Below are 56,611 nucleotides of genomic sequence, written 5' to 3' on the forward strand. Positions count from 1 at the left end.
GGGCGGCGGCGAAGTCCCGGACGAGGGCGAGGGCGGCCTCGAGGGAGGGAGCGCGGGACAGGTCGAGTCCGGTCAGGGCGAGACCGGTGGCCGTGGTGTGCACGTGCGCGTCCGTGAACGCCGGGGTGACGAGCGCCCCGTCCAGGTCGACGACCTCGTCGACCCCGTCCGCGAAGGCGTCGGCGGCGCCCTCGGACCCGACCCAGGCGACCTGCCCGCGCTCGACGACCATGGCGGTGGCGAACGGATCAGCGGGGCTGTGGACCTCTCCGCGACGGAGCAGGACGGTCTGGGGCGGGGTGCGGGACTCACTCATGGAGCACAGTTTCACAGGCCCCGCTCCCCCGCTCCGCGAAGGGGTGGCCGGTCAGATCCTGGGCGGCCGGGCCTCGTAGGGCGTGGACAGCACGACCGTCGTGCGCGTGGACACCCCGGCCAGCGACCGCACCCGTGCCAGCAGCTCCTCCAGCTCGTGCGGCGTGGCCACCCGCACCTTGAGGATGTAGTTCTCGTCGCCGGCCACGCTGTGGCACGCCTCGATCTCCGGCACCCCGGCGAGCCGGTCCGCGATGTCGTCCGGGGCGCTCGGGTCGAACGGCTTCACCGAGATGAACGCGGTCATCGGCAGCCCCACCGCCTCCGGGTCGACGACCGCCGCGTAGCCCCTGATGACGCCCCGCTGCTCCAGCCGCCGCACCCGCTGGTGCACGGCCGAGGTGGACAACCCCGTGGCCTTGCCCAGGTCGGTGTAGCTCATCCGCCCGTCCTTGACGAGCAGCTGCACGATCTGTCGGTCCAGCTCCTCCATGGCGCAAGAACCTACAGGGCGGTTGATCTCCTCCGATACCTCGGCAGCGCAGGTCATGCCCGGTTCGTGATGTGGCCGGAGGACGGCGGTCAGCCGTTCGGGGGACAAACCCGCCGGAGGGGACGCCCGCACTCGGCATGTGACGAACGCCACATCGCTCGAACAGTCTCCGTGATGTTCTCGTGATTACCGCCCAGGGGGGACGGGAAGTGCTTGCTGTGGTCGAGGCCGCAGTGCCTGATACGGCCCAGCCCGAGGGGGAGTACCCAATGCAGAGTCTTAAGCGCCCTGGTCGCACCGCACCCAAGCGGCACCAGCTCGTCGTCGAGCCCGAGCCGGAGGGCGTCGAACCCGACGCCTACGACGACGAGTTCGACGCATACGACACCTTCGAGATGTTCCGGGTCGTCTGCCCGGACTGCGCGCAGCCCATCGCGCTGCTGGCGGACGAGGAGGTGCTGCCGGAGCACGCGCTGTGCGCCTCGCCGTGGAACCCGTTCGGGCTGACGGTCTGTGCCGGCACCGGCCGCAGCGCCGCCGACGCCCGCCCCGCGGACGAGTCCGTGGAGCCGCAGGAGCAGGACACCGCGCTGCTGCTGACGCTCCCTCAGGGTCTCGACTGGCGGACCCAGCCCTTCTCGCACGTCGGCGGCCCGGGCTCGCGCCCCATCAGGGTCCCGGTGATGCGCCGCGACGCGGCCTGAGCGCGGTCGGCCCGCCGCTCGCCCCACCCAGTGACTGTCCCGCACCACGGCGTGGACCGCCGTGGTGCGGATCGGTGCGCCCGGAGCCGGACGCGCCCTGAACGCACGGCCGATTCCACCGTCCGGTGACCTGTCCGGCCTCTGCCGCGTTGCCCTGGTATGACCCCCATCTCCTCAGCGACCGGGCGTCAGCGCCTCCTGTACGTCCCGCCGCCCGCAGAATCGGTTCGGCCGGGTCCGCCGCGGTATCAGGACCCGCCGATCTACCGCGACTTGATGCGGACCTGGGCCGAGGGCGGCCGCACCCTGCCGGGCCGGCACGATCCCGAGTGGATGCGGCTCGCGGCGCCCTGGCGGGGCCTGGACCAGTTCAGCGTCCCTCTGGACCCACGAGATGGCGGGCGATGACCATGCGCTGGATCTGATTGGTGCCCTCGACGATCTGCAGCACCTTGGCCTCGCGCATGTAGCGCTCGGCCGGGAAGTCGGCGGTGTAGCCGTAGCCGCCGAGGATCTGCACGGCGTCGGTGGTGACCCGCATCGCCGTGTCCGTGCAGTGCAGCTTGGCCATGGCGGCCTGCCGGGCGAAGGGCCGGCCCGCGTCGCGCAGCCGGGCCGCCGCGAGGTAGAGCGCGCGGCCCGCCTCGATCTGCGTCGCCATGTCGGCGAGCATGAAGCGCAGCCCCTGGAAGTCCGCGATGGGCTTGCCGAACTGGCGCCGCTGCGTCGCGTACGACACGGCCTCGTCCAGTGCGGCCTGCGCCAGGCCGATCGCGCACGCCGCGATGCCGAGCCGCCCGGAGTCCAGGGACGACAGGGCGATCGCGAAGCCGTGCCCCTCCTCACCGATACGCCGGGCGTCGGGGACCCGCACGCCGTCGAAGTGGACCTGGGCCGTGGGCGAGCCCTTCATGCCCATCTTCCGCTCGGGCGGCGCGGCACTCACCCCCGGCGCGTCCCCGGGCACCAGGAACGCGGTGATGCCGCGCGGGCCCTCCTCGCCGGTACGCGCCATGACCGTGTAGAAGTCGGCGATGCCGCCGTGGGTGATCCAGGCCTTGGAGCCGGTGATCACCCAGTCGTCACCGTCCCGCACGGCCCGGGTGCGCAGGGCGGCGGCGTCCGAGCCGGAGTGCGGCTCGGAGAGGCAGTAGGCGCCGAGCAGGCCACCGCCGAGCATCGCGGGCAGGTGCTCGACCTGCTGCTCCTTGGTGCCGTTGGCGGCGAGGGCGTAGGAGGCCAGGGTGTGCACGCTGACGCCGAGGCCGACGGTGAGGCGGGCCGCGGCGAGCTCCTCCAGGACCTGGAGGTAGACCTCGTAGGGCTGGTCGCCGCCGCCGTACTCGGAGTCGTAGGGCAGGCCGAGCAGGCCGGAGCGCGAGAGCAGGGTGAAGAGCTCGCGGGGGAACCGGCCGGCGTCCTCCTCCTCGGCGGCCTTCGGGACGATCTCCTGCTGCGCGATGTCGCGCACGAGCGAGATCAGGTCCCGGGCCTCCTCCGTGGGCAGTTGTCGGTCCACCGGCTGCGGGGCGCGGTCGGGCATGGCGACGCTCTCCTCCCTGTCGGGCGCTGGCGGACGGGCCCGTGGGTGGGGGCGACGCCGCCGGGTCGTTCTGGTGCCTGGCCGATGCTTGCAGTCCCGGGTCGCGGAAGCTGCTGACCAGCGGCTGTGCGCTGTGAGTATGCCCGATCGGAGGCATCCCGTCACCAGTTAACGACCGCTTACTCCAAGAAATGGCCGGGCGGGGACGGAGCGGCGAAATTGGTCCGCACCATTGACCAACTGGTCTAGTCCTCCTACTGTTTCGCTCCACCGATTCACCGCGTTCATGCCAATGGGCGCGGCGTTCCCCTCCCCCCACGAGGAGACACCGGATGCACACCCCCCACCCGTCCCGCTTCCGGGCCCTGGTGTCCGCGGCCTGTTGCGCCGTCCTCGGCGCCGGGCTGCTGGCCGGCGCGGGCACCACCGCCACCGCGGCGACCCCGGCTCAGGAGGCCGCCGCGGACGTGAAGGCCGCACCGCAGGTCAAGGCAGGCTCCAAGGTCCTCGGGTACTTCACCGAATGGGGCACCTACGACCGCAACTACCACGTCAAGAACATCGAGACGTCCGGCTCGGGCGCCAAGCTCACCCACATCAACTACGCCTTCGGCAACGTCACCGGCGGCAAGTGCGCCATGGGCGACGCCTACGCGGCCACCGACCGGGCGTACACCGCCGCCGAGTCCGTCGACGGCAAGGCCGACACCTGGGACCAGCCGCTGCGCGGCAACTTCAACCAGCTGCGCAAGCTGAAGCAGAAGCACCCGGACCTGAAGGTCCTGTGGTCCTTCGGCGGCTGGACGTGGTCGGCCGGATTCGGTGAGGCCGCGAAGAACCCGGCCGCCTTCGCGCAGTCCTGCTACGACCTGGTCGAGAACTCCAAGTGGGCCGACGTCTTCGACGGCATCGACATCGACTGGGAGTACCCGAACGCCTGCGGCGCCACCTGCGACACCAGCGGCAAGGCGGCCTTCAAGGACCTGATGCAGGCACTGCGCGCCAAGTTCGGCTCGAAGAACCTGGTCACCGCGGCGATCACCGCCGACGCCACCCCCGGCGGCAAGATCGACGCGGCCGACTACGCGGGCGCGGCCCAGTACGTCGACTGGTACAACCCGATGACGTACGACTTCTTCGGCGCCTGGGACGCCGCCGGTCCGACGGCCCCGCACTCGCCGCTGACCTCGTACGCCGGCATCCCGAAGGCGGACAACCACAGCTCGGCGACCATCGCCAAGCTGAAGAGCCTCGGTATCCCCGGCTCGAAGCTGCTGCTCGGCATCGGCTTCTACGGCCGCGGCTGGACCGGCGTCACCCAGGCCACACCGGGCGGCACCGCGACCGGCCCGGCCGCGGGCACGTACGAGCCGGGCATCGAGGACTACAAGGTCCTCAGGACCAAGTGCCCGGCGACGGGGACGGTGGCCGGCACGGCGTACGCCAAGTGCGGCAGCGACTGGTGGAGTTACGACACCCCGGCGACCATCGCGACCAAGATGAACTACAAGAACCAGCAGGGGCTGGGCGGCACGTTCTTCTGGGAGCTGAGCGGCGACACCGCGAACGGTGAGCTGATCAAGGCCATCAAGTAAGGCCGGCCGAGGGGGCGGAGGGTCCGGGCGGACCCTCCGCCCTTTCTCATGTGCCCCGGCGGGCCGGCTCCGGGGCCCGGTGGGCGGGGTCCAGCTCCTCGATGGCCCGCAGCGCGCCGCCGAGCGTCTTCACCAGCAGCTCGCGCATGGTCGCGCGGGGCAGCTCGGGACGGTCGATCCACTCCAGCGTGGCGCCCTCCACGCCGCACACCCAGGCCAGCAGGGCCATGCGCGCCAGCGGGGTGACCTCGGCGCGGCCGTACGCGCCCTCGGCAATCGTGGCGACCACGGCCGCGCGCACCCCGTCACGGATGGCGTGCACCTCGGTGTCGAAGCCGACGCCGCCGCTGACGATCGTGCGGTAGGCGGCCTGGTTGTGCTCGGCGTAGCGCAGGTAGCTGTCGACGGTGCGCTGCACCCGGTCGACCGGGGGCAGTTCGGGGCCGCTGGCCGCCAGCGTGAGCAGCTCGGTGACGGAGTCCTGGATGATGGCCAGGTAGTAGCCGCGCTTGGACTGGAAGTAGTAGTAGATCAGCCCCTTGGCGACGTGCGCCTGCCGGGCGATGTCGTCCATCGACAGGGCGTCGTAGGACGTGTCGGCGAACAACCTCCGCCCGATGGCGATGAGTTCGGCACGGCGGGCCGTCGAGCGCTCGGTGCCGCGGGCCCGGGGGCGCGCGGCGGGCTGGGGGCTGATATTCAATTTCGACCCTGGTCTCACGGGCGGGGGCGGGACCTCCGCAGTATGGCAGGCCCCACACCCGCGGCGTGGGTCAGGTCACAGCAGCCCGAGCTGGGTCACGAGCATCGCGACGACCACGACCAGCGCCCAGCCCATGACGTGCTCGACGATCTTCGGGCCGTCCTCCCGGGGCCCGCCGGTGCGGACCCGGGTGGTGGTGGCGGAGGCGGTGGCGGAGTGCGCGGTCATGGCTTCTCGCTGATTCGGTGGTGCGGACGGACTTCCCCCCGGCGTTCTGTCCCACCTTGCCACCCGGAGCGGCTTATACGGCCGAGAGCTTGGTCACACGCGCACGCCCACCGAGCCGAGCGCGGTGCGCTGGGCCGCGGTCGGGGCCGCCGGGAAGTAGAGGTAGCACACGCCTCCGGTGCCGGAGGCGACCGCGCCGGAGCTGTTGTACCGCTTGGTCCGCAGCCAGATGTTCTCGAACTCGCGCCGCCGGTAGACGCGTCTGACGGCCTCGTTGCTCGCGGAGTAGGGGTCGTTGGCGATCACGTCGCCGTCAACGGTGAAGCCGATGACCGCCATGAGGTGCCCGGCGGTGCCGTACCCGGCGCCGGTCAGCTCCCCCTTCGTGAACGACTGGGACGTTATGGCGGGGATGCCGGCCGAGATCAGCGTCTCCAGGTCGGTGAGCGAGCCGAGCCGGGTGACCACGCCGCCGAGCCCCGGGAAGGTGGCCGCGTAGGCGGCGTTGAACGGCCAGTTGCCACAGCCGCCGTACTGGTGGTCGTAGGTGAAGCGGGCCGCGTGGCAGACCTGCGGGTCGGCGTACGCGGGGTTCACCCAGGCCAGTTGCTCGGGGCTGAGCCGGCCGCCCCAGTACTCGACGACCATCTGGGAGGAGGTGGGGCTGCACCAGGCCTCGCCGCCGTTGTCGTACTCGGGGTACTGGCCCTTGTGGATCTCCTGCGAGTAGCGCGGGACGGCCAGTTCCCTCGCGGGGCCGGGCGCGGAGGCCGGGACGGTGAAGCGGGCGGGGACGTCGGAGCCCATCGCGTGCAGCCGCCACACCGTGGGCGTGGCGCGGCCACCCGGCTTGCGGTACAGGGTCAGGCGCAGCCGGCAGGCGGTCAGGCGCAGTCCGGACGAGGGGTCGTCGACCGCGAGGGTGTCGGTCCAGACCGTGCTCCTGCCGTCGCTCTGGTCGTCGACCGAGGTGCGGCGGACGTCCTGGTCGCCGGCGGCCCAGCGGCCCATCACGTACCAGGGGCTGCTGGTGCCGTCGCCGTAGGTGGCCCGGGCCTCGACCTGGATCCAGGTGCCGGGCGGGGTGTGCGCGTTCCAGGAGACGATCGCCTCCGTCGCCGGGACGGTGAGCCGGTGGGAGGGGGACGTCCAGGTGCCGTACTCCCAGGCGGCGGTGGTGCCGGTGTGCGGGTCGGCGTACTCGGTGGTGCCCGCGGGCGTGGCGAGGGCCAGGCCGGGGCGGGTCCCGGCGACGGCCCGGGTGCCCCGGGCGGTTCCGGAGCACCAGTCTCCGTGGGTGAACCAGGCCCGGTTGTCCACGGTGCGGGCCGGGGCCGCCCGGTCCGCGGCTGCTGGGTAGGTCGTCATGGCGGCCTCGGGATCGGCGGCCGCCGGACCCGCGCTTCCGGTGACGGCGGCGGCGACCGCGGCGGCCAGGACGGTTCTGCGGGACGGCTGGTCGACTCTGCTCATGGCGGGACCCCCGGTGGTCGGAGTCGGGCAGGGGCGGGGCAGGTCCGGTACACGGCCGGTCGTATCCGTGTGTGCGCCACATATGAGCACAGCCGGCCTGGTCCTGCCAGCACTTCGGCCCGTGCCGCGCCCACCAATATTGGCGTCGACCAGTGGCACACCGGCCGGCGGCACCGTCGTCCGGGCGGTGCGCGCGCGTCGTTAGAGTGCTGGGCGAGATGACTGCGCCCTTCCGCCCCGCACCCGTCCCCGGCGACCTGGCCTCCCGGATCCGCCGCCTGCGTCCCTCCTGCGGCCCCGTCCGGCTGGTCGGGGTCGACGGGCACGCCGGCAGCGGGAAGACCACGTTCGCCCGGGGGCTGGCCGCGGCACTGGACGACGCGCCGGTGCTGCGCCTGGACGACATCGCCAGCCACGACGAGCTCTTCGACTGGACCGGGCGCCTGCTGGAGCAGGTGATCGAGCCCTTGAGCCGGGGCCGTACCGCCCGCTACCTCCCTTATGACTGGCGGGCCCGCCGCTTCGGCCCGGCGCGCGCGCTGCCGCCCGCCCCGGTGGTGCTCCTGGAGGGCGTGGGGGCGGGACGCCGCGCGCTCCGCCCCCACCTGGCGCTGCTGCTGTGGATGGATCTGCCGCGCGAGGAGGCATGGGCGCGGGGACGGTCGCGGGACGGGGAGGAACAGCGGGAGTTCTGGGACGGATGGGTCCCGGCCGAGCGCCGGCACCTGGCCGCGGACCCCTCACGGCCGTTCGCTGACCTTCTGGTACGCCAGAAGAAGACGGGGTACGAGGTGCTGCCGGGTCCCGCGGGGAGCTCCGCATCGGACCATTCCCTCACTCAGGGTGACGAGCCGCCCGCAGTGTGCTGAACTTGTGAAGACCCTTGCGGGACGACTTCCCCGAGTGCCCCAACTCGGCTTGACCGACGGGCCGTACAGGTCTTACGTTCTCAATGTGCGGCCCTTCGGAGCCGCCCGCAGACGCGAAGCCCCCGGTTGTTCCCCCGTGATCGGGGGCTTCGTTCTGCCCTCCCCCGCTTTTCCGGGCGCCGCGCGGCGCCGAGCGATCACCCTCGGTCACCGTCCGCGCCCGCGCCCACCCGCTCCCACCTCGCCGAACAGGCCGTGCGGCACCCTACGGGCGCGCGGCCCCCGCGGGTACGATGCCCTCGTCGCGACCTGCGGACGGTTGCTGCGCGCACGGTGCAACTCCCGTCCGGGGCAGAGCGGTTCGAGCAGGGAAGCCGGCCGGGGGACGGCTCGTTGGCATACCGACGGGGGCACGCTTCGTGGGGGACGGGATGGACTTCGGCACGCAGGGCCCTCAGGCCCCGGCCGACCTCGCCTGGCTGCGGGGCGTGGACGCGTACACCATGGGCGCCTACCCGCAGGCGGAGGAGGAGTTCCGGGCCGCCGTGCGGATGGACCCCGGGATGGCCGACGGCTGGCTCGGGCTGCACGCGCTGCGCGTGGACACGACGAACGCGCTGCTGCGGATGTTCCGCCACCGCGAACGCTTCGGGGAACAGCGCACCCGCTACCGCCGCACCCTCAACTCCTGGTACTGGCTGGGCTGGTGGGTGCAGCCGGTGCTGGAGAGCCCGCGCGACCTGCTGCTCGCGCACGCCTCCCACTGGCTGGACGGCCGCCACGTCCCCGAGCTGGACCGGGCCCTCGCCGGGCTGCCGCCGGTGGACACCGACCACCAGGTCCGCTTCCTGCACGCCTGCCGCGCCTATCTGGTCAAGGACTGGGAGCAGTTGGTCCGGCACACCGACCCGCTGCTCGACGACCCCGTGCTCGGTATCGAGGCGGGGCTGTTCGGCGGCATGGCCCGGGTCCGGCTGGAGATGTACGGGCAGGCCGAACCGCTGCTGTCCGCCGCGCTGATGCGCTGCCGCAGCGAGCAGCCGCAGCGCAAGGAACTGCGCTACTGGCTCGCCCGGGCGCACGAGGGCACCGGCCGCAGCGCCGCCGCGCTCCCGCTGTACCGGGCCGTGCACCGGGTCGACCCGGCGTTCATGGACACCTCCGCCCGGCTCGCCGCGATCGCCGAGGGCGACGGCTACGACGACGCCACCGGCCTGGCGGCGATCACGCTCACCGGCGCCGGGCAGGACGCGGTCGACGGGCCGGACGGTTTCGACGCGCTCTTCGGCACCGAGGGACGCGACCTGAGGCTGCCCGACCTGGAACCGGCCCCCTCCGCTCCCCCGCCGCCGGTCCCCCGCCCCGCGGTCCGCGAGAGGACCGGCCCGACGCCGTCCCTGCCGACCGGGCCCACCGATCCCGCCTTACTGGAGGAGGCGCTCGCCGAGCTGGAGCGGATGGTCGGCCTCGAACCGGTGAAACGCCAGGTGAAAGCGCTGTCGGCACAGTTGAACATGGCCCGGCTGCGCGCGGGCCAGGGGCTGCCGGTCCAGCCGCCGAAACGCCACTTCGTCTTCTCCGGCCCCTCCGGCACCGGCAAGACCACCGTCGCCCGCATCCTCGGCCGGGTCTTCTACGCCCTCGGGCTGCTCGGCGGCGACCATCTCGTGGAGGCACAGCGCGCCGACCTGGTCGGCGAGTACCTCGGGCAGACCGCCGTGAAGGCGAACGAGCTGATCGACTCGGCCCTCGGCGGGGTCCTCTTCGTCGACGAGGCCTACGCGCTGTCCAACTCGGGCTACGGCAAGGGGGACGCGTACGGCGACGAGGCGCTGCAAGTGCTGCTGAAGCGGGCCGAGGACAACCGCGACCACCTCGTCGTGATCCTGGCCGGCTACCCGGAGGGCATGGACCGGCTGCTCGCCGCCAACCCCGGGCTGTCCTCCCGTTTCACCACACGCGTCGACTTCCCCTCCTACCGCCCCCTCGAACTCACCGAGATCGGCAAGGTGCTCGCCGCGGAGAACGGCGACGTCTGGGACGAGGAGGCCCTCGACGAGCTGCGGTCCATCGCCGGGCACGTGGTGGACCAGGGCTGGATCGACGAGCTGGGCAACGGGCGGTTCCTGCGCACGCTGTACGAGAAGAGCTGCGCGTACCGGGACCTGCGGCTGTCGGTGTACCCCGGGGCGCTGGGGCGGGAGGACCTGGCGACGCTGCGGCTGCCGGACCTGATGCAGGCGTACGGGGAGGTGCTGTCCGGGCGGGGCCCGCAGGACCCGCCCGGACCGTGAGGTACCGGCCCTACGTCGCCAGTACCTCCTCGCCCGACCTCGGCTCGGTCAGCCGGACCTCGCGCACCTGGCGGTGTGCGGGGTCGCGCACCTCCCCGACCAGCAGTTCGAGCACGTCCTCCAGCGCCACGAGTCCGAGCACCTTGCCGGAGCCGTCGGCCACCTGCGCCAGGTGCGTCGCCGCGCGCCGCATCACGGTCAGCGCGTCGTCCAGCGGCAGCTCCGACCGCAGGGTCGTCATGGGCCGCCACAGCTGCTGGGGCACGGCCCGGTCCGAGTCCTCCAGGTCGAGGACGTCCTTGACGTGCAGGTATCCCATGAACGCGCCGTTGTCCGCGGCGACCGGGAACCGGGAGTAGCCGGTGCGGGCGGTGAGTTCGACGATGCGCGCCGGGGTGACCGACGGGCTGACCGTCACGAGGGACTCGCGCCGGAGCAGGACGTCCGTCACCGGGCGGGAGCCCAGTTCCAGCGCGTCCTCCAGGCGTTCGGCCTCCTCCGGGTCGAGCAGGCCCGCCTGCCCCGCGTCCTCCACGAGCCGGTTGAGCTGCTCGCTGGTGAACACCGCCTCGACCTCGTCCTTGGGCTCGACGTGGAAGAGCCGCAGGATGCCCTGGGAGACGGCGCCCAGGGCGAAGGTGACCGGCTTGCAGAAGCGGGCGAACCAGACCAGGCCCGGGCTGAGCCACAGCGCCGCCTTCTCGGGCGCCGCCATCGCCAGGTTCTTCGGGACCATCTCGCCGATGACGAGGTGGAAGAAGACCACGGCGGCCAGGGCGATCACATAGGTGAGCGGGTGGATCATGCCCTCGGGCAGGTGGACCCGCTCGAAGAGCGGCTCCAGCAGATGCGCCACCGTCGGCTCGGCGACCGCGCCCAGGGTCAGCGAGCACACCGTGATGCCGAACTGGGCCGCCGCCATCATCTGCGGCAGCCGCTCCAGGCCGTACAGCACCTGGCGGGCGCGGGCCGTGCCGAGGGGTTCGATCTGGCTGCGGCGGACGGAGACCAGCGCGAACTCGGCGCCCACGAAGAAGCCGTTGGCGAGCACGAGCAGCGCGGCGAAGAGCAGTTGGAGCACGCTCATCGGACGGCCTCCACCCTGGCGGCCACGGGGGCCGTCCGCACGATCCGGACCCGCTCCGCGCGGTAGTGGCCGACCCGGCGGACCGCCAGGCGCCAGCCGGGCAGCTCCGCCCTGTCGCCGACGGCCGGGATCCGGCCCAGCAGGTCGGCGATCAGGCCAGCGACCGTCTCGTAGGGGCCCTCGGGCACGTCGAGGCCGATGCGCCGGAGCACGTCGACGCGGCAGCTGCCGTCGGCGTCCCAGGCGGGCCGGCCGTCCTCCGGCGGCGCGGAGGCCAGCTCGGGCAGGTCGTGCCCGTCGTGCTCGTCGCGGACCTCGCCGACGAGTTCCTCGACGATGTCCTCCAGCGTGACGACACCGGCCGTGCCGCCGTACTCGTCGACGACGACCGCGATGGGCTGCTCGCTGCGCAGCCGGGTCAGCAGCGGCTTGACGGGCAGGGTCTCGGGGACGAGCAGCGCCGGGCGGGCGATGCGGCCGACGGGCGTGCGCAGCCGGTCCCGCACCGGCACGGCCAGGGCGTCCTTGAGGTGGACCATGCCGACGACCTCGTCGATCCGCTCCCGGTAGACGGGGAAACGGGACAGGCCCGTGGCACGGGTCAGGTTGACCACGTCCTCGGCGGTGGCCGAGGACTGCAGGGCGCTGACCTTCACACGCGGTGTCATCACGTGCTGCGCGGTCAGCTCACCGAGCGACAGGGTCCGTACGAAGAGGTCGGCCGTGTCCTGTTCGAGGGCGCCGGCCAGGGCGGAGTGGCGGGCCAGGGAGACCAGCTCGCCGGGGGTGCGGGCGGAGGCCAGTTCCTCGGCGGGCTCGAAGCCCAGGGCCCTCACGAGCCGGTTGGCCACGGCGTTGAGGCCCGCGATGACGGGCCGGAACAGCCGGGCGAAGACATGCTGCGGCGCCGCGACGAAACGCGCGACCTGCAGCGGCCTGGACACGGCCCAGTTCTTGGGGAGCAGCTCGCCGATCACCATCTGCACGGCGGAGGCCACCAGCATGCCGACGACGACCGTGACACCGGAGACGGCTCCCGGGGGAACGCCGATCGAGGTGAACGGGCCGTGCAGCAGCTCCGCGAGCGCCGGCTCCGCGAGCATGCCGACGACGAGGGAGGTGATGGTGATGCCGAGCTGGGTGCCGGAGAGCTGGAAGGACAGTTCCCTGAGTGAGGCGACGACGCGCTGGGCGCGCCGGTCACCCTCGGCAGCGGCCTTCTCGGCTTCGGCCCGTTCGACCGTCACGAGACCGAACTCGGCCGCCACGAAGAATCCGTTGGCGAGGATCAGCAGGAACGCGGCTGCCAGGAGCAGCAGGGGGATGGTCATGATGCCGCCGCCTCGCCACGGTCGCGGACACGGTCCGCGCTATGTCGGCAGGGGGCGGCGCAGGTACTGCAGGACGATCCGTCCATCGCCGGAGGGGGTCACTCCTCTGTCAGCAGGAAGCCTCTGCGCACCGGGCGGGGCAGCAGGGGCGGAGGCGCGTCCGTCGCGCCTCCGCCAACAGATTAATCAAGACACCGCCCGGTGCGGCAGTGGCGACCACCGTGCGGCTTGCCACGCCTCAGCTCCGACGCCCCTCGGGGTCCGCGACGGAACGGGCCTCCACCAGCGCCCGCAGGGCCCGGGCGTCGGCGATGGCGCGCTGCCTGGCGATGCCCGGCTGGATGCCCAGGGCGGGCAGGCTGGTGCCGTCGCTGAGGTTGAGGAACACCCACGGGTCACCGGGCCGCAGGGTCACCTGGAGGATCTCCGCCCACTCCAGCCGGCGCTTGTTGGTGAGGTTCACCACGGTGACGCCGTCCTCGTCGGCGACGACCTTGGGCCGCGCCAGCAGGAGCAGCACGGCGTCCAGCAGGAGCGCGGTGAGCACGAAGCTGAGCCGCTCGCCGGTGCTGAGCTGCTCCAGCAGCATCGCGACGGCCGTGATCACCAGCAGGATCGCGACGGCGGCCCCGAGCAGCACCGCGCGGGTGCTGCCCGGCCGGAAGGTGACGGGCAGGGCGGGCAGGTCGGACATCGGTGTCACGCCCTCTCAGAGACGGCAGGCGTGGATGGCCGTGGTCAGGATGGCCCGGGCGCCGATGTCGTACAGGTCGTCCATGATCCGCTGCGCCTCCTTGGCCGGAACCATGGCGCGGACGGCGACCCAGCCCTCGTTGTGCAGCGGGGAGACGGTCGGCGACTCCAGGCCGGGGGTGAGGGCGACGGCCTTCTCCAGCTGCTCGACGCGGCAGTCGTAGTCCATCATCACGTACGTCCGGGCCACCAGGACGCCCTGGAGGCGGCGCAGGAACTGCTGGACCTTGGGGTCGTCGGGGTCGGCGCCGGTCCGGCGGATCACGACGGCCTCGGACTGCATGATCGGCTCGCCGACGACCTCCAGGCCCGCGTTGCGCAGGGAGGTGCCCGTCTCGACGACGTCGGCGATGACCTGCGCGACGCCGAGCTGGATGGCGGTCTCGACGGCGCCGTCGAGGTGGACGACGGAAGCCTCGATGCCGTGCTCCGCGAGGTGGCCGGCGACGATGCCCTCGTAGGAGGTGGCGACGGTCTTGCCCGCCAGGTCGGCCAGGCCGCTGATGGTGCCGGGCTTGCCGGCGTAGCGGAAGGTGGAGCGGGCGAAGCCGAGCGGGAGGATCTCCTCGGCGTCGGCGCCCGAGTCGATCAGCAGGTCCCGGCCGGTGAGGCCGATGTCGAGCTGCCCGGAGGCGACGTAGATCGCGATGTCGCGGGGGCGCAGGTAGAAGAACTCGACCTCGTTGGTCGGGTCGACGATCCGCAGTTCCTTGGACTCCCTGCGCTGCTGGTAGCCGGCCTCATGCAGCATCTCCGCCGCAGGGCCTGACAGGGAACCCTTGTTGGGGACGGCGATGCGCAGCATGAGGTCGGCTTCCTTTGCGTGGGTGCGGTGCGGGAACGGAACGCGGCTTACAGGTGGGCGTAGACGTCGTCGAGGGAGATGCCGCGGGCGACCATCATCACCTGGACGTGGTACAGCAGCTGCGAGATCTCCTCGGCTGCCGCCTCCTTGCCCTCGTACTCGGCGGCCATCCACACTTCGGCGGCCTCCTCGACGACCTTCTTGCCGATGGCGTGGACGCCCTTGCCGACCAGCTCTGCGGTGCGGGAAGAGGCGGGGTCGCCGTGGGCGGCCTTGTGCTGGAGCTCGGTGAAGAGCTCCTCGAACGTCTTCTTGGACATGGTGACGCTCAGCCTATGCCACAGGTGGCTTCCGTCAGCGCCAGGGTTCGGATACTGAGCGGAGCGTGGCCGCGGTCGCCACCGCGGCCGTCACCGCCTCGTGGCCCTTGTCCTCACTGGAGCCCTCGATTCCGGCGCGGTCCAGTGCCTGCTCCTCCGTGTCGCAGGTCAGCACGCCGAAGCCGACGGGGACGCCGGTGTCGACGGAGACCTGCGTGAGGCCCTGGGTGACGCCCTGGCACACGTAGTCGAAGTGGGGGGTGCCGCCGCGGATGACGACGCCGAGGGCGACGATCGCGTCGTAGCCGCGGCCCGCGAGCACCTTGGCGACGACCGGCAGTTCCCAGCTGCCGGGGACCCTGAGCAGGGTCGGCTCGTCGATGCCCAGGTCGTGCAGGGCGCGCAGGGCGCCGTCGACCAGACCGTCCATCACCTTCTCGTGCCACTGCGCCGCGATGACGGCGACCCGGAGATCACCCACATTGCGTACGGACAGTTCCGGTGCACCCTTGCCGCTCACGTTGCTCCCTCTGTGCTCTGTTACTGGTTGCCGCAGGCCGGCACGGTGGTCGTGTCCAGCCAGGGCAGGTCGTGGCCCATCCGGTCCCGCTTGGTGCGCAGGTAGCGGAGGTTGTGCTCGCCCGCGCTGACCGGCATCGGCACACGGGCCTTGACCGTGATGCCGTGACGGACGAGCGCGTCGGTCTTGTCGGGGTTGTTGGTCAGCAGCCGCACGCTGCGCACCCCGAGGTCGGCGAGGATCCGGGCGCCGGCCCCGTAGTCGCGGGCGTCGGCGGGCAGGCCCAGTTCGAGGTTGGCGTCGAGGGTGTCACGGCCGCGTTCCTGGAGTTCGTAGGCGCGCAGCTTGGACATCAGGCCGATGCCGCGGCCCTCGTGTCCGCGCAGGTACACCACCACGCCGCGGCCCTCGGACTGGATGCGGGCCAGGGAGGCGTCCAGCTGGGGGCCGCAGTCGCAGCGGGCGGAGCCGAAGACGTCGCCGGTGAGGCATTCGGAGTGGACGCGCACCAGGACGTCCTGCCCGTCGCCGATCTCGCCGTGCACCAGGGCGACGTGCTCGACGCCGTCGACGGTGGAGCGGTAGCCGTGGGCGGTGAACGTGCCGTGGGCGGTGGGCAGTCGGGTGGTGGCCTCGCGGCGGACGGTGGGTTCGCTGCTGCGGCGGTAGGCGATCAGGTCCTCGATGGAGATGATCGTCAGGCCGTGCTTGCGGGCGAAGGGGACCAGTTCGGGCAGGCGCAGCATGCGGCCGTCCTCGCCGGCGATCTCGACGATGGCGCCGGCCGGACGCAGACCCGCGAGGCGGGCCAGGTCGACGGCGGCCTCGGTGTGGCCGTTGCGGGCGAGCACGCCGCCGGGCCGGGCGCGCAGCGGGAAGATGTGGCCGGGGCGGACGAAGTCGCCGGGCCCTGACACACCGTCGGCGAGCAGCTGGAGGGTGGTGGCGCGGTCGGCGGCGGAGATGCCGGTGCTCACGCCGTGCGCGGCGGAGGCGTCGACGGAGACGGTGAAGGCGGTCTTCATCGACTCGGTGTTGTCGTCGACCATCTGCGGCAGGTTCAGCCGGTCCAGTTCGTCGCCCTCCATGGGGGCGCAGATCAGGCCGCGGCACTCGCTCATCATGAAGGCGACGATCTCGGGGGTGGCCTTCTCGGCGGCGATGACGAGGTCGCCCTCGTTCTCCCGGTCCTCGTCGTCGACGACCACGACCGGGCGGCCGGCGGCGATGTCGGCGACGGCCTGCTCGACGGGGTCGAGCGCGAGGTCCTCGAACTCGCCGTCGGTGCTGTACAGGATCGGTGCGGCGCTCATGCCGGCGCTCCTTCCAGGGTGGGCCGCGCGGCCTGACGCGAGCGCAGCCACCAGTCGCGCAGGCCCCACAGGACGAGCGCTCCGTAGATGACGTAGACGAAGCCGGAGAAGGCGTAGCCGTTGGCGAAGTTGAGGGGCACGCCGACCAGGTCGACGAGCAGCCAGGCGAACCAGAACTCGACCATGCCGCGGGCCTGGGCGTACATCGCGACGACCGTGCCGACGAAGATGTAGGCGTCCGGCCAGGGGTCCCAGGACAGCTTCGGGTAGGCCGTGAACAGCAGCGCCACCGCGACCGTGCCGGCGGCGGCCGCCGCGGCCATCGCGGCGCGCTCGCGCCAGGTGGCGAACCGGACGGCGATGTGGCCGTCCTCGCCCTGGCCCGTGCCGCGCCGCCACTGCCACCAGCCGTAGAGGGCGACGATCACCACGACCGCCTGCTTGCCCGCGCTGCCGGTGAGGTGGCCGAAGAAGGCGCCGAAGAGGATGAGGCCGGCCAGGAACTGCACGGGCCAGGTCCAGATGGAGCGCCGCCAGCCGAGGGCGAGGGCGGCGAGGCCGAAGAGGTTGCCGATCATGTCGGCCCACTTGATGTGCTGGCCGAAGAGGGTGAAGGCCTCCGAGTTCAGGGTGTTCACCGGGTCGCCCCCTGCGCGCGGTCGCCCAGCATGCGCTCGACGTACTTGGCGATGACGTCCACTTCGAGGTTGACCGGGTCGCCGGGCTGCTTGTGGCCGAGCGTGGTCAGGTCGAGGGTGGTGGGGATGAGGCTGACGGTGAAGTGGCCGGGGCCGGCGTCGACGACGGTGAGGCTGATGCCGTCGACGGTGATGGAGCCCTTCTCGACCACGTACCGGGTGAGGTCCGCGGGCAGGGAGATCTTCACGATCTCCCAGTTCTCGGAGGGCTTGCGCTCCAGGATCTCGCCGGTGCCGTCGACGTGGCCCTGCACGATGTGCCCGCCGAGGCGGTCGCCGACGGCCATGGGGCGTTCGAGGTTGACGCGGGAGCCGGCCCGCAGGGCGCCGAGGCTGGAGCGGTTCAGGGTCTCCGCCATGACGTCGGCGGTGAACTCGTCGCCCTCGTGGTCGACGACCGTGAGGCAGACGCCGTTGACGGCGATGGAGTCACCGTGTTTCGCGCCCTGGGTGACGACGGGGCCGCGCAGGCGGAAGCGACAGGCGTCGTCGAGGGTCTCGACGGCGGTGACCTCGCCCAGCTCTTCGACGATTCCGGTGAACACTTCCCGGGTCCTCCTGCCTCTTCGGGCACGGACTCCGGGGCTGTCGATGACGACAGAGGTACGAGCAGGAACACCGGGGCGACGCCGGATGGAGTCCGCCTTGGGGACGGACTTCTCGGGCGGCGCGCACGGATGCCCGCTCGCCGCGCACTGCCTCCCATCCGGACTTTAACCGTCGGTCCAGGAATTTCACCTGGTCAACCGGTCGCTGGAGGCGACCGGGTCGCGGACTGTAACCGCCGGTTCGGACTTTCACCGACCCCGGAGTGCGCTGCTACTGGTACACGGCCAGTGTGCCACGGCCGATCGAGGTCCAGACGGGTGAGGAATGTGGGGTGCCTCACAGAACGTGTCGCGTTCCTTCCCGAGCGCGACCGCGCGCCCAACTCCCGCGCCCGGCGCCGCACTCGGCTCGCGACCCGGCTTGGTACACACCTATTGACGCTGTGGTCTAGTCCTTTCTAGGGTCAGCGCCAGGGTCGGCACCTCCCACCCCCCACAGACCGGCCCGGCGGCGGTGACGACGGCCCTTGCCCGCCGTCGGGCCTCCCAAGCGCGGCGCCCGGGTCGCCGCCGGGCGCTACCGGCGCGGCCCTGCCCCTGCCCGCGTGAACAACTCGTCCTGCGCGCGGTCCCGAGCGGTCAGCAGCGCACCGCGCAGGACCGCGCCGCCGCCCAGGGTGCTGGCGCGGACCTCGGTGGGCAGCGGCGTCATCCGGGCCAGGCGCTCCCGCACCCGCGCGGCGAGTTCCGCGCCTCCGGCCTGCCCGACCTCGCCCCCGAGCACCACGCACCCCGGGTCGAGGATCGCGACGACCGAGGCGACCCCGACAGCCAGCCGGTCGGCGAGGGCGTCCAGGAAACGGGTGGCCGGGGCGTCGGCCGCGGTCCCCCGGCCCGCCGCCTCACGGACGAGCGCGACCGCGGCCCGCAGCGCCCCGGCCTCCGCCGGCCGGTGACCGGCGGCGAGCGGCACCGCGCAGCGGGCCGCGAGGTCCACCACCGCCGCCGCCGAGGCCAGGGAGTGGAAACCGCCCTCGCAGTCGGTGGCGGTCGGCAGGGCGGTGGTGCCAGGGACGGGCAGGAAGCCGATCTCACCGGTGCCGCCGGAGGCACCGCGGCGCAGCGCCCCGTCGAGGACCACCGCCGCTCCCGTGCCGTGCCCCAGCCACAGCAGGACGAACGTGTCCCGGTCCCGGGCGGCGCCGTCGCGCTGCTCGGCCACGGCCGCGAGGTTCGTCTCGTTCTCCACGCGCACCCGCGCCTCGGGCAGCCGCTCCTGGAGGGCGGCGACCAGCCGGCGGTGCCATTCGGGCAGCCCGGAGGAGTCGCGCAGTTCGCCGCTGGCCGGGTCGATCAGCCCGGGGGCGCCGATGCCGACGGTGTGCAGCCGGTCCGCCCCGGCCTCCTTGACCGCGTGCTCGACCAGCGCGACCGCCTGCTCGACGGCCGGGCCGGTGCCCGTGTCCCCGCCGATCGGCACCGACGCCTCCGTCAGCACCCGGCCCACCAGGTCGGCGACGGCAACGGCCACGCCCTCGGTGCGGATGTCCAGCGCGGCGAGGTGCGCCCGGCCGGCGACGATGCCGTACACCTTGGCGTTCGGCCCGCGCCGCTGCTCCCCCGTCTCGCCGACGACCTCGATCAGGCCGGCGGCGGTGAGGCGTTCGACGAGGTCGGCGACGGTCGGCCGGGACAGTCCGGTCAGCTGCTTCAACTGCCCTGCCGTCAGCGGGCCCTCCTGCTGGAGCAGACGCAGGGCGAGCCGGTCGTTGATGGCCCGGGCGGTGCTCGGGGATGCGGGCATGCCGGGGATCCTTCCAGATCGCCAGGCCCTCTCGGCCGGGGCCCGGCGGGAAGACCCTCTTATTATCAGGCAGGGTTCCTGATAGTTTACGGCGGCACGACAGGGTGCACGTGAGCGAGCAGGAGGGGGACCGCAGAATGGGCAACGTGGTCGACGCACAGCGCGAGGTGAAGCGGTCGCGGTACGCGGTGGCCGCCGTCTTCGCGGTGCACGGCGCCGTGACCGGCTCGTTCGCCACCCGGGTGCCGTGGATCCAGGACCACGCGGGCGTGAGCGCCGGTCAGCTGGGCATCGCCCTGGCCTTCCCCGCGCTCGGGGCCTCCCTCGCCATGCCGCTCGCCGGCAGTGTCAGCCACCGCTTCGGCGCCCGCAACGCACTGCGCGGCCTGATCGCCCTGTGGACGCTGTCGCTGGTACTGCCGTCCCTCGCGCCGAACCTGCTCACGCTCTGTCTCGCCCTGTTCGTCTACGGCGCGACGGCGGGTATGGCGGACGTGGCGATGAACGCGCTGGGCGTGGAGGTCGAGAACCGTCTGGACCGGTCGATCATGTCCGGGCTGCACGGCATGTGGAGCGCGGGCGCCCTGGTCGGTTCCGCGGCCGGCACGCTCGCCGCGCACCTGGGCTCGGACGCCCGGCTGCACCACGTCCTGGCGGCCGCGGTCCTCACCGTCGTCGGCGTGCTGTCCTGCCAGTGGGTGCTCGACCTGCAGCCCGCCGAGGACGAGGAGCCGCCGCCGCGGTTCGCGCTGCCGCCCCGCTCGGCGCTGCTCATCGGCGCGATCGGGTTCTGCGCGGTCTTCGCGGAGGGCGCGAGTCTGGACTGGTCGGCCGTCTACCTGCGGGAGCAGCTGGAGACCTCGGCCGGGCTCGCCGCGGCCTGCACCACCGGTTTCACGCTCACCATGGCCGTCGCCCGGATCGCCGGCGACAAGGTGGTGGACCGCTTCGGAGCCGTGCGGACCGTGCGGGCGAGCGGGGTGTTCGCCGTCCTCGGCGGGCTGCTGATCGTCCTCGCCGAGCACCCCGCTGTGGCCATGACCGGGTTCGCGCTGATGGGACTGGGCATCGCCGTGGTCGTGCCGCTGTGCTTCGCGGCGGCGGGCCGCAGCGGCGCCAACCCGAGCCTGGCCATCGCGGGCGTCGCGACCATCACCTACACCTCGGGCCTGATCGCGCCGAGCGCGATCGGCATGCTGGCCCAGGCGACCAGCCTGATGGTGTCGTTCTGCCTGGTGACGCTGCTCTCGGGCGGCCTGGTCGCCTTCGCCCGGGTGCTGCGCCCCGGCGACCGGGTGAAGATCAGCCGGCCGGACGCAGCAGTTCCCGACCCGCGGCCCTGAACTCCTCGCTCCACGGGGCCGGGCGCAGCGTGGCGGCGTCCAGCCGGACCAGCACCCGGGTCCCGCGGGCGTAGGTGGTCACGCCGTCGGCCGAGCAGAAGCGGAACCCGTACGTGAGCCCGGTCGTGCCGAGCCGCTCCAGCCAGAGGTGGACGGCGTACGGGCCCGGCCGGGTCACCGGGGCCTCGTACGTGATCGTCAGTTCCTTCACCGCGTTGCAGGCGTCGCCCGCGGCCGCCCAGTCGCCCTCGAAACGGATGCCGCGCTCCTGCCACAGGTCGGTCCAGGCCCGCTCCACCATGAGCGGGTAGCGGGCGTTGTGCAGCAGGCCGAGGGCGTCCAGGTCGTCGAAGTGGACGGTGACGGGGACCAGCCGGCCGTGGGACAGGGCGGGGGCGGGAAGGGCTTCGGCGGTCACGGGCGGGGCTCCTGGGCGTGCGGATCGGTGGTCACTACAGCGACCGCCATCCTAAGCGTCCGCTCATGTGTACGGAGCATGCCCCGTCAGCCCGGACAATGGTCCGGACTCAGCTGCCCGTACGACGAAAGCGACACCCCCATGGATCTCGGCGTCCGCTGGAAACTGCACGGCGACGGACGCGTTCCGGCGCCCGGTGCGGTGGTCCGGCCCGATGAGCGGCTCTCCTGGCCCCGCACGGCCGGGCTCGGCGCCCAGCACGTGGTGGCCATGTTCGGGGCGTCCTTCGTCGCCCCGGTCCTCATGGGCCTGGACCCCAACCTCGCGATCATGATGTCGGGCGTCGCGACCATGGTGTTCCTGGTGGCGACGCGCGGCCGGGTGCCCAGTTACCTGGGATGCTCCCTCTCCTTCGTCGGGGTGGCCGCGGTGATCCGCGCGCAGGGCGGCAGCAGCGCCACCGTGACCGGCGCGGTGTTCGTCGTCGGCGCCGCGCTGTTCCTCGTGGGGCTCGCCGTGCGGCGGTTCGGGGCCCGCATCATCCACGCCGCGATGCCGCCGATCGTGACCGGCGCGGTGGTGATGCTCATCGGCTTCAACCTGGCACCGGTCACGGCCGCGACGTACTGGCCGCAGGACCAGTGGACGGCCCTGCTGGTGATGCTGTTCACCGGCCTGGCGGTGGTCTGCCTGCGCGGCTTCTGGTCCCGGATCGCGATCTTCCTCGGCCTGGTCTTCGGCTACGGCATCTCCTGGGTCTTCGACCTGGTCTTCGGGAAGATCCACTCGGCGGACGGCAGCGGCAAGGTCACCGACCACTGGCGGCTGGACCTCTCCGGCGTGGGCCAGGCCGACTGGATCGGGCTGCCGACGCTGCACGGGCCGTCCTTCGAGTGGTCGGCGATCCTGGTCGCCCTGCCGGTCGTCATCGCGCTGGTCGCGGAGAACGCCGGGCACGTGAAGGCGGTCGGCGAGATGACCGGCGACCCGCTGGACGACAAGCTCGGCACGGCGATCGCGGCCGACGGCGTCGGCTCGATGCTGTCCACCGCGGTCGGCGGCCCGCCCAACACCACCTACTCCGAGAACATCGGCGTGATGGCCGCGACCCGCGTCTACTCGACGGCCGCCTACTGGGCGGCGGCCGGCTTCGCCCTGCTCTTCGGCCTCTGCCCGAAGTTCGGCGCGGTCGTCGCGGCGATCCCGGGCGGAGTGCTCGGCGGCATCACCGTCATCCTGTACGGCATGATCGGCCTGCTCGGCGCGCAGATCTGGATCAACGCCGAGGTGGACCTGCGCAATCCGCTGAACCTGGTCCCGGCGGCGGCGGGCATCATCATCGGCGTCGGCAACGTGTCGCTGGAGTTCACCGACACCTTCTCGCTCAGCGGCATCGCGCTCGGCACGGTGGTCGTGATCACCGGCTACCACGCGCTGCGCGCCTTCGCCCCGGCCCATCTGAAGACGCAGACGCCGCTGCTGGACGAGGGCACCTCTTCCTACGACGACGCCAAGTCGTAGGCGTAGGAGGCGGTGAAGGTCCCCGGCCTGCCCTTGCAGCCGTCCGACTCCCCCGGCAGCTTGACCCACAGGTAGGCGTCGATCCGGGGCTCACCGGTGGCCAGGGTCGGGGCCCGGCCGAGGCTGCGCCCCGCGGGGTCGCACCACTCGCCGTCGGCCGGGGCGCCGTTGCCGTTGCGGCTGGTGTCGATGACGGCGCCGAGGCCCGCCGGTCCGCCGAGCGCGTCCAGGACCCGCCGGTCGTAGGCGATCTCGTCGGCGGTGGTGTGGAAGTTGGAGACGTTGCTGAAGATCCCGTCCGAGGACTCGGGTGAGGCGGCACCGGCCTGCCGCAGCCAGGCGGCCTGCTTGCCGGGCGCGTTCCAGCCCGAGTGGCCCGCGTCGAAGTAGACGCGGGCCCGGGGGTTGGCGGCCTTCAGGACGCGTCCGGCCCGGGCCAGGGAGGCGAAGCGGTCGGCACGCTCACCGGCGGAGAGGCACCCGGCCTGGGCGACCGAGTCCGGCTCCAGGACGACGATGACCTCGCCGGAGCCGAGCCCCTCGGCGAACCGGTCGATCCAGGCGTCGTAGGCGTCCAGGTCCGGCGCCCCGCCCTGGGAGTGGCCGCCGCAGTCCCGGCCGGGGATCGCGTACGGCACGAGGACCGGCACCCGGCCCTGGGCGGCCCCGCCGGAGGTGACGGCGGCGACCCGGTCGGTGAGGGTCCGCGGCGCGTACTCGGCGAACCAGACCGCGGCAGGCCGCGCGGCGATCCGGGACGCGATGACCGCGTGCCGGGGGTCGCCGGAGTGGGTGCGGACCCAGTCGAGCACCTGGGAGTCGGGGTGGCGGTAGAGCCGGCCCGCGGCCGGGGCACTGCGCCGGTGCCGCACGGCCCCGCTCCTCGACGGGGACGGCGGGGGCGAGGCACTGGCGCCCGGGGCAGCGGAAGCCGACGACTCGGCCGCTGACGGGGACGGCGCCGGCAGCGCCGGCAGGGGCGCCAGCCGTGGGGATGCGGTCACCCCGGGGGTCCTGGCCCGGCCGGTACCGCGTGGTCCGCCGTCCAGCGCGGAGAGCGTTCCGGCGACCGCTCCGGCCACGACCACGACGGAGGCCACGGCGACCATCGCGCCGCGCCGGGCGGCACGCCTGCGCGCGGCCCTGCGGGCGGCCAGGCGCTGGGCACGCGAGCCTGCCACGCTGTCGCTCCCCCCTCCCCCTGCGGCGGGCGGTGTTCCCCCGTTTCGGGGAAGCGCCGGGCCCGCCGGTACTCCCGCCAGCCTAGAGCTGGGACTCTGCCCGCATGCCGCGATGCGAACAAGTCCCCCCAGCCGTGGACACACCGGTCGACGCAGTGATCCGCCGTATGCGCGCCCTCGACGCGGCCCTGCACCCGCGGGACGGGGTGGCGGTGTTCAACCGCGTCTATCTCACCGTGACGGAGACGGTGGACGGGTACGTCGACGCGGGGCGGTTCGCGGACCCGTACGCCGCGATCACCCTGGACGTACGGTTCGCGCGGCGGTATCTGGACGCCGTCGGGGCGGCGGCGCGGGACCGCCGCGCACCGGCCTGCTGGCGGCCGCTGTTCCAGTTCCGCCGCCATCCCGGGGTACGACCGCTGCAGTTCGCGCTGGCGGGCATCAACGCGCACATCGGGCACGATCTCGCGCTGGCCGTCGTGGACACCTGCCGTACGCTCGACTGCGCTCCGGCCGAGCTGGAGGACGAGTTCGACACCGTGGGCGATCTCCTCGTGTCGCTGGAGGAGCGCATCCGCGAAGAGCTGATGCCGGGCCCCGACCTCCTGCAGATCGCCGACCCGCTGACGCACCTGCTGGGCTCCTGGAGCCTGGACCGGGCCCGCGACGCCGCCTGGACGGCGGCCCGCGCCCTGTGGGCCCTGCGTGAACTCCCCGACATCGCCGGGGAGTTCACGGAACGCCTGGACACGGCGGTGGGACTCGCGGGGCGCATGCTGCTCACGCCGCTGGCCGAACCGCCGTTCCGGGACTAGTCCTCCGGCAGTTCCACCGGCGCGATCTCGTCGTACACGTCGCCCGGGCCCGGGTTGGTCGGGTCGGTCGTGCCGCCGAGGTGGTGCATGACGCCCCAGACCGCGTTGAGGGCGGTCTGGACCGCGCCCTCGGCCCAGCCGGCCGTCCAGGAGATGTCGTCGCCGGCGAGGAAGATGCCGCGCTTGTCCTCGGGCAGCCGGTCCTGCATGAAGTGCGTGAACAGGCGCCGCTGGTAGCGGTAGTGGCCGGGCAGGTTCGCCTTGAACGCGCCCATGAAGTAGGGCTCGTTCTCCCAGGAGACGGTCACCGGGTTGCCGATGATGTGCTTGCGGATGTCGACCTTGGGATAGATCTCGCCGAGCGACTTCAGCATGACCTCCATCCGCTCGTTCGCGGACAGCGGCAGCCACTTCAGGCTGTCGTCGCACCAGGTGTACGACAGGCAGATGACGGCGGGCTTGTCCGGGCCGTCGTCGAGCAGGTAGGTGCCGCGCGTCATGCGGTCGGTGAGCGTCATCGACATGACGTCCCGGCCGGTCTCCTCGTCCTTGTCCAGCCAGAACGGGCGGTCCACCGGCACGAACAGCTTGGAGCTCTCCATGTAGTGGGTGCGCTCGATGGCCGTCCAGTGGTCGATCGGGAAGAGCGAGTCGTCGCAGTCGATCTTCGACAGCAGCATCCAGGACTGGGCGGTGAAGATCGCCGCCTTGTAGGTGCGGATGTCGCCGCGCGCGTCGGTCACCGTGATGCGGTTGCCGGCCGTGCGGTGCAGCCGGGTCACCGCGGGGCGGGGGGCGCGGCCCTCGTGCAGGCCCGCCAGCGAGGTTCCCAGGGGCCAGTGGACGATCTTCTGCGGCTCGCGCTCCCACAGGCGCAGCGGCAGCTGCTGGGAGCCGCCGACGATGCCGCGGTGGTGGTCGTCGGCCTCGGTGTAGACGACACGCAGGATCTCCAGGATGGAGTTCGGGAAGTCGGTGTCCCAGCCGCCCGTGCCGAAGCCGACCTGCCCGAAGATCTCCCGGTGCCGGAAGGACTTGAAGGCCTCGGAGTCGCAGAGGAACCCGTAGAAGGTCTGGTTGTCGAGCTTCTCGACGAGCCTGGACCAGATCTCGCGGATGCGCGGGACGTCCCGCTCGCGCAGCGCCCGGTTCATGTCGGAGAAGTCGGCGCCCTCCTCCAGGCACCGGCCCCAGGCCTCGGCGACGTCCCGGTAGACCTGCGGCAGGTCCTCGATCGTCTCGGCGTAGTGCGACTCGCCCTTGAGGTCGACGACGGTCGACGGGGTCGTCTCCGCGAGGGGGTTGGGGAACGGCCGCGTCCGGAGACCGACGAGGTCGATGTAGTGCTGCAGGGCCGTGGAGGACGGCGGGAAGCGCATCGCGCCCATCTCGGCGGTGAGGGAGTCGTCGCAGCCCTCGAAGCCGACCGTGCGCAGCCGCCCGCCGATCTGGTCGGCCTCGTAGACGACCGGCTTGAGGCCCATTTTCATCAGCTCGTACGCGGCGACGATGCCGGACAGGCCGCCGCCGATGACCGCGACCTCCGTGCCGTGCTCGGTCGCGGGTATCTGGCCGAGGCCCGCGGGGTGGGCGAGGAAGTCGTCGTAGGCGTACGGGAAGTCCGGGCCGAACATGGTGATCGGCGGCTGCTGCGCGTCTGCGTGCTCGACGGCGTTGGGCACGGTGGACGTCATGGGGTGCGGACTCCTTGCACAGAGGGGTGGAACAGGCGGGTGAGGCGGTGTCAGACGAGCGACCCGTACAGGCCGGGGCGCCGGTCCCGCAGATACGGGTTGTTCTCGCGCGACGCGGCGAGGAAGGCCGGGTCGACGTCGGCCAGGACGAGGTCCTCGCCCCGCCCGGCCCGGGTCCGGGCGATGCCGTCGGGCCCGGCGAGCGTGGACAGGCCCACGAACTCGAACTCGCCCTCGCGGCCGACCCGGTTGACGTACGCGACGTACATCTGGCTCTCGAAGGCCCGCACCGGGATCATCGACTCGGCGACGAACTGGAAGGGGTGCATCTGCGCGGTCGGGACGACCAGCAGGTCGGTGCCGGCCAGGGCGTGCGCGCGGACGTTCTCCGGGAACTCCACGTCGTAGCAGATGAGGAGGCCGACGCGCACGCCGTCGATCTCGGCCTGGACGACCTGCTGCTCGCCGGGCGTGAAGTGGTCGCGTTCGAAGCAGCCGAAGAGGTGGGTCTTGCGGTAGTTCGCCAGCCGGGTGCCGTCGGCGGAGATCAGCTGGGCCGAGTTGAACACCGTCTCGCCGTCCCGCTCGGGGTAGCCGTAGGCGATCGCCAGGCCGTGGCTCGTGGCGATCTCGGCGATCGCGTCGGCGCAGTCGCCGTCGGCGGGCTCCGCGAGCCGAGCGATGTCGTCGCCGATCGCGTATCCGGTCAGGAACATCTCCGGCGTGAGCAGCAGCCCGGCTCCCGCGGCGGCGGCCCGGCCCGCGGCCTCGTCGAGGACCTTGAGGTTCTCGACGGTGGAGCCGGGGCGGCCGGAGCTCTGGAGCAGGGCGGTGCGCATGCGTGTTCCTCACCGGGGCGGAAGGGTGGCTGGAGGGCCCACCGGATGGTTGAAGGGGCCACGTAGACGGTACGGGCGGCTGACCAGGGCGGACAAGCGGGAGCCGTTGCGCGCCGGTGGACGGTTCGTTGCGCGCTTGGCGGGGCCGGCGGCGATTCGTTGCGCGACTTCGGGCCCGGCCCCGCTCCTCCTGGGAGCGGGGTCCGGTCCGGTCCTCTCCGCCGCACGGCGGAGGCGGGGTCCCGTCCGCAGCGCGATGTCCCGTCCGCACCGGGCCGGGAGAGTGGGGGCTGTCCACTCGACCTGCGGAAAGGGACCCAGATGAAGCGGCGTACCAAGATCGTCGTGCTCGGCTCCGCACTGCTGCTCACCGCCGGGGCGGCCTCGGCCGCGACCGCGTCGGAGACACCCCGGCCGCCCGGGGCGGCCGTGTCGGAAGCACCCCGGCCGCACGCGACGGCGGCACCGGTGACGGACCGGCCGCGCGAGGCGGCGGCCCTCACCGGCACCGCCAAACTGCACCGCTCGGCCGGGGACGACATCACCTTCTCCTTCGACGCGCACCTGGCCGCGCAGGACGAGGCCGACCCGATGAAGGCCACCGGCACCTTCGCGTTCAGCCACTACCGGAACGGCAGCGGGGCCCGGGCCGAGGTCGCCGTCGACTGCCTGCTGACCGGCGGCAAGGTCGCCGTCGTCTCGGGCATCGTCACGGAGTCCGACCTGCCGGGCGTCGAGGGCAAGCGGGTCGGGGTCACCGTCCACGACCTCGGCCGCCACGACCGGCTCGGCTACAGCTGGGCCGCCACGGGTACCCCCGCCGAGATGGACGGGCTGCCCAAGTGCGTGAGCTCCGCCCCCTTCGAGAAGGTCGCGAAGGGGACGGGCGACTTCACGGTCGTGCCCTGGCAGCCCGACTTCTGACCAGCACCAGGGCCGTCACCAGGTAGGGCACCGCCAGCACCGCGAAGACGGTGCCGTGGGGCAGGCCGGCACCGAGCAGCGCGTATCCGCCGAACGTGGCGACCGTGGCCAGCTCGGTGCCCAGGCTCGCCACCGAGGTGAGCGTGGCCCGGCGCGACTCCTCGATCCGGTGCTGGAGGCGGACGTCGGCCAGCACCTCCGCCGGCTGGAACGCGGCGAAGGCCAGGCCCACGAGGGCGACACCCGCGAGTGAGCGGGAGGCGGCGCCCACGGCCAGGGCGAGCGCTCCGCCCGCGAGCAGGGCCGCCAACCCGGCCGTGCCGAGGCGCTCGGCCGGTCCGGCCAGGAGGCCGCCGGCGGTGGCCCCCGCCCAGATCAGCATGACCAGGTAGGGCACCGTCGTCTCCGCGACGCCGATGTCCCGGACCAGCAGCGGGGTGTACTCGTCGAGCGCGCCCCACACCGCGGCGACGGCCGGGACCAGCAGCAGGGCGCCGCGCACCGCACGGTCCCTGCGGACTTGGGCGAGCCCGGTCCGCAGGGTCACCGCCCAGTTCTCGCCCGTGGCCCCCGGGCGCTTCCGGTGCTCGGGGAGCCGGGCCGCGGTCAGGGCGGTCAGCACACAGGCCAGGACGCTGGCGGCACCGACGGCCGCGTACCCGCCCTGGGCGAACACGGGCCCCGCGAGGCCGAGGGAGGCCACGGTGCCCGTCAGCCGCGCGGCCCGGGCCCGGCCCATGACCCGCGCGTACCGGCCGGTGGCGCCGAGGTGGTCCAGCTCGTCGTAGACGAGGGCCTCCAGCGCTCCGGAGCCGAGCGCGCCGCCGGCGCCCCACAGGACGAAGCCGGCCGCGAAGGTCCCGTACGACGGGAGGGCCGTCCACAGTGCGAAGCCGGCGGCCGTGAGCAGCGGGCCGATCCACAGCAGCCGGCGGCGCGAGACGGCGTCGGCCCAGGCGCCGGAGGGCACTTCGAGGAGCACGCCGGTGACCGACCACAGGGCGAACAGGGAGGAGATCTGCCAGAGCGACAGGCCGGTGTCGGCGAACAGCAGCGCGTACACCGGGTAGAGCAGGACGAAGTCGTCGAGGAACGCGTAGCCGTACAGCGTGGTCGTCAGCCGCCGGACACCGGTGACGGGCACGCGTGCGGGTGAGAGTGTCATGGGGCCTTCCCGTGAGGACCGATCGGACGCCGGAGGTACGGCGGCCGGGGCGGTCCCCGGGAGGCACGGCGGGTGGATCAATGTCGCCAGGTCATGACACCGATGCTAGGCCCGGCGTGAGGACCGGGCCACGGGTTTACGTGGGCGACCCCGACGAGAAGCGCCGCAGCAGCGGCGACAGGACGAGCACGGACTTGGTCCGCTCGACGAACGGCTCCCCGGCGATGCGCTCCAGGACCCGTTCGAAGTGCCGCATGTCGGAGGCGAAGACCTGCGCGATCGCGTCCGCGTCCCCGGTGACGGTGGAGGCGGCCACGACCTCCTGGTAGCGCTCCAGGCCGCGCTGGATGGTCTCCGGGGAGGTGTTGCCGCGGCAGTAGATCTCGACGAACCCCTCGGTCTCCCAGCCGAGGGCGCCCGGGTCCACGCGGACGGTGAAGCCGGTGATGGCACCGGTGGCCCGCAGCCGGTCGACGCGCCGTTTGACGGCGGGCGCGGACAGGCCGACGAGATGGCCGATGTCGGCGTAGGAGCGGCGGGCGTCCTCGGCGAGGGCGTGCACGATGCGTTCGTCGAGATCGTTCAGCACTGTGGGTCGTTCACTTCTCGGAGGGTGCCAGTCGGGAACGGCGGTAGCCGTACACGAAGTAGAACACGAGCCCGGCGGCCATCCAGACACCGAAGACCACCCAGGTGACGGTCGACAGGCTGCCCATCATCCAGACGCAGAAGGCGAAGCCCAGCGCGGGCAGGACCGGCGAGAGCGGCACGCGGAAGGTGCGCGGCAGGTCCGGCTTGGTCCGGCGCAGCACCACGACGGCCACGTTGACCAGCGCGAAGGCGAACAGGGTGCCGATGCTGGTGGCGTCGGCGAGCTGGCCGAGCGGGATCGCGGCGGCCAGCACGCCGCAGAAGAGGGAGACGATCAGGGTGTTGGCACGGGGCGTGCCGGTCTTCGGGTGGACCCGCGCGAACACCTTGGGCACCAGGCCGTCGCGGGACATGGCGAACAGGATGCGGGTCTGGCCGTAGAGCACGGTCAGCACGACGCTCGCGATGGCGATGACGGCGCAGAACGCCAGCAGCGTGCCCCAGAACGTCTGCCCGGTGACCTCGCGCATGATCTGGGCGAGCGCGGCCTCGGAGTCGGTGAAGTTCCGCCAGGGCTTGGCGCCGACGGCGACCGCGGCGACCAGGACGTACAGCGCGGTGACGATGACCAGCGACAGCATGATCGCGCGGGGCAGGTCGCGCTGGGCGTCCTTGGCTTCCTCACCGGCGGTGGAGGCGGCGTCGAAGCCGATGTAGGAGAAGAACAGCGTGGCACCGGCGGCGCTGACCCCGGCCATGCCGAGCGGCATGAAGTTCTCGTAGTTGCCGGAGCGGAAGCCCTGGACGCCGATGGCGCAGAACAGCACCAGCGCGCCGATCTTCACGACGACCATGATCGTGTTGGCGCGGGCGGACTCGCGGGCACCGCCCAGCAGGAACGCCATGGCGAGCAGGACCACGATCAGCGCGGGCAGGTTGAACACGCCGCCGTCGCCGGGCGGGGCGGACAGGGCGGCCGGGATGGTGACGCCTATGGTCCCGTCGAGCAGTTCGTTGAGGTACTCGCCCCAGCCGACCGCGACGGCGGCCACGGACACGCCGTACTCCAGGACCAGGCACCAGCCGCAGATCCAGGCGATCAGCTCGCCCATCGTTGCGTACGCATACGAGTAGGAGGAGCCGGAGACCGGGATGGTGCCGGCCAGTTCGGCGTAGGACAGGGCCGAGAACAGGGCGGTCAGGCCGGCGATGACGAAGGAGAGGGTGACGGCCGGGCCCGCCTTCGGGACGGCCTCGCCGAGGACCACGAAGATGCCGGTGCCGAGGGTGGCGCCGATGCTGATCATGGTGAGCTGCCACAGCCCGAGGGTGCGCCGCAGCGACCCTCCCTCGCCCTGGCCACCCTCCGCGACCAGGCGTTCCACGGGCTTGCGGCGCATGAGGCGCGCGCCGGTTCCCGGGGACGAGGGGGCGGCTGTCTGGCCTGGGTTCTGCGGGGGTGCGCCTTGGTCGAGCACGCGCTGGCTCCTTCATCGCTGCCGGTCAGGGCGGCAGGGACCGCGGGCACCCTTGAGCAGGGACCCGTCGAGCGGAGTCCCCGCCACGCCACGTACGAGGCGACAGCCTATGAGGAGGGGCGTTGCTGTCGAAATGCAGCAACCTTGCGCATCCACGCAAGATCATTGCGTGCCTGGGGGCTGACCGGAGGTTCGTTGCACCGCCGCTTTCGACCGTTGCGCGGGCGCACGCGAACGGCCCCCGCCCCTCCCTGCCGGGCAGGGGGAACGGGGGCCGTAGGGACGGCAGTTGGGCCGGTCAGCTCCAGCTGGCGTGCAGCGGCTTGCCCTCGGCGTAGCCGGCGGCGCTCTGGATGCCGACGATGGCCTTCTCGGCGAACTCCTCCAGGGAGCCGGCGCCGGCGTAGGTGCAGGAGGAGCGGACGCCCGCGATGATCGAGTCGATCAGGTCCTCGACGCCGGGGCGGGCCGGGTCGAGGAACATGCGGGAGGTGGAGATGCCCTCCTCGAACAGCGCCTTGCGGGCCCGGTCGTAGGCCGACTCCTCGGAGGTGCGGTTGCGCACCGCCCGGGCGGAGGCCATGCCGAAGGACTCCTTGTAGGCGCGGCCCTGGGCGTCGTGCTGGAGGTCGCCCGGGGACTCGTAGGTGCCCGCGAACCAGGAACCGATCATCACGTTGGACGCGCCGGCCGCGAGCGCCATGGCCACGTCGCGGGGGTGGCGGACACCGCCGTCGGCCCACACGTGCTTGCCGTACTTCCTCGCCTCGGCGGCGCACTCCAGCACGGCGGAGAACTGCGGCCGGCCGACGCCGGTCATCATGCGCGTGGTGCACATGGCGCCCGGGCCGACACCGACCTTGACGATGTCGGCGCCCGCCTCGATGAGGTCGCGCACGCCCGCGGCGGCCACCACGTTGCCCGCGACGACCGGCACCTGCGGGTCGAGGTCGCGCACCAGCTTCAGGGCGCTGATCATCGACTCCTGGTGGCCGTGCGCGGTGTCGATGACGAGGGTGTCGACGCCCGCGTCCAGCAGCTGCTCGGCCTTGCCCGCGACGTCGCCGTTGATGCCGACGGCGGCGGCGACGCGCAGCCGGCCCCGCGCGTCGGTGGCCGGGGTGTACAGCGTGGCGCGCAGGGCGCCCTTGCGGGTGAGGATGCCGGCGAGCGTGCCGTTCCTGTGCACGGCCGGGGCGTAGCGGCGGTTGGCGTGGTCGAGGGTGCCAAAGGCCTCGCCGGGGTCCATGTCGGCGTCGATGAGCAGCAGGTCCCGGGACATGACCTCGGAGAGCTGCGTGAAGCGGTCGACGCCGGAGAGGTCGGAGTCGGTGACCACGCCGACCGGCTTGTGGTCCTCGTCGACGACGACGCCCGCGTTGTGCGCCCGCTTGGGCAGCAGCGCCAGGGCGTCCGCGACGGTCTGGTGCGGGGACAGGATGATCGGGGTGTCCAGCACCAGGTGGCGGCTCTTGACCCAGGAGACGACGTCGGTGACGACGTCGATCGGAATGTCCTGCGGTATCACCACCAGGCCGCCGCGGCGGGCCACCGTCTCGGCCATGCGGCGCCCGGCGATGGCGGTCATGTTGGCGACGACGAGCGGGATGGTGGTGCCCGTGCCGTCCGGGGAACTGAGGTCGACGGCCTGCCGGGAGCCCACCGAGGAGCGGCTCGGCACCATGAAGACGTCGTCGTACGTCAGGTCGTACCCGGGCTGGATGTCATTGAGGAAACGCACGTGCTGCACATCCCAGTCGATCAGAGGTGACCCCCCGACCGGCCGGCCAGGGGGAAAAGAGCACGTACTTCATTCTCCCATGCCGGGCGCGCGAACCACCCCCGACAGATCGTCCAGGCTGGTCAGGGGGTGTTCGGAGGATTCTCCAAGCGCGCCTTCAGGAGCCCAGGGTCACGAAGAGACCCGGGCCCCGGTCCGTCGCCTCGGCGAAGATCTCCTCGGCGACCTGCCACTCCTCGGGCCGCGCCCCGGCGAAGGCCCGCCAGCCCGTGACGACGACCAGCAGCCCCCGCTCTCCCGCGCCCTCGGGCCAGAGCGCGGGGTCGGACAGGCAGTCGGCGAGGGCGTCCCAGTTGCGGCCGAACCACGCGGGCAGGGACAGGTCACGGGCGCAGCGGTCCATGAGGCCCGCCTTGTCCGTGACCCCGTCGAGGTCGAGGACGAGGACGACCCGGCCGGCCGGGTCGTCCGGTACCCCGTGCGCCTGGTCCGCCACCCGTCAGACCCCGTCCGGGTCGGCCCGGTTGAGCGCGGGCTTCGGCGCCGGGCCCGCCGTCATGAGGTAGTCCGCGGCCGACGTGTCCGTCACCAGGCTGGTGACGAGACCGGAGCGCAGTACCGCGTCGATCGCGGGCCCCTTGCGCTGCCCGCCCGCGATCGCGACGACCTCGGGGATCCGGCGCAGCTGGTCGGCCTTGACGGTGATGCACCGCTCGCCCAGGTCCCGCCCGACCCGGCGGCCCTCGGCGTCGAAGAGGTGCGCGGACATCTCGGCGGCGACCCCGAGGGAGGCGTAGTGCGCCCGCTCCTCGTCGCTGAGCATGTCGTGGACCGTGGAGATGCCCGGCTCCCAGGAGCCGATGGAGACACAGGCGACGGTGACCTTGTCGAAGTGCTCGAAGGCCCGGGCGATGCCCGTCTGGTTGCGCAGCGCCGCGGCCGTGGCCGCGTCGGGCAGCAGCATGGGCGCGTAGATCGGGTGGGCGTCCCCGCCGGCCACCTGGGCGGCGCGGCGCACGGCCTCGACCGAGCCGCGCTCGGCGGTCCCGGCGTCGTACACGCCCGTCAGCTGCACCACCGTGCACGGGGGCAGCCGGTCGAGCGCCGCCGCCATGTGGATGGTGGAGCGGCCCCAGGCCAGGCCCAGCACGTCACCTTCGTCGACCAGCTCGCCGAGCAGGTCGGCGGCCACCTCTCCCAGGTTCTCGGGGTCGGGCGTCTCCTCGGCCTCGGCCGGGGATTCGACCACGACGGCGTGCCTGAGGCCGTAACGGGCGCGCAGCGCGTCCGAGCGCTCGGCGTCCAGCTCCGCAGGCACACGGATCTCGATACGTACGAGATCCCGTTCGAGGGCGGTCTCCAGGACCCGGGCCACCTTGAAGCGGCTGACGCCGAACTCCTCGGCGATCTGGATCTTGGACTTCCCCTCGAGGTAGAAGCGGCGGGCCATGGCCGCCGCCTGCACCAGCTCAGCGGGTCCCATCCGCATGGCTGACCGGCCCGCCGACATACCCGACACGGCGATCTCCTCACTGCTGTTCACACTCTGGATTCGCCGTTCATCCTTGCAGATCCGGCGCGGATGATCAGCCCTGATGAGAGCCGTTCACTTTGCTGTGGCTCAGTGGTCGCAGGCCCAGGAGGCCTTCGCCGTCGTCGCCTCGGCCTGGGTGCGTAGTGCACGTACCGCCTCTGCCGGGTCGTTTGCCCCGTAGACCGCCGATCCGGCCACGAAGACGTCGGCTCCGGCGTCCGCGCAGCGCTCGATGGTGGACGCGGAGACTCCGCCGTCTACCTGGAGCCAGAGCTCGAGGCCGTGCTTGTTGATCAACTCGCGGGTGCGGCGAATCTTCGGAAGCATGATGTCGAGGAAGGCCTGTCCCCCGAAGCCCGGCTCGACCGTCATGATCAGCAGCATGTCGAGCTCGGGGAGCAGGTCCTCGTACGGCTCGATGGGGGTCGCGGGCTTCAGCGCCATGGAGGCGCGGGCGCCCTTGGCCCGGATCTCCCGCGCGAGCCGGACCGGGGCGGCGGCGGCCTCGACGTGGAAGGTGACGGAACCGGCCCCCGCTTCCACGTACTGGGGCGCCCAGCGGTCGGGGGCCTCGATCATCAGATGGCAGTCCAGCGGGGTGTCCGTCGCACGGGCCAGTGACTCCACGACCGGCACGCCGAGCGTGAGGTTCGGGACGAAATGGTTGTCCATGACGTCGACGTGGAGCCAGTCGGCTCCCTCCACGGCCTTCGCCTCGTCCGCGAGGCGGGCGAAGTCGGCGGACAGGATGCTGGGGTTGATCTGCACGGCCATGTCCTAAGACTGCCATGCCCCGCGGGGGTTGTGAGCATCGGTCCCGGGTGGTCTGTCGGGTGCGGGCCGGAAGCGGCCCGCCGCACGGTTCCGCGCGCGCCTCACGGGGCGCCGCGGCGGAGGGGGTTGCCATGAGACAGGGCGTAGCGCATCTCGTCTGCGGGCGACGGGCCAAGTGGCTGGTGGTGGCGCTGTGGCTGGTGGTGCTGTTCGTGGCCGCGCCGTTCGCCATGAAGCTCACCGACGCGCAGGACAACGACGCGGCGTCCTGGCTGCCGGGGTCCGCGGAGTCGACGCAGGTGCTGGAGGCGTCCGAGGACTTCCGGCCGGAGCAGATCCCGGCGATCGTGATCTACGCGCGCGACAGCGGCCTGACCCCGCAGGACCGGGCGGAGATCGCCGAGGACGTCCGGCAGCTGAAGCAGCTGAGCGACCACGGGATCATGGGCGAGCGGACCCGCGGCCCGGTCTTCGACCGGCCGGCCGATCCGCGGGCGGCGCAGGTCTTCGTGCCGATCACGATGGACGAGAAGGGCTGGGAGCGGATCGCCCCGGCCGTCGACTCGATCCGGGAGGACGTCGGTGAGGGCGGCGGCGGACTGGCCGTGCACATCACGGGCCCGGGCGGCACCTCGGCGGACTTCGCGGAGGCCTTCGAGGGCATCGACTCGACGCTGCTGTTCTCGGCGATGGCGGTCGTCGTCGTCATGCTGCTGATCACCTACCGCAGCCTGACTCTTCTGCTGGTCCCCCTGATCGCGGTGGTGTGCGCCCTGTTCGCCTCGCAGGCGCTGATCTATCTGCTGGCCGAGCACGCGGGCCTGACCGTCAACGGGCAGAGCGCCGGCATCCTCACGGTGCTCGTCTTCGGCGCGGGCACGGACTACGCCCTGCTGCTGGTCGCCCGCTACCGGGAGGAACTGCGCCGGCACGAGGACCGGCACGAGGCGATGGCCCTGGCGCTGCACAGGGCCGGCCCCGCGGTGCTGGCCTCCGGCGTGACGGTCGTGCTGAGCATGCTGGTGCTGCTGGCCGCAGAGATGAACTCCACCAGGGGCCTGGGCCCGGTCGCCGCGATCGGGGTCGCGGTCGCCCTGCTGGCGATGATGAGCCTGTTCCCGGCCCTGCTGGTGGTCGTCGGCCGGTGGATCTTCTGGCCGGTGATCCCGCACTACGGCGCGCCCGACCCGACCGAGCACGGCATCTGGGCGCGCACCGGGCGCCGGATCGCCCGCCGCCCCCGCATGACCTGGGCCGTGACGGCCCTGGCCCTGGCGGTGTGCTCGCTGGGCCTGATCCAGCTGCGCGCGGAAGGCATCAGCAACGCCGACGCCTTCACCGGGAAACCCGACTCGATCACGGGCCAGGAGGTCTCGGCGCGCTACTTCCCGGCGGGCAGCGGTGATCCCCTGGTGATCATCAGCAACCAGGCGCAGGCCGTGCAGGTGGGCCGCGCGGTCGCCGGGACGCCCGGCGTGGTCCCCCAGTCCCTCGGCCTGCCGCCCGGCACGAAACCGGCCTTCGAGGGCAGGGTCCTGTTCGAGGCCACCATGACCGCCCCGGCGGACAGCGAGGCCGCCAAGCAGACGGTGGAACGGGTCCGGGACGCCGTGCACGCGGTGCCGGACGCCGACGCCCAGGTGGGCGGCGGTACGGCGGCCCTGCTCGACATGGACCGCGCGACCACGCACGACAACCTGCTGATCATCCCGCTGGTGCTGCTCGTGGTGCTGCTGATCCTCGGCGTCCTGCTGCGGGCGCTGGTCGCCCCGCTGCTGCTGATCGGGACGGTGATCCTGTCGTTCGCGGCGGCGCTCGGCATCAGCGCGCTCGCGTTCCGGTACGTCTTCGACTACGCGGGCGAGGCGACCGACTTCCCGCTGTTCGTCTTCGTCTTCCTGGTGGCCCTCGGCATCGACTACAACATCTTCCTGACCACCCGGATCCGCGAGGAGGCGGCCCGTCAGGGCACCAGAGCGGGCGTGGTCACCGGCCTGGCCGCCACCGGGGCGGTCATCACCTCCGCCGGACTGGTCCTGGCCGGCACCTTCGCCGCCCTCGGCACCCTGCCGATGGTCGGCTTCGCCGAGATCGGCTTCGCGGTCGCCCTCGGCGTCCTCATCGACACCTTCATCGTGCGCTCGGTCCTGGTCACGTCCCTGTTCCTGGACGTGGGCCCGAAGGTGTGGTGGCCGCACCGGCTGGCGCGGGAGGACGGCGGTGCGGCGTCCCGGGAGAGCGTCGGCGCGGGGGTCAGCCGGTCCGGCGAATGAGCGCCAGGTACATCGCGTCGGTCCCGTGCAGATGCGGCCACAGCTGCACGTCCGGACCGTCGCCCAGGTCGGGCACGCCGGGCAGCAGGGGCCGGGCGTCGATCAGATCGGTCTCCGGGTGCTGCTTGAGCACGTCGGCGACCACGGCCCGGGTCTCGGCGAGGTGCGGCGAGCAGGTCGCGTAGCCCACGACGCCGCCGACCCGCACCGACTCCAGGGCGGTACGCAGCAGCCCGCGCTGCAGCGGAGCGAAGCCCTCCAGGTCCTCGGGGCGGCGCCGCCAGCGTGCCTCCGGGCGGCGGCGCAGGGCGCCGAGGCCGGTGCACGGCACGTCGACCAGCACCCGGTCGAAGCTGCCGGGCCGCCACGCCGGGCGGGTCCCGTCCGCGGCGATCACCTGGTACGGCCCCGGGTTGCCGTCCAGTGCCCGGGCCACCAGCCCGGCTCGGTGGGTCTGCTTCTCGGAGGCGACGAGCAGGGCACCCCGCTCGGCGGCCAGCGCGCCGAGCAGCGCCGCCTTGCCACCGGGACCGGCGCACCCGTCGAGCCACCGCCGGTCGGAACCTTCCACCGGGGCGTTGGCGAGGGCGATCGCCACCAGCTGACTGCCCTCGTCCTGCACGCCCGCGCGCCCGTCGCGCACCGCCGGCACGGCGCCGGGTTCACCGCCCTCGCTCAGCCGCACCGCGTACGGCGACCAGCGCCCGGGCACGGCGGCGTCCACGGCCATCAGTTCCCCGGCGGTGGCCCGGCCGGGCCGCGCCACGAGCGTCACCTCGGGCCGCTCGTTGTCGGCCCGCAGCAGCTCCTCGATGCCGTCGCGCCCGCCGCCCAGCGAGTCCCACAGCGCGGAGACGACCCACCGCGGATGCGAGTGCACCACGGCGAGATGGTCCTCGGGGTCGTCCTCGTACGGCGGCGCGACCCGCTCCAGCCAGCCGTCCAGGTCCTCCCGCGCGACCTTGCGCAGCACGGCGTTGACGAACTTGGCCCGCCCGTCGCCGAGCACGACCCGGGCGAGCTCGACGGTGGCGGACACGGCCGCGTGCGTCGGGATGCGCGTGCCGAGCAACTGGTGCGCGCCGAGGCTGAGCACGTCCAGCACCGGCGGGTCGACCTCGCCGAGCGGCCGGTCGACACAGGTCGCGATGATCGCGTCGTACGTGCCCTGCCGCCGCAGCGTCCCGTACACCAGCTCGGTGGCGAGCGCCGCGTCCCGCGCGTCGAAGTCGCCCTTGTCCCGCGCCTTGCGCAGCAGCGGCGGCAGGACGAGGTTGGCGTAGGCGTCCCGCTCGTCCACGGCCCTCAGCGCCTCGAAGGCGAGGATACGGACGGGGTCCTTCTGGGGCCGACGGTAGGGCTTGCCGGACGGGCGGGGCCGACGGGGCTGGTCACTCACGAAAAAGGTGCTCCGGGTATCAGAGGAGGTGCGCGCTCCAGCCTACGCCGCGACGCGGTGCGGCCGGGGTGAGGGGGAAGGGGAACGAAACGGGCGGGGCGACAGGAGACGGGACGCGCCGGGCGAGCGGCGACGGCCACCCGCCGGGCGGTCCCGCCGGTCAGCTCCCGAGCCGCTCCCCCTCGGCGATGCGCACGCCGCGCGCCCAGTCCGCCGCCCGCATCGGCTTCTTGCCCTGCGCCTGCACCCACAGCAGCTCCACGCCGTACGACCCCGTCCCGACGTGCACGCTGTTCTTGCCGGCGGCGATCCGCCCGGGCGCGAGGTCCGTCCGCTCGGGCACGGGGACGGCCTGGATGAGCTTCAGGCGCTCGCCGCGGAACGTGGTCCAGGCGCCGGGCGCCGGTGTGCAGCCCCGCACCAGGCGGTCGACGCGCAGCGCGGGCGCGTTCCAGTCGACGCGGGCGTCCTCGACGTTGACCTTGGGGGCCAGGCTGACGCCCTCGGCCGGCTGCGGGACGGCCTTCAGCGTGCCGTCCTCGATGCCGTCCATGGTCGCCGCGAGCAGCCCCGACCCGGCGAAGGCGAGCCGGGTCAGCAGGTCCCCGCTGGTGTCGGTGGGCCGGATCTCCTCGGTCACCGTGCCGTACACGGGACCCGAGTCGAGCCCCTCCTCGATGAGGAACGTGGAGGCGCCGGTGATCTCGTCCCCGGCCATGATGGCGTGCTGCACGGGCGCGGCACCCCGCCAGGCCGGCAGCAGGGAGAAGTGCAGGTTGACCCAGCCGTGTGCGGGAATGTCGAGGGCGACCCGGGGCAGCAGCGCGCCGTAGGCCACGACCGGGCAGCAGTCCGGGCCGATCTGCCGCAGCCGTTCCAGGAACTCGGGGTCCTTCGGCTTCACCGGCTTCAGCACCTCGATGCCGGCCTCCTCCGCACGCTCCGCGACGGGGGACGCGACGAGCCTGCGTCCGCGCCCGGCCGGCGCGTCGGGCCGGGTGACGACGGCGGCCACCTCGTGCCGCCCGGAGGCGAGGAGAGCGTCCAGGGCGGGAACGGCGACCTCGGGGGTACCGGCGAAGACGAGCTTCATGGGGTGGTGGCGGCCTCTCGGTCGGGGGCGATCACGTGCAACGCCCAAGTCTATGAGCCGGGAACGGTTCGCTGCCGACGGCCGGTGTCCGAGGCGCACGCCCCGCGCAAACGGGCGCACGCATATGCCCCCACGCCCCCACACCGTGACCAGCGGAGCGAATCCGCGTTGGTCAAGACAGAGTTGACCACAACGGGCCGCGATCGCGGCCCATTCCTTTCAACGCCGGTTCGAGAGGCTTGTTCATGGCCGACCACGCAACCCACGACGCCCAGGCTCGGGCCAGCCTGCACTTGCTGGTGCGGGACATCGAGCGGGTCCGCCGGCAGGTGGACGCACTGCGCACCCTGACCGCCCAGCTGGGCAACGTCTACCGCCCGCGCCGCTCCGGCCCCTCCACGGGCTTCGTCGTCTACGGACGCGCCCCCGCCCCGACCGTACGTCTCGCCCAGGAGCTGCGGGACAGTGTCGAGACCCTGGTCACGGCGGCCGTGGACTTCGACCGCTCACTCGGCTTCTCGTGGGACGCGGTGGGCTCCGCGCTCGGCGTGACCAAGCAGGCGGTCCACCGCCGTTACGGCGCCCGCCGGGCCACGGCCCAGACCGCGGCGGCGGAGCCGGAGCGCACGCCGGAGCCGACCGGCAGCCGCCCGGTCAATGTCACCACCGGCCTCCCCACGGTCCCCGCGGCCCGCTCGATGCCGACGCAGCCCACGGCGGGCAGCCCGGTCCTGCGCGACGAGGCCAGGCCGACGGCCTTCCCGGGCCCGCGCAACGGCTGACGGATCCCCCCGGACCTGCCCTCCCGGACCTCGTCCGGGAGGGCAGCCGCGTTCCGGGGCCGACGCGCCCCGGCTCCCGACTGCCGGCCGAGCGGATCCCGGCGTCCGATGTTCCGCCGACCAGGCCGAGCGGAATCCGGCCCCGGTCAGCTGCCGACCGAGCCGGTGAACCCCCGCTCCCCGGCGTTCCGCCAACCAACCGAGCAGACCCCGCCCCTGACACCTGCCGACCCAGCCGGTGGACCCCAGCACCCGACGTTCCGCCAACCGAACCCAGCAGACCCTGGCCCCCACGTCTGCCGGCCGACGCCGGCCGGAGCCCCGCTCCCGGACGGTCCGGTCAGCCGATGTCGGCCGGATCGATCCGCACCCAGACCCCGGCTCCCGCGCCGCTCCCGCCCGCACTCCCCCGGGCCATCCGCGCGGCCTGCGCGGCCTTCAGCGACGCGGCCAGCGCCGCCCCCCGCCCCGGCGGCACCCGGACCAGCGCCCGGTCCCACTGCTCCCCCGGCGGCGGCGCCCCCGTCCGCCGCGGACGCCCGGCCGCCGTGACGGGCAGCGGCACCGGGCCCAGCACCTCGGCCTCCGGCGGCAGTTCGGCCGTCCGGAGGAAGTCGGCGACCGCCTCCGCCGGGCCCGACACGGCCGCCATCCGGGACACCGGCGGAAACCCCAGCTCGGCCCGCTCGGAGAGCTCCCGCACCGCGTGCCCCACGGGGTCCCACCGGACGAGCGCCTGCACCGGCCGCAGGGTCGGCTCGGCCACGACCACCACCGTGCCGCCCGCGGACTGCGGCCGGACGAGCGAGGCCGCGGCGATCCACCGGCGCAGGGCGTCCTCCCCGGCCCGCAGATCGGGGCGGCCGAGCATGGCCCACCCGTCGAGCAGCAGCGCCGCCGCGTAGCCGCCCTCGGCGACGGGCTCGGCCCCCGGGGTGCTCACCACCAGCGCGGGCGCCCCCGGCACCGTGTCCAGTACGTGCTCGCGTCCCGAGGTGCGCACCGGCACCGCAGGGAAGGCCCGCCCGAGTTCCTCGGCCGTGCGCCGCGCCCCCACCACCGAGGCCCGCAGCCGGAAACCCCCGCACTCCGGGCAGTGCCAGCTCTCCTCCGCGCGACCGCACCAGCCGCAGCACAGGGCGCCGCCGTCCCGCGCCTCCAGGGGCCCGGAGCAGTGCCGGCACCGCGCGGGCGCCCGGCACGCGGCACAGGCCATGCGCGGCACGTATCCCCGCCGGGGCACCTGGACCAGCACCGGCCCCTGCCGCAGCCCCTCCCGGACGGCCTGCCAGGCCAGGGTCGGCAGCCGGGCGGCCCGGGCGGCCTCGTCCCGTGCGAGATCCCCGTCACCGACGGTCCTCACGAGCGGCGCGGCGGCGCGCACCTGCTCCCGCCCGGCGACCAGCGGCCGCGCCCAGCCGCTCTCGACGAGCTGCGCGGCCTCCACCGTGCAGGACCAGCTGCCCAGCAGGAAGGCGCACTTGTCCTGGGCGGCCCGCAGCAGGAGCACCTCGCGGGAGTGCGGCTGCGGGGCGTGCTGCTCGCTGTGGCTGTCGTCCCCGTCGTCCCAGAGGGCGACCAGCCCGAGGTCCTGGACGGGTGCGAACATCGCGGCCCGCGTCCCGACCACCGCCCGCACGGAGCCCCGCCGGACCGCGAGCCACTGCGCGTACCGCTTCTCGGGGCCGGCGTCGGCGGTGAGCACCGCGTGCCGTCCCTGGCCCAGCAGGGCGGTCAGCGCGGCGTCGACCCGGGCCACGGCCCGTCCGTCGGGCAGGACGACGAGCGCCCCGCGGCCGGAGGCGAGCGTCGCCGCGACGGCCCGGGCCAGCTCCTCGCTCCACTGCGGGCCCGGCAGCGCGTTCCACACGGCCCGGGGCGCGCCGCCGGAGGCCAGGGACTCCAGGAAGGCCGCTCCCCGCTCGTACCGCTGCCAGGAGCCGGCCTCGGGTGCCGGGGGCGGCGGCAGGGGCTCCGGCGAGGCACGCCGCTCGGCCCGTGCGTTGCGCGGTGGCACGGCGAGCTGCAGGACGTCGGCGAGGCTGCCCGCGTAGCGGTCGGCGACCGCCCGGGCCAGTCCCAGCAGCTCCTCGCTCAGCACCCGCTCGGGCGACACGACCTGGGCGAGGGCCGCCAGCGGCCCGGAGTAGTCGGACTCGGGCAGCCGCTCGACGAGGAAGCCGTCGATCAGCCCGCCGCCCTCCCGGCGTCCTTCCCGCACCCGGTGCCGCCCGGCCCCGAACCGCACCCGCACCCGCACGCCCGGCTGGGCCTGCTCGTCCAGCTCCTCGGGCACGGCGTAGTCGAAGTACCGGTCGAGGTGGAGCACGCCCTTGTCGACGAGCACCCGGGCTACGGGCAGCTCCCTGGCGAGCGCGGCGCCCCGCCACGTCCGCGGCTTGGCACGCGGCGTCCGCGCCCTGCGCACGCTCTCCCGGATGAGCGCGAGCTGCTCGGGCGGCGCACCCTCGGCGCCGCCGTCCGCCTGTCCGTTCTCGCTGCTCACGCTTGCATTCTTACCAAAGACCACTGACATCAGGCGGCGCCCGGGAGGGCCCGGGGCACGGCGAAGGCCCGGCCCCCGCAGGGGACCGGGCCTTGAGGAGTCGGGGCTGGTTACAGCCCGGCCGCCTTGCGCAGCGCGTCCACGCGGTCCGTGCGCTCCCAGGTGAAGTCGGGCAGCTCGCGGCCGAAGTGGCCGTAGGCAGCCGTCTGGGAGTAGATCGGGCGGAGCAGGTCGAGGTCGCGGATGATGGCGGCCGGACGGAGGTCGAAGACCTCGTCGATCGCCTTCTCGATCCGGTCCGTGTCGACCTTGGCGGTGCCGAAGGTCTCGACGAACAGACCGACCGGCTCGGCCTTGCCGATCGCGTACGCGACCTGGACCTCGCAGCGGGTGGCCAGGCCCGCGGCGACCACGTTCTTGGCGACCCAGCGCATCGCGTACGCCGCCGAGCGGTCGACCTTGGACGGGTCCTTGCCGGAGAAGGCGCCGCCGCCGTGGCGGGCCATGCCGCCGTAGGTGTCGATGATGATCTTGCGGCCGGTCAGGCCGGCGTCACCCATGGGGCCGCCGATCTCGAAGCGGCCGGTGGGGTTGACCAGCAGGCGGTAGTTCTCCGTGTCGAGCTTGATGCCCTCGTCCAGGAGCGCCTTCAGCTCCGGCTCGACCACGAACTCCTTGATGTCCGGAGCCAGCAGCGAGTCGAGGTCGATGTCGGAGGCGTGCTGCGAGGAGACGACCACGGTGTCCAGACGGACCGCCTTGTCGCCGTCGTACTCGATGGTGACCTGCGTCTTGCCGTCCGGGCGCAGGTAGGGGATCGTGCCGTTCTTGCGCACGTCGGACAGGCGCTTGGACAGACGGTGGGCCAGGAAGATCGGCAGCGGCATCAGCGTCGGCGTCTCGTCCGTCGCGTAGCCGAACATCAGGCCCTGGTCGCCCGCGCCCTGCTTGTCGAGCTCGTCCTCGTCGCCCTCGACACGGGACTCGTACGCCGTGTCCACGCCCTGGGCGATGTCGGGCGACTGCGCGCCGATCGACACGGAGACGCCGCAGGAGGCGCCGTCGAAGCCCTTCTTGCTGGAGTCGTAGCCGATCTCCAGGATCTTGCTCCGGACCAGCGTCGCGATGTCCGCGTACGTCTTGGTGGTGACCTCGCCGGCCACGTGCACCAGGCCGGTCGTGATCAGGGTCTCGACGGCGACCCGGGAGGTCGGGTCCTCGCGCAGGAGCGCGTCGAGAATGGTGTCGCTGATCTGGTCAGCGATCTTGTCGGGGTGACCCTCGGTCACGGACTCCGAGGTGAACAGACGACGGGACACAACGCTCCCTGGGGTTGCAGCGGCTGCTGGCTGATCATTGGCGGACGGCGGGGGCTGCACCCGGCGCCGTCCGTGGAACAGTTTATCGGTCACGCTTCGGCCACGGTCCCCCCGTCTCGCCACTCGGGAGTGCTGTGACCTGCGGCACGGGCATTCTGCCCAATGCCGAGCGACGTTGACCAGAGGCGCCACGCCCCGACCGGCCGGGTTTCACGGAGCCGCGAAGCGCCGGAAACATCAGCGCAGGCGCTCGGCGACCAGGTCCCACACCGTTTCGGCCAGGGCTTCCTTCGGTCCGTGCGCCACGGGCGTCTCACTGCCGTCGGCGCCCAGCACGACGGCCTCGTTCTCCTCGGAGCCGAACGTCTTGCGCTCCCCCACCTCGTTCACCACGAGCAGATCGCAGCCCTTGCGCTTCAGCTTGGCGCGGCCGTTGGCGAGGACGTCGTCGGTCTCGGCGGCGAAGCCGACGACGACCTGTCCGGGGCGGGCCCGCTCGGCGGAGATCTCCGCGAGGATGTCCGGATTCCGCACCAGGGTGACCGGCTCCGGCTCCTGGTCGTCCTTCTTCTTGATCTTCCCCGCCGCGTACGCCGCCGGGCGGAAGTCCGCGACGGCCGCCGCCATGACCACGGCGTCGGCGTCGGCGGCGGCCTTCAGCACCGCCTCACGGAGCTGCACGGCCGTGCCCACGGGGACGACGTCCACCCCGGCCGGGTCCGGCAGCGCGCTGTTGGCGGCGATCAGGGTGACGCGGGCGCCCCGGGCGGCGGCGGTGCGGGCGAGGGCGTAGCCCTGCTTGCCGGAGGAGCGGTTGCCGAGGAAGCGGACCGGGTCCAGGGGCTCGCGGGTGCCTCCGGCGCTGACCACGACGTGCCGGCCGGTGAGGTCCGGCTCGCGGACGCCCCGGGCGAGCACACGGCGGCACACCTCGAAGATCTCGGCCGGGTCGGGCAGCCGGCCCTTGCCGGTGTCGGCGCCGGTGAGGCGGCCCACGGCCGGCTCGATGACGAGGGCGCCGCGGCGGCGCAGGGTCGCCACGTTCTCCTGGGTGGCCGGGTGCTCCCACATCTCCGTGTGCATGGCGGGGGCGAAGAGGACGGGGCAGCGGGCCGTGAGCAGCGTGTTGGTGAGGAGGTCGTCGGCGATGCCGTGGGCCGCCTTGGCGAGCAGGTCGGCGGTGGCCGGGGCGACGACGACCAGGTCGGCGTGCTGCCCGATGCGCACGTGCGGCACCTCGTGCACGTCGTTCCAGACCTCGGTGGAGACCGGCTTGCCGGAGAGCGCGGACCAGGTCGCGGCGCCGACGAAGTGCAGCGCGGACGCGGTGGGCACCACGCGCACGTCATGGCCCGACTCCGTCAGCCGCCGCAGCAGCTCACAGGCCTTGTACGCGGCGATGCCACCGCTGACCCCCAGTACGACCTTCGGCTTGTCCACGTCTCTCCCTGTCTCTGCCCGGACCTCGGCGACCGTCCCACCGTACGACTCCATGACACACCACAGGCCCGGCAGTCGACCTGCCGGGCCTGTGGAAAGTCAGCGTCAAGCTGCGACTGCTGCTTACTGCGCCGGGCCCTCGACGGCCTCGGACGTGAGCAGCCCCGCGTTGATCTCGCGAAGGGCGATCGAGAGCGGCTTCTCGTGGACGTGCGTGTCGACGAGAGGACCGACGTACTCGAGGAGACCCTCGCCGAGCTGCGAGTAGTACGCGTTGATCTGGCGGGCCCGCTTGGCCGCGTAGATCACGAGGCTGTACTTCGAGTCGGTGGCCTCGAGGAGCTCGTCGATCGGCGGGTTGATGATGCCCTCGGGCGCGGAGATGGAAGAGGACACGCTCTACCTTCCGATGGATGGGAAAGATTCTGTCGGTTTGATCAGCGAGGACCGGATCGGCCAGCGATGGTCACACGACGTTCATCAAGGCTAGCAGCTCGCGCGCCACGTCCTCGACGGAGGTGTTGACCAGCGTCGTGTCGAACTCCGGTTCGGCGGCCAGCTCGATCTTGGCGGCCTCCAGCCTGCGCTCGATCACCTCGGGCGGTTCGGTGCCCCGCCCGGTGAGCCTGCGCACCAGCTCCTCCCAGGAGGGAGGGGCCAGGAACACCAGCTGGGCCTCCGGCATCGACTCCCGGACCAGGCGGGCACCCTGCAGGTCGATCTCGAGCAGGACGGACTCGCCCTTCTCCAGGCGCTCCGCCACGGCCGCACGCGGCGTGCCGTAGCGGTTGCCGGCGAACTCGGCCCACTCCAGCAGCTCGCCGTTGGCGATCAGCTTGTCCATCTCGTCGTCGGTGACGAAGAAGTAGTGGACTCCGTGCTGCTCGCCGGGGCGCGGCTTGCGGGTCGTCGCCGACACCGAGAGCCAGACCTCGGGGTGTTCCTTGCGCATATGAGCGACGACCGTGCTCTTGCCGACCCCGGAGGGGCCGGAGAGCACGGTCAGCCGCGGACGTACGTCCGGGGGCACGGGGGTCGTCCCCCGGGGTGTTGCAGCCATGCAGCGATTATCCAGCAATCCCGGAGTGCCCGTTACTCGCTTCCCCGGAGTGACCGGTTCAGGAACCGGTGCTGCCGAACTCGCGCTCCAGGGAGGCGATCTGGTTGGAACCGAGGCCGCGCACGCGGCGGCTCTCGGAGATACCCAGTCGCTCCATGATCTGCTTGGCGCGGACCTTGCCCACGCCCGGCAGGGACTCCAGGAGGGCGGAGACCTTCATCTTGCCGATGACGTCGTTCTCCTGGCCCTGCTTGATGACCTCGTGGAGGGAGGCGCCGGAGTGCTTGAGTCGATTCTTGACCTCGGCCCGCTCCCGGCGAGCCGCGGCGGCCTTTTCGAGCGCGGCTGCGCGCTGTTCAGGGGTAAGGGGCGGAAGAGCCACGCCTACGTCACCTCGGATGTCGAACTGTCGGATACGGACCGGTGAGGAACCTAGTCGCCCCACACCTGGGGAGCCACGAGCAACACACACTTGCCCGCTCTCTCGTCGGAGACTAGCGGGCAAGCGCGCCAGAGTCAGCGAGAACAGCGGAAAAGTCCTGGTCAGCCTTCATCTGAACGGACATTTAGGACATACTGCCCCGGATTTGAGGATGTATTCAGACTCAGAGGCCCCCCGGACCACTCACCGGAGGTCTCGCGGTATGGTCTGGACCGCCTAGGCCGCCGTCACGGCGTGCCGGATCTCCTCCGCGAACCGCTCCGTGGCGTCACGCAGAGCGACCACGTCGGGACCGTGGCGTAGCACTCCCCGGCTGACGTTCGGCACGACATTGCGCACGGCCGGGCCGAAGACCGAGGGCAGATCGGCCGGCGTGGCCCCCTGGGCGCCGATGCCGGGCGCGAGGAGCGGGCCGTTGACGGCGAGGTCGTACGTCGAGAGATCACCGAGGGTGGCGCCGACGACCGCGCCGAACGAGCCCAGCGGTTCCTCCCCCGCGTTCTCCGCGGCGAGGTGCGCCAGCATCGTCGCTCCGACGTTCCGGCCGTCGGGACGCACGGCGTGCTGCACCTCGCCGCCCTCCGGGTTGGAGGTCAGCGCGAGCACGAACAGCCCGGCGCCGTTCTCCCGGGCCAGCGCGACCGCCGGGGCGAGCGAGCCGTAGCCGAGGTAGGGCGAGACGGTCAGCGCGTCGGAGAACAGCGGCGCGTCCTTGTGCAGGAAGGACTCGGCGTAGGCGGCCATGGTCGAGCCGATGTCGCCCCGCTTGGCGTCCATGACGACCAGCGCGCCCGCCGCCCGGGCCTCGGCGACGGACTTCTCCAGCACCGCGACGCCGCGCGAGCCGAAGCGCTCGAAGAACGCGCTCTGCGGCTTGAGCACGGCGACCCGGCCGGCGACCGCCTCGACGACCGTGCGGCTGAACCGCTCCAGACCGGCCACGTCGTCGTTCAGGCCCCACTCGGCGAGCAGGGAGGCGTGCGGGTCGATGCCCACGCACAGCGGGCCGCGCTCGTCCATGGCCCGGCGCAGGCGCGCGCCGAAGGGTTCGGGGCCACTCATGCCGTCTTCCTCACGTCGGCGCCCACCGCGTCGGCGAGCGTGGCGTACGGGCTGGTGCGCAGGCGCGCGGCGAGGCCCTTGTGGATCGCGCGGGCGTAGAAGGGGCCCTCGTAGACGAAGGCGCTGTAGCCCTGGACCAGCGTGGCGCCGGCCAGGATGCGCTGCCAGGCGTCCTCGGCGTTCTCGACGCCGCCGACGCCGACCAGGGTGATCCGGTCGCCCACGCGCGCGTAGAGGCGGCGCAGGACCTCCAGGGAGCGCTCCTTCAGGGGCGCGCCGGACAGGCCGCCGGTCTCCCCGACCAGCGCCGGGTCGGACTTCAGGCCGAGTCCCTCGCGCGCGATGGTGGTGTTCGTGGCGATGATCCCGTCCAGGCCGAGTTCCACGGCGAGGTCGGCGACGGCGTCGACGTCCTCGTCGGCGAGGTCCGGCGCGATCTTGACCAGGAGCGGGACGCGGCGCGATGACACGGCCCGGTCGGCGGCCTCGCGGACGGCGCTCAGCAGAGGGCGCAGCGCCTCGGTGGCCTGGAGGTCGCGCAGGCCGGGCGTGTTCGGGGAGGAGACGTTGACCACCAGGTAGTCGGCGTGGGGCGCGAGCCGCTCGGCGGACTTCACGTAGTCCGCGACGGCCTCCTCCTCGGGTACGGCCTTGGTCTTGCCGATGTTGACGCCCACGACCGTCCGGAAGACGGGGGTCCGGGAGGCCAGGCGGGCGGCGACGCGCAGCGAGCCGTCGTTGTTGAAGCCCATGCGGTTGATCAGCGCGCGGTCCTGGACCAGGCGGAACAGCCGCTGCCTGGGGTTGCCGGGCTGCGGTTCGCCGGTCACCGTGCCGATCTCGACGTGGTCGAAGCCGAGCATGGCCATGCCGTCGATGCCGACGGCGTTCTTGTCGAAGCCGGCCGCGAGCCCGAAGGGGCCGTGCATGCGCAGGCCGAGGGCCTCGGTGCGCAGCTCCTCGTGGCGGGGCGCGAGGGCGGCGGCGAGGAAGGTGCGCAGCACCGGGACCCGGGCGGCCAGACGGATCCAGCGGAAGGCCAGGTGGTGGGCCTGCTCCGGGTCGAGCCGTTTGAAGACGAGTCGGAAGAAGATCTTGTACATGGTGTCCTCACGAGGACGTGCTGTCCTCACGAAGAGGGGGACACCGTTTCCGGTGTCCCCCTCGGGGCTGCTAGTCGCGGGCCGCGGTCAGGTGTTCCGCGTGTTCCTGGAGGGAGCGGACGCTCACGTCGCCGCGGTTGAGGGCGTCGATGCCCTGGACCGCCGCCGCGAGCGCCTGGACCGTCGTCAGGCAGGGCACGGAGCGCGCCACGGCCGCCGTCCGGATCTCGTAGCCGTCGAGGCGGCCGCCGGTGCCGTAGGGGGTGTTGACGATGAGGTCGACCTCGCCGTCGTGGATGAGCTGGACGATGGTCTTCTCGCCGTTCGGGCCGACGCCCTCGGACTGCTTGCGCACGACCGTGGCGTGGATGCCGTTGCGCTTGAGGACCTCGGCGGTGCCGGAGGTGGCGAGCAGCTCGAAGCCGTGCGCGACCAGCTCGCGGGCCGGGAAGATCATCGAGCGCTTGTCGCGGTTGGCGACCGAGATGAAGGCGCGGCCCTTGGTGGGCAGCGGGCCATAGGCGCCCGCCTGCGACTTGGCGTACGCCGTGCCGAAGACCGCGTCGATGCCCATGACCTCGCCGGTGGAGCGCATCTCGGGGCCGAGGACCGTGTCGACGCCGCGGCCGTGCACGTCACGGAAGCGCGACCACGGCATGACGGCCTCCTTGACGGAGATCGGCGCGTCGAGCGGGAGCTCGCCGCCGTCGCCGTTCTTCGGCAGCAGGCCCTCCTCGCGCAGTTCGGCGATGGTCGCGCCGAGCGAGATCCGGGCGGCGGCCTTGGCCAGCGGCACCGCCGTCGCCTTCGAGGTGAAGGGGACGGTCCGCGAGGCGCGCGGGTTGGCCTCCAGGACGTAGAGGATGTCGCCCGCGAGCGCGAACTGGATGTTGATCAGGCCGCGCACGCCGACGCCCTTGGCGATGCCCTCCGTGGAGGCGCGCAGCCGCTTGATGTCGAAGCCGCCGAGCGTGATCGGGGGCAGGGCGCACGCCGAGTCGCCGGAGTGGATGCCGGCCTCCTCGATGTGTTCCATGACGCCGCCGAGGTAGAGCTCCTCGCCGTCGTAGAGGGCGTCGACGTCGATCTCGATGGCGTCGTCGAGGAAGCGGTCGACCAGGACCGGCCGGGAGGGGCTGATCTCGGTGGACTCGGCGATGTAGGACTCCAGGCGGGTCTCGTCGTAGACGATCTCCATGCCGCGTCCGCCGAGGACGTAGGAGGGGCGCACCAGGACCGGGTAGCCGATCTCGTCGGCGATGGCCTTGGCCTCGGCGAAGGTGGTGGCGGTGCCGTGCTTGGGGGCGGGGAGGCCGGCCTCCTTGAGGACCTGCCCGAAGGCGCCGCGGTCCTCGGCGGCGTGGATGGCCTCCGGGGAGGTGCCGACGATCGGCACGCCGTTGTCCTTCAGCGCCTGCGACAGGCCCAGCGGGGTCTGGCCGCCGAGCTGCACGACGACGCCCGCGACCGGTCCGGCCTGCTGCTCGGCGTGCACGATCTCCAGCACGTCCTCCAGCGTCAGCGGCTCGAAGTACAGGCGGTCGGAGGTGTCGTAGTCGGTGGAGACGGTCTCCGGGTTGCAGTTGACCATCACCGTCTCGTAGCCCGCGTCGCTCAGCGCGAAGGAGGCGTGGACGCAGGAGTAGTCGAACTCGATGCCCTGGCCGATGCGGTTCGGGCCGGAGCCCAGGATGATGACGGCCGGCTTGGTCCGGGGCGCGACCTCGCTCTCCTCGTCGTAGGAGGAGTAGAAGTACGGCGTCTTCGCGGCGAACTCGGCGGCGCAGGTGTCGACCGTCTTGTAGACCGGGCGGATGCCCAGCGCGTGCCTCACCTCGCGGACGACGTCCTCGCGCAGGCCGCGGATCTCGCCGATCTGCTGGTCGGAGAAGCCGTGCCGCTTGGCGTCGGCGAGCAGCTCGCGGGTCAGCTCGGGCGCCTCGGCCAGCTCGTCGGCGATCTCCTTGATCAGGAAGAGCTGGTCGACGAACCAGGGGTCGATCTTCGTGTAGTCGAAGACCTCCTCGGGCGTGGCGCCCGCGCGGATGGCCTGCATGACGGTGTTGATGCGGCCGTCGGTGGGGCGGACGGCCTGCTCCAGCAGCGCCGTCTTGTCGCCCGGGTCAGCGACGAAGGTGAACTGGCTGCCCTTCTTCTCCAGGGAGCGCAGGGCCTTCTGGAAGGCCTCGGTGAAGTTCCTGCCGATGGCCATGGCCTCGCCGACCGACTTCATGGTGGTGGTGAGGGTGGAGTCGGCGCTCGGGAACTTCTCGAAGGCGAACCGCGGGGCCTTCACGACGACGTAGTCGAGCGTCGGCTCGAAGGAGGCCGGGGTCTCCTGCGTGATGTCGTTCGGGATCTCGTCCAGCGTGTAGCCGACGGCCAGCTTGGCGGCGATCTTGGCGATCGGGAAGCCGGTGGCCTTGGAGGCGAGGGCCGAGGAGCGGGACACGCGCGGGTTCATCTCGATGACGATGACCCGGCCGTCCTCGGGGTTGACCGCGAACTGGATGTTGCAGCCGCCGGTGTCGACGCCGACCTCGCGGATGATCGCGATGCCGACGTCGCGCAGCACCTGGTACTCACGGTCGGTCAGCGTCATCGCGGGCGCCACGGTGATCGAGTCCCCGGTGTGCACGCCCATGGGGTCGAAGTTCTCGATGGAGCAGACGACCACGACGTTGTCGTTCTTGTCGCGCATCAGCTCCAGCTCGTATTCCTTCCAGCCGAGGATGGACTCCTCCAGGAGCACCTCGGTGGTCGGGGAGAGCGTGAGGCCCTGGCCGGCGATGCGGCGCAGCTCCTCCTCGTCGTGCGCGAAGCCGGAGCCGGCGCCGCCCATGGTGAAGGAGGGACGGACCACGACCGGGTAGCCGCCGAGCTCCTCGACGCCCTTGAGGACGTCGTCCATGGAGTGGCAGATGTAGGACCGGGCGGACTCGCCGTGGCCGATCTTCTTGCGGACCTCCTCGACGACCAGCTTGAACCGGTCGCGGTCCTCGCCCTTGTGGATGGCCTCGACGTTGGCGCCGATCAGTTCGACGCCGTACTTGTCGAGGACGCCGTTCTCGTGCAGCGAGATGGCGGTGTTCAGGGCCGTCTGGCCGCCCAGGGTGGGCAGCAGCGCGTCGGGGCGCTCCTTGGCGATGATCTTCTCGACGAACTCGGGGGTGATCGGCTCGACGTAGGTCGCGTCGGCGATCTCCGGGTCGGTCATGATCGTCGCCGGGTTGGAGTTCACGAGGACGACCCTGAGGCCCTCGGACTTCAGCACGCGGCACGCCTGGGTGCCGGAGTAGTCGAACTCGGCGGCCTGGCCGATGACGATCGGGCCGGAGCCGATGACCAGGACGGACTGGATATCGGTGCGCTTAGGCACGCTGGCCCTCCATCAGGGAGACGAAGCGGTCGAACAGGTAGGCGGCGTCGTGCGGGCCCGCTGCCGCTTCGGGGTGGTACTGGACACTGAAGGCGGGGCGGTCGAGCAGCTGAAGGCCCTCCACCACGTTGTCGTTCAGGCAGACGTGCGACACCTCGGCTCGGCCGAACGGGGTCTCGGAGACCTCGTCGAGCGGGGCGTCGACGGCGAAGCCGTGGTTGTGCGCGGTGACCTCGACCTTGCCGGTCGTGCGGTCCTGCACCGGCTGGTTGATGCCGCGGTGGCCGTACTTCAGCTTGTAGGTGCCGAAGCCGAGGGCGCGGCCGAGGATCTGGTTGCCGAAGCAGATGCCGAACAGCGGCGTGCCGCGCTCCAGGACACCCTGCATGACCGAGACGGGGTGGTCGGCGGTGGCGGGGTCGCCCGGGCCGTTGGAGAAGAACACGCCGTCCGGGTTCACCGCGTAGACGTCCTCGACGGTCGCGGTGGCCGGGAGCACGTGCACCTCGATGCCGCGCTCGGCCATGCGGTGCGGGGTCATGCCCTTGATGCCGAGGTCGACCGCGGCGACGGTGAACTTCTTCTCGCCGATCGCGGAGACGACGTAGGGCTCGGTGGTGGCGACCTCGGCGGAGAGGTTCGCGCCCTTCATCTGCGGCGCTTCCTGCACGCGCGCCAGGAGCGCGGCGTCGTCCTGGACGGCGTCGCCGCTGAAGATGCCGACGCGCATGGCGCCGCGCTCGCGCAGGTGACGGGTGAGGGCGCGGGTGTCGATGCCGGAGATCCCGACGACGCCCTGCGCGGCCAGCTCCTCGTCCAGCGTGCGCCGGGAGCGCCAGCTGGACGGCACGCGCGCGGGGTCGCGCACGACGTAACCGGAGACCCAGATGCGCTTGGACTCCATGTCCTCGTCGTTGACGCCGGTGTTGCCGACGTGCGGGGCGGTCATCACCACGACCTGGCGGTGGTACGAGGGGTCGGTGAGGGTCTCCTGGTAGCCGGTCATGCCGGTGGAGAACACCGCTTCGCCGAAGGTCTCCCCCACGGCCCCGTAGGCGCGGCCCCGGAAGACCCGGCCGTCCTCCAGGACGAGTACGGCGGGAGTTTTCACGGCTCCCCTGGTGGAGGTGGTCATCGTTCGGCGCCTTCCCTGGTGTTCTTCTCGATCATGGAATTGATGGTGTCGACCCACGCGGTGTGCTCGGCCGCGTGGTCGGAGCGGAAGCCGGAGTCGATCAGCCGGTCCCCGTGCGCCCAGGTGACGACCAGCAGGCCGCCCTCGGTGAGCACCTTGCCGGCGATGCCCTTGTCGAGCCGGGCCTCGCGCAGCTGCGCCACCGGCACGAAGAAGTCGCTCGCCCCGGGTCGTACGACGTCCAGGCCGGCGTCCGTCAGCGTGAGCTCGGCGCGGCTGCGGGTGCCCAGCCCCCGGGCGACGATGCGGTCGAGCCACTGCCCGGCGGTGGTGGAGCCGTGGTACCGGCCCGTCATGGTCAGGAGCGCGGGGCCCGGGTCGTCCGGGCTGACGGGCAGCTCGGGCAGGTCGCCCTGGAGGGTGCCGCGCCACTTCCAGCCCTCGCGCATCAGCCAGTAGACGAGCGCGACGAACAGGGCGAGGCCGGCGACCCAGCCGATGCGGGCGGCCCAGTCGGTCACTTCCGCCGATTCCTTCTCGGCGGCCAGCAGGAGTACAGGTGTCACGTGAGCTTCCCGTCGACGAGCGTGGCCTTGCCCCGCAGCCACGTGTGCGTCACACGGCCCGGCAGCTCACGGCCCTCGTAGGGGGTGTTGCGGCTGCGCGAGGCGAAGCCCGCGGGGTCCACCAGCCCACGGTATGCCGTGTCGACCAGGGTGAGGTTGGCGGGCTCACCTGCCGAGACGGGACGGCCGTGGCCCGTGGCCTGTCCGATCTGCGCGGGCTTGACGGACATCCGGTCGGCGACGCCGGCCCAGTCCAGCAGGCCCGTGTCGACCATCGTCTCCTGGACCACCGACAGCGCGGTCTCCAGGCCGACCATGCCCATGGCGGCCGCGGCCCACTCGCAGTCCTTGTCCTCGTGCGGGTGCGGGGCGTGGTCGGTGGCGACGATGTCGATCGTGCCGTCGGCGAGCGCCTCGCGCAGGGCCATCACGTCCCGCTCGGTGCGCAGCGGCGGGTTGACCTTGTAGACGGGGTTGTAGGAGCGGACCAGCTCGTCGGTGAGGAGCAGGTGGTGCGGGGTGACCTCGGCGGTGACCTGGATGCCGCGGGACTTGGCCCAGCGGACGATCTCGACGGACCCGGCGGTCGACAGGTGGCAGATGTGGACGCGCGAGCCGACGTGGTCGGCGAGCAGGACGTCCCGGGCGATGATCGACTCCTCGGCCACCGCGGGCCAGCCGCCGAGCCCCAGCTCGGCGGAGACGACGCCCTCGTTCATCTCGGCGCCCTCGGTCAGCCGCGGCTCCTGCGCGTGCTGCGCGATCACACCGCCGAAGGCCTTCACGTACTCCAGGGCCCGGCGCATGATCACGGCGTCGTGGACGCACTTGCCGTCGTCGGAGAAGACGGTGACGCCGGCGGCCGACTCGTGCATGGCGCCCAGCTCGGCGAGCTTCCTGCCGTCGAGGCCGACGGTGACGGCGCCGATCGGCTGGACGTCGCAGTAGCCGTGCTCCTTGCCGAGCCGCCAGACCTGCTCGACCACGCCGGCGGTGTCGGCGACCGGGAAGGTGTTGGCCATGGCGAAGACGGTGGTGTAGCCGCCGGAGGCCGCGGCCCGGGTGCCGGTGAGGACGGTCTCGGAGTCCTCGCGGCCCGGCTCGCGCAGATGGGTGTGCAGGTCGACCAGGCCCGGCAGCAGCACCTTGCCCCCGGCCTCGACGACCTCGGCGCCCTCCGCGGACAGCCCGCTGCCCACCTCGGCGATGGTCCCGCCGTCGATCAGCACGTCCTGCGGCTCGCCGCCGAGCACCTTCGCACCACGGATCAGGGTCTTGCTCATCTGTCTTACTTCTCCTCGGTACGGGGGTGGGTGACGGCGGGCTCGTTTCCACCGAGCAGCAGGTACAGCACGGCCATGCGGATGGAGACTCCGTTGGCGACCTGCTCGACGACGGTGCAGCGGTCGGAGTCGGCGACCTCGGCGGTGATCTCCATGCCGCGGACCATCGGGCCGGGGTGCATCACGACGGCGTGCCCGGGCATCCGCGCCATGCGCTCGCCGTCGAGACCGTAGCGGCGGGAGTACTCGCGCTCGGTCGGGAAGAACGCGGCGTTCATGCGCTCGCGCTGGACGCGCAGCATCATCACCGCGTCTGACTTGGGCAGGGTGCTGTCGAGGTCGTAGGACACCT

The 56,611-nt window shown here is 72.5% G+C and carries 53 protein-coding genes and 1 riboswitch (2 of these 54 cut by a window edge); of the genes, 11 read left to right on the top strand and 42 right to left on the bottom strand.

Annotated features, from left to right (window positions below):
• Positions 1–316 carry the 5' portion of an amidohydrolase gene (locus ACF07N_RS35015; RefSeq protein WP_392120789.1) on the bottom strand. Its footprint begins 1,286 nt before the window's first position, so the window shows 316 of its 1,602 coding nt (coding positions 1–316); it begins with the start codon at positions 314–316; its stop codon lies off the left edge, out of view.
• Positions 317–367: 51 nt separating this feature from the next.
• Complete coding sequence (locus tag ACF07N_RS35020) at positions 368–808, bottom strand: Lrp/AsnC family transcriptional regulator (RefSeq protein ID WP_006136660.1); 441 nt, start codon at positions 806–808, stop codon at positions 368–370.
• 269 nt (positions 809–1,077) lie between these two features.
• Between ACF07N_RS35020 and ACF07N_RS35025 the strand changes: the two genes are divergently transcribed.
• Positions 1,078–1,512, top strand: coding sequence for a hypothetical protein (locus tag ACF07N_RS35025; protein ID WP_383334894.1), 435 nt, complete (start codon positions 1,078–1,080; stop codon positions 1,510–1,512).
• 159 nt (positions 1,513–1,671) lie between these two features.
• Positions 1,672–1,920, top strand: coding sequence for a hypothetical protein (locus ACF07N_RS35030; RefSeq protein WP_383334896.1), 249 nt, complete (start codon positions 1,672–1,674; stop codon positions 1,918–1,920).
• On the opposite strand, the gene ACF07N_RS35035 is transcribed toward ACF07N_RS35030, so the two are convergent.
• On the bottom strand, positions 1,883–3,055 hold the full coding sequence (locus ACF07N_RS35035; RefSeq protein ID WP_383334898.1) for an acyl-CoA dehydrogenase: 1,173 nt from the start codon (positions 3,053–3,055) through the stop codon (positions 1,883–1,885). The genes ACF07N_RS35030 and ACF07N_RS35035 overlap by 38 nt on opposite strands.
• A gap of 332 nt (positions 3,056–3,387) precedes the next feature.
• Between ACF07N_RS35035 and ACF07N_RS35040 the strand changes: the two genes are divergently transcribed.
• Positions 3,388–4,650 (top strand): glycoside hydrolase family 18 protein, encoded by a 1,263-nt coding sequence (locus tag ACF07N_RS35040; RefSeq protein WP_392120792.1) that lies wholly within the window; start codon positions 3,388–3,390, stop codon positions 4,648–4,650.
• A gap of 46 nt (positions 4,651–4,696) precedes the next feature.
• On the opposite strand, the gene ACF07N_RS35045 is transcribed toward ACF07N_RS35040, so the two are convergent.
• From ACF07N_RS35045 to ACF07N_RS35055, 3 genes are all read right to left on the bottom strand, one after another.
• A complete protein-coding gene (locus tag ACF07N_RS35045) occupies positions 4,697–5,353 on the bottom strand; it encodes a TetR/AcrR family transcriptional regulator (RefSeq protein ID WP_383334902.1) in 657 nt (218 codons plus the stop codon).
• A 75-nt stretch (positions 5,354–5,428) separates the two neighbouring features.
• Complete coding sequence (locus ACF07N_RS35050; RefSeq protein ID WP_383334904.1) at positions 5,429–5,581, bottom strand: SCO1431 family membrane protein; 153 nt, start codon at positions 5,579–5,581, stop codon at positions 5,429–5,431.
• A 93-nt stretch (positions 5,582–5,674) separates the two neighbouring features.
• Positions 5,675–7,054: a peptidase C39 family protein gene (locus ACF07N_RS35055; protein ID WP_392120794.1), complete on the bottom strand. Its 1,380-nt coding sequence runs from the start codon at positions 7,052–7,054 to the stop codon at positions 5,675–5,677.
• Between the two features lie 218 nt (positions 7,055–7,272).
• Here ACF07N_RS35055 and ACF07N_RS35060 point away from each other — a divergent pair, with 218 nt between their 5' ends.
• The gene (locus tag ACF07N_RS35060; RefSeq protein WP_392120796.1) at positions 7,273–7,923 is read left to right on the top strand and encodes a uridine kinase; all 651 of its coding nucleotides are present in this window, start codon (positions 7,273–7,275) and stop codon (positions 7,921–7,923) included.
• A gap of 431 nt (positions 7,924–8,354) precedes the next feature.
• Complete coding sequence (locus ACF07N_RS35065; RefSeq protein WP_392120798.1) at positions 8,355–10,217, top strand: AAA family ATPase; 1,863 nt, start codon at positions 8,355–8,357, stop codon at positions 10,215–10,217.
• A gap of 10 nt (positions 10,218–10,227) precedes the next feature.
• Here ACF07N_RS35065 and ACF07N_RS35070 read toward each other — a convergent pair whose 3' ends face one another.
• From ACF07N_RS35070 to ACF07N_RS35115, 10 genes are all read right to left on the bottom strand, one after another.
• Positions 10,228–11,304 (bottom strand): hemolysin family protein, encoded by a 1,077-nt coding sequence (locus ACF07N_RS35070; RefSeq protein ID WP_392120800.1) that lies wholly within the window; start codon positions 11,302–11,304, stop codon positions 10,228–10,230.
• Positions 11,301–12,635, bottom strand: coding sequence for a hemolysin family protein (locus tag ACF07N_RS35075; RefSeq protein WP_383334914.1), 1,335 nt, complete (start codon positions 12,633–12,635; stop codon positions 11,301–11,303). The genes ACF07N_RS35070 and ACF07N_RS35075 overlap by 4 nt, the downstream gene beginning before the upstream one ends.
• 238 nt (positions 12,636–12,873) lie before the next feature.
• Positions 12,874–13,329 (bottom strand): PH domain-containing protein, encoded by a 456-nt coding sequence (locus ACF07N_RS35080; RefSeq protein WP_392120802.1) that lies wholly within the window; start codon positions 13,327–13,329, stop codon positions 12,874–12,876.
• 15 nt (positions 13,330–13,344) lie between these two features.
• A complete protein-coding gene (hisG, locus tag ACF07N_RS35085) occupies positions 13,345–14,193 on the bottom strand; it encodes an ATP phosphoribosyltransferase (RefSeq protein ID WP_351362740.1) in 849 nt (282 codons plus the stop codon).
• A 47-nt stretch (positions 14,194–14,240) separates the two neighbouring features.
• Positions 14,241–14,513 carry a phosphoribosyl-ATP diphosphatase gene (locus ACF07N_RS35090; protein ID WP_028423093.1) on the bottom strand — a complete coding sequence of 91 codons (273 nt, stop codon included), beginning with the start codon at positions 14,511–14,513 and terminating at the stop codon, positions 14,241–14,243.
• 34 nt (positions 14,514–14,547) lie between these two features.
• A complete protein-coding gene (gene ribH / locus ACF07N_RS35095) occupies positions 14,548–15,033 on the bottom strand; it encodes a 6,7-dimethyl-8-ribityllumazine synthase (protein ID WP_031116695.1) in 486 nt (161 codons plus the stop codon).
• A gap of 20 nt (positions 15,034–15,053) precedes the next feature.
• On the bottom strand, positions 15,054–16,346 hold the full coding sequence (locus tag ACF07N_RS35100) for a bifunctional 3,4-dihydroxy-2-butanone-4-phosphate synthase/GTP cyclohydrolase II (RefSeq protein ID WP_392120805.1): 1,293 nt from the start codon (positions 16,344–16,346) through the stop codon (positions 15,054–15,056).
• Positions 16,343–16,984 (bottom strand): nicotinamide riboside transporter PnuC, encoded by a 642-nt coding sequence (locus tag ACF07N_RS35105; protein ID WP_392120807.1) that lies wholly within the window; start codon positions 16,982–16,984, stop codon positions 16,343–16,345. Before ACF07N_RS35105 ends, ACF07N_RS35100 begins: the two co-directional genes overlap by 4 nt.
• A complete protein-coding gene (locus ACF07N_RS35110; protein WP_383334923.1) occupies positions 16,981–17,589 on the bottom strand; it encodes a riboflavin synthase in 609 nt (202 codons plus the stop codon). The genes ACF07N_RS35105 and ACF07N_RS35110 overlap by 4 nt, the downstream gene beginning before the upstream one ends.
• Before the next feature lie 143 nt (positions 17,590–17,732).
• Positions 17,733–17,863, bottom strand: a riboswitch (FMN riboswitch).
• A gap of 306 nt (positions 17,864–18,169) precedes the next feature.
• On the bottom strand, positions 18,170–19,396 hold the full coding sequence (locus ACF07N_RS35115; RefSeq protein ID WP_383334925.1) for an ROK family transcriptional regulator: 1,227 nt from the start codon (positions 19,394–19,396) through the stop codon (positions 18,170–18,172).
• 137 nt (positions 19,397–19,533) lie between these two features.
• Between ACF07N_RS35115 and ACF07N_RS35120 the strand changes: the two genes are divergently transcribed.
• A complete protein-coding gene (locus ACF07N_RS35120) occupies positions 19,534–20,739 on the top strand; it encodes an MFS transporter (protein WP_383334980.1) in 1,206 nt (401 codons plus the stop codon).
• On the opposite strand, the gene ACF07N_RS35125 is transcribed toward ACF07N_RS35120, so the two are convergent.
• Positions 20,699–21,157 (bottom strand): acyl-CoA thioesterase, encoded by a 459-nt coding sequence (locus tag ACF07N_RS35125; protein WP_383348751.1) that lies wholly within the window; start codon positions 21,155–21,157, stop codon positions 20,699–20,701. The genes ACF07N_RS35120 and ACF07N_RS35125 overlap by 41 nt on opposite strands.
• Positions 21,158–21,298: 141 nt before the next feature.
• Here ACF07N_RS35125 and ACF07N_RS35130 point away from each other — a divergent pair, with 141 nt between their 5' ends.
• Positions 21,299–22,678, top strand: coding sequence for a uracil-xanthine permease family protein (locus ACF07N_RS35130; RefSeq protein ID WP_383334929.1), 1,380 nt, complete (start codon positions 21,299–21,301; stop codon positions 22,676–22,678).
• Here ACF07N_RS35130 and ACF07N_RS35135 read toward each other — a convergent pair.
• Positions 22,657–23,787 (bottom strand): glycoside hydrolase family 6 protein, encoded by a 1,131-nt coding sequence (locus tag ACF07N_RS35135; protein ID WP_392120854.1) that lies wholly within the window; start codon positions 23,785–23,787, stop codon positions 22,657–22,659. The two genes, ACF07N_RS35130 and ACF07N_RS35135, sit on opposite strands and share 22 nt — an antisense overlap.
• Before the next feature lie 176 nt (positions 23,788–23,963).
• On the opposite strand from ACF07N_RS35135, the gene ACF07N_RS35140 reads away from it, so the two are divergent.
• Positions 23,964–24,677 (top strand): DUF5995 family protein, encoded by a 714-nt coding sequence (locus tag ACF07N_RS35140; RefSeq protein WP_383334931.1) that lies wholly within the window; start codon positions 23,964–23,966, stop codon positions 24,675–24,677.
• On the opposite strand, the gene ACF07N_RS35145 is transcribed toward ACF07N_RS35140, so the two are convergent.
• Together ACF07N_RS35145 and ACF07N_RS35150 are read right to left on the bottom strand one after the other, a co-directional pair.
• A complete protein-coding gene (locus ACF07N_RS35145) occupies positions 24,674–26,371 on the bottom strand; it encodes a flavin monoamine oxidase family protein (protein WP_392120810.1) in 1,698 nt (565 codons plus the stop codon). The two genes, ACF07N_RS35140 and ACF07N_RS35145, sit on opposite strands and share 4 nt — an antisense overlap.
• A gap of 50 nt (positions 26,372–26,421) precedes the next feature.
• Complete coding sequence (locus tag ACF07N_RS35150) at positions 26,422–27,210, bottom strand: carbon-nitrogen hydrolase family protein (RefSeq protein ID WP_392120812.1); 789 nt, start codon at positions 27,208–27,210, stop codon at positions 26,422–26,424.
• A gap of 321 nt (positions 27,211–27,531) precedes the next feature.
• Between ACF07N_RS35150 and ACF07N_RS35155 the strand changes: the two genes are divergently transcribed.
• Positions 27,532–28,134, top strand: a complete 603-nt coding sequence (locus tag ACF07N_RS35155) for a Repetin (protein WP_392120814.1) — start codon at positions 27,532–27,534, stop codon at positions 28,132–28,134.
• Here the strand turns inward: ACF07N_RS35155 and ACF07N_RS35160 are convergent.
• The 7 genes from ACF07N_RS35160 to rpe all read right to left on the bottom strand — a co-directional run bounded on the left by ACF07N_RS35160 (position 28,103) and on the right by rpe (position 35,417).
• Positions 28,103–29,299 carry an MFS transporter gene (locus ACF07N_RS35160; RefSeq protein WP_392120816.1) on the bottom strand — a complete coding sequence of 399 codons (1,197 nt, stop codon included), beginning with the start codon at positions 29,297–29,299 and terminating at the stop codon, positions 28,103–28,105. The two genes, ACF07N_RS35155 and ACF07N_RS35160, sit on opposite strands and share 32 nt — an antisense overlap.
• Positions 29,300–29,435: 136 nt before the next feature.
• The gene (locus tag ACF07N_RS35165) at positions 29,436–29,888 is read right to left on the bottom strand and encodes an Lrp/AsnC family transcriptional regulator (protein ID WP_031116678.1); all 453 of its coding nucleotides are present in this window, start codon (positions 29,886–29,888) and stop codon (positions 29,436–29,438) included.
• A gap of 10 nt (positions 29,889–29,898) precedes the next feature.
• Positions 29,899–31,368 (bottom strand): amino acid permease, encoded by a 1,470-nt coding sequence (locus ACF07N_RS35170; protein WP_383334941.1) that lies wholly within the window; start codon positions 31,366–31,368, stop codon positions 29,899–29,901.
• A 298-nt stretch (positions 31,369–31,666) separates the two neighbouring features.
• Positions 31,667–33,109: a GuaB1 family IMP dehydrogenase-related protein gene (locus tag ACF07N_RS35175; RefSeq protein WP_392120818.1), complete on the bottom strand. Its 1,443-nt coding sequence runs from the start codon at positions 33,107–33,109 to the stop codon at positions 31,667–31,669.
• Between the two features lie 157 nt (positions 33,110–33,266).
• Entirely contained in the window at positions 33,267–33,605 is a 339-nt protein-coding gene (locus ACF07N_RS35180) for a barstar family protein (protein WP_392120820.1), read from the bottom strand.
• Between the two features lie 3 nt (positions 33,606–33,608).
• Positions 33,609–34,652, bottom strand: coding sequence for a sugar-binding domain-containing protein (locus ACF07N_RS35185; protein ID WP_311687798.1), 1,044 nt, complete (start codon positions 34,650–34,652; stop codon positions 33,609–33,611).
• Positions 34,653–34,730: 78 nt separating this feature from the next.
• Positions 34,731–35,417 (bottom strand): ribulose-phosphate 3-epimerase, encoded by a 687-nt coding sequence (rpe, locus tag ACF07N_RS35190; RefSeq protein WP_383348765.1) that lies wholly within the window; start codon positions 35,415–35,417, stop codon positions 34,731–34,733.
• Positions 35,418–35,548: 131 nt separating this feature from the next.
• Here rpe and ACF07N_RS35195 point away from each other — a divergent pair, with 131 nt between their 5' ends.
• A complete protein-coding gene (locus ACF07N_RS35195; RefSeq protein ID WP_392120823.1) occupies positions 35,549–37,690 on the top strand; it encodes an MMPL family transporter in 2,142 nt (713 codons plus the stop codon).
• On the opposite strand, the gene ACF07N_RS35200 is transcribed toward ACF07N_RS35195, so the two are convergent.
• Positions 37,671–39,089: an RsmB/NOP family class I SAM-dependent RNA methyltransferase gene (locus tag ACF07N_RS35200; RefSeq protein ID WP_392120825.1), complete on the bottom strand. Its 1,419-nt coding sequence runs from the start codon at positions 39,087–39,089 to the stop codon at positions 37,671–37,673. The two genes, ACF07N_RS35195 and ACF07N_RS35200, sit on opposite strands and share 20 nt — an antisense overlap.
• A 160-nt stretch (positions 39,090–39,249) precedes the next feature.
• Positions 39,250–40,182 (bottom strand): methionyl-tRNA formyltransferase, encoded by a 933-nt coding sequence (gene fmt, locus ACF07N_RS35205; protein WP_392120827.1) that lies wholly within the window; start codon positions 40,180–40,182, stop codon positions 39,250–39,252.
• 245 nt (positions 40,183–40,427) lie between these two features.
• Between fmt and ACF07N_RS35210 the strand changes: the two genes are divergently transcribed.
• Positions 40,428–40,964, top strand: coding sequence for a hypothetical protein (locus tag ACF07N_RS35210; RefSeq protein WP_383334956.1), 537 nt, complete (start codon positions 40,428–40,430; stop codon positions 40,962–40,964).
• 340 nt (positions 40,965–41,304) lie between these two features.
• On the opposite strand, the gene ACF07N_RS35215 is transcribed toward ACF07N_RS35210, so the two are convergent.
• The 13 genes from ACF07N_RS35215 to ACF07N_RS35275 form a co-directional block, all read right to left on the bottom strand.
• Entirely contained in the window at positions 41,305–43,470 is a 2,166-nt protein-coding gene (locus tag ACF07N_RS35215; protein WP_392120829.1) for a primosomal protein N', read from the bottom strand.
• Positions 43,471–43,580: 110 nt separating this feature from the next.
• On the bottom strand, positions 43,581–44,789 hold the full coding sequence (gene metK, locus ACF07N_RS35220; RefSeq protein WP_094056334.1) for a methionine adenosyltransferase: 1,209 nt from the start codon (positions 44,787–44,789) through the stop codon (positions 43,581–43,583).
• A gap of 237 nt (positions 44,790–45,026) precedes the next feature.
• The gene (gene coaBC, locus ACF07N_RS35225; protein ID WP_392120832.1) at positions 45,027–46,229 is read right to left on the bottom strand and encodes a bifunctional phosphopantothenoylcysteine decarboxylase/phosphopantothenate--cysteine ligase CoaBC; all 1,203 of its coding nucleotides are present in this window, start codon (positions 46,227–46,229) and stop codon (positions 45,027–45,029) included.
• Positions 46,230–46,352: 123 nt separating this feature from the next.
• The gene (gene rpoZ / locus ACF07N_RS35230) at positions 46,353–46,625 is read right to left on the bottom strand and encodes a DNA-directed RNA polymerase subunit omega (protein ID WP_003988945.1); all 273 of its coding nucleotides are present in this window, start codon (positions 46,623–46,625) and stop codon (positions 46,353–46,355) included.
• Positions 46,626–46,695: 70 nt separating this feature from the next.
• The gene (gene gmk, locus ACF07N_RS35235) at positions 46,696–47,289 is read right to left on the bottom strand and encodes a guanylate kinase (protein WP_094056332.1); all 594 of its coding nucleotides are present in this window, start codon (positions 47,287–47,289) and stop codon (positions 46,696–46,698) included.
• Positions 47,290–47,347: 58 nt separating this feature from the next.
• The gene (locus ACF07N_RS35240) at positions 47,348–47,671 is read right to left on the bottom strand and encodes an integration host factor (RefSeq protein WP_003977346.1); all 324 of its coding nucleotides are present in this window, start codon (positions 47,669–47,671) and stop codon (positions 47,348–47,350) included.
• Positions 47,672–47,947: 276 nt separating this feature from the next.
• Positions 47,948–48,793 carry an orotidine-5'-phosphate decarboxylase gene (gene pyrF, locus ACF07N_RS35245; RefSeq protein ID WP_392120834.1) on the bottom strand — a complete coding sequence of 282 codons (846 nt, stop codon included), beginning with the start codon at positions 48,791–48,793 and terminating at the stop codon, positions 47,948–47,950.
• The gene (locus tag ACF07N_RS35250) at positions 48,790–49,896 is read right to left on the bottom strand and encodes a quinone-dependent dihydroorotate dehydrogenase (protein WP_392120836.1); all 1,107 of its coding nucleotides are present in this window, start codon (positions 49,894–49,896) and stop codon (positions 48,790–48,792) included. The genes pyrF and ACF07N_RS35250 overlap by 4 nt, the downstream gene beginning before the upstream one ends.
• Positions 49,897–49,966: 70 nt before the next feature.
• Positions 49,967–53,275: a carbamoyl-phosphate synthase large subunit gene (gene carB / locus ACF07N_RS35255; RefSeq protein WP_392120838.1), complete on the bottom strand. Its 3,309-nt coding sequence runs from the start codon at positions 53,273–53,275 to the stop codon at positions 49,967–49,969.
• Complete coding sequence (gene carA, locus ACF07N_RS35260; RefSeq protein WP_392120840.1) at positions 53,268–54,410, bottom strand: glutamine-hydrolyzing carbamoyl-phosphate synthase small subunit; 1,143 nt, start codon at positions 54,408–54,410, stop codon at positions 53,268–53,270. The genes carB and carA overlap by 8 nt, the downstream gene beginning before the upstream one ends.
• Positions 54,407–54,976 carry a hypothetical protein gene (locus tag ACF07N_RS35265; protein ID WP_392120842.1) on the bottom strand — a complete coding sequence of 190 codons (570 nt, stop codon included), beginning with the start codon at positions 54,974–54,976 and terminating at the stop codon, positions 54,407–54,409. Before ACF07N_RS35265 ends, carA begins: the two co-directional genes overlap by 4 nt.
• Entirely contained in the window at positions 54,973–56,259 is a 1,287-nt protein-coding gene (locus tag ACF07N_RS35270) for a dihydroorotase (protein ID WP_383348790.1), read from the bottom strand. Before ACF07N_RS35270 ends, ACF07N_RS35265 begins: the two co-directional genes overlap by 4 nt.
• 5 nt (positions 56,260–56,264) lie before the next feature.
• On the bottom strand, positions 56,265–56,611 hold the end of the coding sequence (locus tag ACF07N_RS35275; protein WP_392120844.1) for an aspartate carbamoyltransferase catalytic subunit. The gene runs 631 nt beyond the window's last position; only the last 347 of its 978 coding nucleotides appear in the window; its start codon lies beyond the right edge, outside the window; it ends in the stop codon at positions 56,265–56,267.

It is taken from the genome of Streptomyces sp. NPDC015242 (assembly GCF_043079125.1).
GTDB lineage: Bacteria > Actinomycetota > Actinomycetes > Streptomycetales > Streptomycetaceae > Streptomyces.

Bases quoted from the DNA above. Each gene is read 5' to 3' on its own strand.
- ACF07N_RS35020 (WP_006136660.1), bottom strand. From the start codon at position 808: ATGGAGGAGCTGGACCGACAGATCGTGCAGCTGCTCGTCAAGGACGGG.
- ACF07N_RS35025 (WP_383334894.1), top strand. From the start codon at position 1,078: ATGCAGAGTCTTAAGCGCCCTGGTCGCACCGCACCCAAGCGGCACCAG.
- ACF07N_RS35030 (WP_383334896.1), top strand. From the start codon at position 1,672: ATGACCCCCATCTCCTCAGCGACCGGGCGTCAGCGCCTCCTGTACGTC.
- ACF07N_RS35035 (WP_383334898.1), bottom strand. From the start codon at position 3,055: ATGCCCGACCGCGCCCCGCAGCCGGTGGACCGACAACTGCCCACGGAG.
- ACF07N_RS35040 (WP_392120792.1), top strand. From the start codon at position 3,388: ATGCACACCCCCCACCCGTCCCGCTTCCGGGCCCTGGTGTCCGCGGCC.
- ACF07N_RS35050 (WP_383334904.1), bottom strand. From the start codon at position 5,581: ATGACCGCGCACTCCGCCACCGCCTCCGCCACCACCACCCGGGTCCGC.
- ACF07N_RS35055 (WP_392120794.1), bottom strand. From the start codon at position 7,054: ATGAGCAGAGTCGACCAGCCGTCCCGCAGAACCGTCCTGGCCGCCGCG.
- ACF07N_RS35060 (WP_392120796.1), top strand. From the start codon at position 7,273: ATGACTGCGCCCTTCCGCCCCGCACCCGTCCCCGGCGACCTGGCCTCC.
- ACF07N_RS35065 (WP_392120798.1), top strand. From the start codon at position 8,355: ATGGACTTCGGCACGCAGGGCCCTCAGGCCCCGGCCGACCTCGCCTGG.
- ACF07N_RS35070 (WP_392120800.1), bottom strand. From the start codon at position 11,304: ATGAGCGTGCTCCAACTGCTCTTCGCCGCGCTGCTCGTGCTCGCCAAC.
- ACF07N_RS35075 (WP_383334914.1), bottom strand. From the start codon at position 12,635: ATGACCATCCCCCTGCTGCTCCTGGCAGCCGCGTTCCTGCTGATCCTC.
- ACF07N_RS35080 (WP_392120802.1), bottom strand. From the start codon at position 13,329: ATGTCCGACCTGCCCGCCCTGCCCGTCACCTTCCGGCCGGGCAGCACC.
- hisG (WP_351362740.1), bottom strand. From the start codon at position 14,193: ATGCTGCGCATCGCCGTCCCCAACAAGGGTTCCCTGTCAGGCCCTGCG.
- ACF07N_RS35090 (WP_028423093.1), bottom strand. From the start codon at position 14,513: ATGTCCAAGAAGACGTTCGAGGAGCTCTTCACCGAGCTCCAGCACAAG.
- ACF07N_RS35100 (WP_392120805.1), bottom strand. From the start codon at position 16,346: ATGAGCGCCGCACCGATCCTGTACAGCACCGACGGCGAGTTCGAGGAC.
- ACF07N_RS35115 (WP_383334925.1), bottom strand. From the start codon at position 19,396: ATGCCCGCATCCCCGAGCACCGCCCGGGCCATCAACGACCGGCTCGCC.
- ACF07N_RS35120 (WP_383334980.1), top strand. From the start codon at position 19,534: ATGGGCAACGTGGTCGACGCACAGCGCGAGGTGAAGCGGTCGCGGTAC.
- ACF07N_RS35130 (WP_383334929.1), top strand. From the start codon at position 21,299: ATGGATCTCGGCGTCCGCTGGAAACTGCACGGCGACGGACGCGTTCCG.
- ACF07N_RS35135 (WP_392120854.1), bottom strand. From the start codon at position 23,787: ATGGTCGCCGTGGCCTCCGTCGTGGTCGTGGCCGGAGCGGTCGCCGGA.
- ACF07N_RS35140 (WP_383334931.1), top strand. From the start codon at position 23,964: ATGCCGCGATGCGAACAAGTCCCCCCAGCCGTGGACACACCGGTCGAC.
- ACF07N_RS35145 (WP_392120810.1), bottom strand. From the start codon at position 26,371: ATGACGTCCACCGTGCCCAACGCCGTCGAGCACGCAGACGCGCAGCAG.
- ACF07N_RS35150 (WP_392120812.1), bottom strand. From the start codon at position 27,210: ATGCGCACCGCCCTGCTCCAGAGCTCCGGCCGCCCCGGCTCCACCGTC.
- ACF07N_RS35155 (WP_392120814.1), top strand. From the start codon at position 27,532: ATGAAGCGGCGTACCAAGATCGTCGTGCTCGGCTCCGCACTGCTGCTC.
- ACF07N_RS35160 (WP_392120816.1), bottom strand. From the start codon at position 29,299: ATGACACTCTCACCCGCACGCGTGCCCGTCACCGGTGTCCGGCGGCTG.
- rpe (WP_383348765.1), bottom strand. From the start codon at position 35,417: ATGGCCGTGCAGATCAACCCCAGCATCCTGTCCGCCGACTTCGCCCGC.
- ACF07N_RS35195 (WP_392120823.1), top strand. From the start codon at position 35,549: ATGAGACAGGGCGTAGCGCATCTCGTCTGCGGGCGACGGGCCAAGTGG.
- fmt (WP_392120827.1), bottom strand. From the start codon at position 40,182: ATGAAGCTCGTCTTCGCCGGTACCCCCGAGGTCGCCGTTCCCGCCCTG.
- ACF07N_RS35210 (WP_383334956.1), top strand. From the start codon at position 40,428: ATGGCCGACCACGCAACCCACGACGCCCAGGCTCGGGCCAGCCTGCAC.
- gmk (WP_094056332.1), bottom strand. From the start codon at position 47,289: ATGGCTGCAACACCCCGGGGGACGACCCCCGTGCCCCCGGACGTACGT.
- pyrF (WP_392120834.1), bottom strand. From the start codon at position 48,793: ATGAGTGGCCCCGAACCCTTCGGCGCGCGCCTGCGCCGGGCCATGGAC.
- ACF07N_RS35250 (WP_392120836.1), bottom strand. From the start codon at position 49,896: ATGTACAAGATCTTCTTCCGACTCGTCTTCAAACGGCTCGACCCGGAG.
- carA (WP_392120840.1), bottom strand. From the start codon at position 54,410: ATGACCACCTCCACCAGGGGAGCCGTGAAAACTCCCGCCGTACTCGTC.
- ACF07N_RS35270 (WP_383348790.1), bottom strand. From the start codon at position 56,259: ATGAGCAAGACCCTGATCCGTGGTGCGAAGGTGCTCGGCGGCGAGCCG.